The organism is Corallococcus sp. AS-1-12 (genome assembly GCF_020036995.1).
Lineage (GTDB): Bacteria > Myxococcota > Myxococcia > Myxococcales > Myxococcaceae > Corallococcus.
Genome location: NZ_JAIQDD010000010.1, coordinates 169,885 through 227,048 on the forward strand (window position 1 = coordinate 169,885; position 57,164 = coordinate 227,048).

Below are 57,164 nucleotides of genomic sequence, written 5' to 3' on the forward strand. Positions count from 1 at the left end.
ACCACCGCGCGCGCCAGCCGGGACATGGGCGCGTCCGGCGCGGCGTCGAAGCCCGGGCACACGACGGTGGCGGCGGGTCCGGCGGGAGGGCGGGCGTGGGGCGCGGCGCCCTGGAGGAAGGGCGTGAGCGCCTCGCGCACGCGCTGGGCCACGGCCTGCTGGTCCAGGGACGCCAGGCGCTGGCGCTGCGCCTCCACCACCCGCGAGCGCAGGGCGGGGTCGCGCTCCAGCACCGCCAGCAGCCCCGCCACCTGCGCGGGGTCGTCCGACAGGGTGGTGAGGCCCGCGCCGCCCATGGTCTCCGGCACCGCCGCGGCGCCGTAGGCCACCACCGGCACGCCCCGGTACATGGCCTCCAGCAGCGGCACGCCGAAGCCCTCGTGGCGGCTCATGGAGAGGTACGCGGTGGCGGAGGCGAAGCATGCGGACAACTGGGCGGCGTCCACCCGCCCCAGGAACACCACGCGATCCGGGCCCAGTTGCTCGCGCAGCGCCAGCACGGACGCGTCATAGGGCGCGCTGCTGTAGAGCGTCCCCGCCACCAGCAGCCGGCTCCGGGGCTGGTACAGGCGCTGGTAGGCGGTGAAGACGCGCAGCACGTCCTCCAGCCGCTTGCTGGGCACGGTGCGGCCCACGAAGAGCACGTTGGCGCACCCGTCCGCCATCTGCTCGCGCAGGGCCGCGTCCGGCGCCACGTTGAACGCGTTCCAGTCCACCGCGAAGGGCAGGACGCTCGCGTCCGGGTAGCCCGCGGCGGACAGCTCCTCCACGCTGAAGTGCGAGTAGGCCCAGGCGTGCGTCACGTGCTCGCGGAGCTGGAGCAGCTCCTCGCGCGCCAGCATGCAGCCGCGGGCGACGTGGCGGTCCGTGCCCTCGAAGAACCGCTCGGGCGTGACGTTGTGGTACAGCAGCGCCTTGCGCCCCTTGGCCTTGGCCACCAGCGGCACCAGCCGCGACTCGAAGCTGTGGTGGACGAGCAGCGCGGTGTCCCGGCCCGCGTCGCGGGCGTAGTCCAGGGCGGGGCGCACCTCGTCGCGGCACGCCTCGTCCCACTGCTCCGCGTAGATCTCCGACGCGTACCCCCACCCGCGCAGCAGGTCGCGCAGGTAGCGCACCTGGTTGCCCACGGCGTCGCCCCAGGCCAGCCGCGGCACGAGCTGGTGGACCGCTCCGGCGCTCGAGGACGCGGTCCCTCGCTTGCTGTTCCAGAGGCTCACGTTGGGCAAGGCATTTACCCCTGGCCCGGACCGGCCACAAGTGGTCGCGCGCTTGCCTTGACGGGGATCCGTCCCTCCGCTACGGAGGGCGCTTTCTCCCGACGTACGAGTGGTGGCGTGTCAATGAACGTCCTGGTGACAGGGGGCTGCGGCTTCATCGGCTCCAACCTGGTGAAGTACCTCCGCCGCGAGCGGCCCGACTGGAAGATCATCAACCTCGACAAGCTCACGTACGCGGGCAACCTCGAGACCCTCGCCGACCTGGAAGGCGACCCGAAGCACGTCTTCGTGCGCGGCGACATCGGCAACCGGGAGCTGGTGGAGCACCTGCTCGTCCAGCACGGCGTCGACGCCGTGATGCACCTGGCGGCCGAGAGCCACGTGGACCGCTCCATCCTGGGCCCGGAGGTGTTCATCAACACCAACGTGCTGGGCACCCAGCAGCTCCTGGAGGCCTGCCGCGCCCGGGGCGTGAAGCGCTTCCTGATGGTCTCCACCGACGAGGTCTACGGCTCGCTGGGCCCCACGGGCGCCTTCACGGAGACCTCTCCGCTGCAGCCCTCCAGCCCGTACTCCGCCTCCAAGACGTCCTCGGACCTCATCGCGCTGGCCTACCACCACACGTTCAAGATGGACGTGGTGGTGACGCGCTGCTCGAACAACTACGGCCGCTACCAGTTCCCGGAGAAGCTCATCCCGCTGATGGTGGTGAACGCGCTGCACGACAAGCCGCTGCCCGTCTACGGCGACGGCGCCAACGTGCGCGACTGGCTCCACGTGGAGGACCACTGCCAGGGCCTGCTGGTGGCGCTGGAGAAGGGCCGCGCGGGCGAGGTCTACAACATCGGCGGCGGCTCCGAGCGGCGCAACATCGAGATCGTCAAGGGCATCCTGGGCCTGCTCAACAAGCCCGAGTCGCTCATCCAGTACGTGGCGGACCGGCCCGGCCATGACCGGCGCTACGCCATCGACCCCACGAAGATCCGCACGGAGCTGGGCTATCAGCCGAAGCACACCTTCGAGCAGGGGCTGGCGGAGACGGTGACCTGGTACGTGGAGCACCGCGCCTGGTGGGAGAGCGTCACCAGCGGCGCGTACCGCCAGTACTTCGACACCCAGTACAAGGCCCGTCTGCAGGGGCGGGGTTAGCGCCATGCGCTTCGTCGTCACGGGGGCCAACGGCCTGGTGGGCAGCCGCGTCTGCGCGCAGTTGACCGGGCGCGGACACGAAGTCGTGGGCCTGGGGCGCGGGCCCCGGCGCACGGGGGGCACGCACGGCTACGTGGAGGTGGACCTCACGCGCGAGCAGGACGTGGCCTCGGCCATCGCCCAGGCCCGTCCGGAGGCCATCATCCACCCCGCCTCCATGACGGAGGTGGACGCGTGTGAGAAGGACCCGGACGCGGCCTACGCGGCGAACGTCCACGCCACCGCGGCGGTGGCCCGCGCGGCGAAGGCGGCGGGCGCGCACCTGGTGCACGTCTCCACGGACTACGTCTTCGACGGGGACGCGGGGCCCTATTCGGAGGACGCGCTGCCCAACCCGCGCGGCGTCTACGCGCTGACCAAGCACATGGCCGAGCAGGCCGCGCGCGTCTTCGTGCCGGGCTGCGCCATCGCGCGCACCGCGGTGGTGTACGGCTGGCCCGCGGCGGGGCGCCCCAACTTCGGGGCCTGGCTGGTGGGGGCGCTGGAGAAGGGCCAGCCGGTGAAGCTCTTCGAGGACCAGGTGGTGTCCCCCAGCTTCGCGGACAGCGTGGCCGCCATGCTGGTGGAGCTGGGCGAGCGGCGGCTCGGCGGCGTGTGGAACACCTGCGGTGGCACGGTCATCGACCGGGTGGGCTTCGGCCGGGCGCTCTGCGAGGTGTTCGGCTTCGACGCGTCGCTCATCACCCCCACGCGGATGGCGGACCTGAAGCTGGCCAGCCCCCGCCCGCTGCGAAGCGGCCTCAAGACGGACAAGGTTCGTACGGAGCTGAAGGCCCAACCGCTGGAGCTGGCGGAGTCCCTGGCGCGCTTCCACGCGGCCTGGAAGGCGCACCGCGCCGGTTGAGCATCCGCGCGTGGCGGCCGGGCCGCGCGCATCCGTTTCGCGGCCGCGCCGTGGAACACAGGGGAGCACGCATGAAGGGAATCATTCTGGCCGGGGGTTCGGGCACGCGCCTGTACCCGCTGACGCGCGTGGTGAGCAAGCAACTGCTGCCCGTCTACGACAAGCCGATGATCTACTACCCGCTGACGACGCTGATGCTGGCGGGCATCCGGGAGATCCTCGTCATCTCCACGCCGCAGGACCTGCCGCGCTTCCGCGAGCTGCTGGGCGACGGGGAGCAGTGGGGCATCCGCCTCCAGTACGCCGAGCAGCCGCGCCCGGAGGGCCTGGCGCAGGCGTTCGTCATCGGCCGGGACTTCGTGGGCAAGGATCCGGTGTCGCTCATCCTGGGGGACAACATCTTCTACGGCCACGGCATGGGGGAGCTCACGCAGCGCGCGTCGAAGCGCACGCAGGGCGCCACGGTGTTCGGCTACTACGTGAAGGATCCGGAGCGCTACGGCGTGGTGGAGCTCAACGCCCAGCACAAGGCCGTCAGCATCGAGGAGAAGCCGGCGAAGCCCAAGTCGCACTACGCCGTCACGGGCCTGTACTTCTACGACAACCAGGTCATCGACATCGCGGCGAACCTCAAGCCGGGCAAGCGCGGCGAGTATGAGATCACCGACGTCAACGCGGAGTACCTGCGCCGCGGCCAGCTCAACGTGGAGCTGATGGGACGCGGCTATGCGTGGCTGGACACCGGCACGCACGAGTCGCTGATGCAGGCCTCCAACTACATCGAGATCATCGAGCGCCGTCAGGGCCTCAAGGTGGCCTGTCCGGAGGAGATCGCCTTCCGCATGGGCTACATCGACGAGCAGCGGCTGACGGCGCTGGCGGAGCCCATGCGCAAGAACGAATACGGCCAGTACCTGTTGGACCTGGTGGAGAAGCGGGGGGCGGTGTCGTGAAGGTCACCCCGCTGGCGATTCCGGACGTCCTGCTCATCGAGCCGAAGGTGTTCGGCGACGACCGGGGCTTCTTCCTCGAGTCCTTCCACGCGAAGCGCTACGCGGACGTGGGCGTCGTGGGTCCGTTCGTGCAGGACAACCTGTCGCGCTCGGTGAAGGGCACGCTGCGAGGGCTGCACTTCCAGGAGCCGAACGCGCAGGGCAAGCTGGTGCAGTGCCTGGCGGGCGCGGTGTGGGACGTGGCGGTGGACATCCGCAAGGGGTCGCCCACGTTCGGCCGCTGGGTGGCCGCGGAGCTGACGGGCGAGAACAAGCACCAGCTCTGGGTGCCGGCGGGCTTCGCGCACGGGTTCTGCGTGGTGAGCGACTCGGCGGACTTCTTCTACAAGTGCACCGCGCTGTACTCCCCGGAGTCCGAGCGCAGCGTGGTCTGGAATGATCCGGACCTGGCCATCCCCTGGCCCGTGAAGGAGCCCCTGCTCTCGCCCAAGGATCAGCGCGCGCCCCGGCTGAAGGACGCGCCCGTGCTGCCCGTCTTCTGACGTGAAAGGCGGCCGGGCAGGCGTGGCGTGGGGGGCTTGCCATTCCCCGCCTCCTGCGCGGTGAGCAGGCAGGGGGGCGGGCCTCGTCCCGGGGGTGGAAGCCAGCCGGGGGATGGAATGCCCAATCTCCTCCAAGGAGGAGACGCATGGTCCTGCCCGGCAGGGGAATGAGTTGGAAGGAGTTCTTCAAATCCCTCAAGGACGAGTGGGGGCGCGACAACGTGGGCAACGTCGCGGGGGCGCTGACGTTCCAGAGCATCCTCGCGCTCTTCCCGTTCTTGCTGTTCCTCGTGTCGCTCGCGGGCGTGCTGATTGATCCGCACCAGGCGCAGCAGCTCATCCAGGAGCTGTCGAAGGTGGCGCCGCAGGAGGTGACGAAGATCCTCGGCGAGCGCCTGGAGGCGCTGGCGAGCAGCAACCCGGTGGGGCTCCTGACCATCGGCGGCGTGGGCGCCATCTGGGCGGCGTCGGGCGGTGTGGTGGCGCTGATGGAGGCGCTCAACACGGTCTACGGCGTGACGGAGAAGCGCCCGTTCTGGAAGAAGCGCGGCATCGCGCTCCTGACGACGCTGGGGACGGCGGTGACGGTGGTGCTGGCGGCGCTGGTCGCCATCGTGACGCCGGCCATCGCGAACAAGCTGGGCGAGCCGTTTACCAGCATCGTGCTGTGGCTGCGCATGCCGGTGGCGGGCCTGCTGATGATGCTGCTCCTGGCGGTGCTGTACTACGTGCTGCCGGACGTGAAGCAGAAGTTCAAGTTCATCACCCCGGGGTCGGTGGTGAGCGTGATCATCTGGGTCATCGCCTCGTGGGGCTTCTCGAAGTACGTGTCGAACTTCGGCTCGTACGACGTGAACTACGGCGCCATCGGCGGTGTCATCGTGATGCTGCTGTGGATGCAGATCTCCTGCATGGTCGTGCTGCTGGGCGCGGAGATCAACGGCATCCTCGAGCACAAGTCGCCGGAAGGGAAGTCGCCGGGCGCGCGAGACCCGAACGCGCCGGGACCGAACGTGACGAAGTCGGAGGCGGAGGAGCGGGGCGCGAGCCTGCCCGGCGCCACGGACTTCCGTCCCATCCCGCCCGAGCCGCGTTACGAGAGCCGCCCGGTGGCGCTGAGCAAGACGCCGCTGGCCGCCGCGGCGAAGTGGGCGGCGGGCGTGGGCCTGGGCGTGTTCCTGATGCGCCGCAGGTCCGCCACGCGGTAGGCCGTGTCGTCCACCGGCGGGCGGTCCTCGAAAGGGGGCCGCCCGTCGTCATTTTCACGGCAGGGGGGAGGTGACGTAGTCCACCCCGTCGGAGTGGCAGCCGTGACAGGTCGAGTGGGCGCGGCCGTAGTAGTTCCGGGTGTAGTCGGGCCCGAAGCCCTCGTAGAAGATCCAGGTGTCCTTGCCGGGGCCTTCCGAGACCTTCACGTCCAGCGCGTGGCCCCGGAGCGTCCTCCCGTCGTCCTCGAAGAGCTCCTTCACCAGGATGCTGCCCACGGGATGCGTGGCGTTGCCGTCGCGGAGCGAACGCGCGACGACGTCGTTGAAGAACACGCGGACCTTGCTGCCATGGGGCGCGCGTGTGTCGTGGACCGAGGGCTCCGCGAGCCAGGAGGAGTACTGGCCCGAGCGGACGAAGGCGGTGATGCCGGTCTCGGACGTGTCGATGCCCTGGACGACGCCGAGGCCCTCGTCCACGGAGGAGGAGGGGCCGCAGGCGGTGGAGAACAGGACCATGAGCGGCAGGAGGTGGGCGCGCATGGCCAGGACTACGCAGGGGGCGAGCGGGCGGTTACAGCCGGGCCCGGCTCAGCGCGGCGCGTAGTTGTGGCTCAGGTCGAAGACGAGCGTCTTCACGATGGGCGGGATGGAGAGCTCGATGCGGCCCCGGTTCAGGTCTCCGTGGGTGACCTGGTAGGAGAGGCCGCCGAACTCGTCATCGAAGGTGTAGTTGTCGTTGTCGAAGATGGAGATTTCGAGCGGGTAGCGCTGCAGGTTGGAGGTGATGATCTGGCAGCCGCCGGTGCGCCATTCGGGATCCCAGCTCTCGCTTTCCTCGGTGCGGGTGCGTTCGGGAGCGGAGGGGCAGTTCATCTCCACGACGACGTCCGGCGGGGAGCCGTCGGAGTCCCAGTCCTCGCCCGTGTCCGGGTCGGCGTCCGCGATGGTGGCGTACCGGGGCTGGATGAAGGTGCGCATCACGCCCACGTAGCAGGTGTGCTGGTCGAGCCGGCAGACACTGCCCTCCGCGCAGGGTTCACAGACGCTGCCATCGGGGCCGCATTCCGAGTCGCTCCGGAACGAGATGCACTCGTTGAACGAGGAGCAGCACCCGTCCGCGCAGTTCTCCGGGGTGCAGTCGTAGGGACCGCAGGCGGGGAGCCACAGCGCGCACATCAGGATGAACAGCCAACCGCCGAGGACTTTCATGAGCGCGGTGAACGCTACCCGCTTCAGGGCCTTCCGTCCCGGGCCTTGCGTGCGATGGCTTTCTCGTAGGCGGCCTGAAGCTCCCGGAACACCGAGCGGGAAGGGCGCGGCGCGTCCAGGTGCAGGTGGCGCAACTCCTTCATGAACGCGTCCCAGAGGGGCGGGCCGCCCTTTTCAAGCAGCTCCGCGCGCACCGAAAGCTCCTCGGTCACCTGCGTGTGCCGGCGGCCCCAGGCGCCCATGTGCGCGAGCAGGGGCACCAATTGGATGGACGCCTCCGTGAGGCTGTAGATGCCCTTCTGCTGGTGGTTCGGATCCGGGCGGCGCGACAGCAGGCCGGACGCGGTCAGGCGCTTCAGCCGGTCCGCGAGGATGTTGGAGGCGATGCCCTCCTCGCTCCGGGAGAGCAGGTCGCCGTAGCTGCGCCGGTTCCCGAACATGACGTCGCGGATGACGATCAGGCTCCAGCGGTCGCCGAGCTGTTCGAGCGTCAGGTTGATGGGGCAGCCGGAGCGCCCTGTCTGCGGCATGGCCGTGCTCCTGGGGATGCTGCTTGCAGTATGCAAGGGGTCGAAATACGGTTCAACCCGTTGTGAAACGCAAGGGGTCGGACGATGTCGCTCGCGGTCTACGGTCACTATTTCTCTTCGTACACGCAGAAGGTGCTCATCGCGCTGTATGAGAACGGAACACCCTTCGAGTTTCGAAGCATCAGCCCGGAGACGCCGGAGCACTCAGCCGAGTGGCTGCGCCGCTGGCCGCTGCGCAAGTTCCCGCTGCTGGTGGACGGTGACCGTCAGGTCGTCGAGACGAGCATCATCATCGAGTACCTGCAGCTCAAGCATCCCGGGCCGGTGCGCCTGCTGCCCGAGGATCCGATGGCCGCGCTGGACGTGCGGTTCCTCGACCGGTTCTTCGACCTGCACGTCATGAACGCGGCCCAGCACGCCGTGGACGGGGCGTTGACGGGGGACCCGGTGAAGCGCCAGGACGGGATGAAGCTGGCGGTGGAGAAGCTGGAGCGCGCCTACGGCTGGATTGAAGGGCAGTTGGGTGGCCGGATCTGGGCGGCGGGCAACGACTTCACACTGGCGGACTGTGCGGCGGCACCGTCGCTGTTCTACGCGGACTGGACGCACCGGATTCCCGAGTCGTGTCCCCAACTGCGCGCCTATCGTGCGAGGTTGCTCGCGCGTCCGTCCGTGGCCCGCGCGGTGGACGGGGGCCGGCCGTATCGGCATCTCTTCCCGCTGGGAGCGCCGGACCGCGATTGAGCGAGGCTCAGGGCCGCGGGGGAGGGGAGACCGCGGCCATGATGTACCGGGGCAGGAGCTCCTCGCGGAACTTCCGCCAGAGGGAGACGTGGTTGTAGTTGCCCGCGGTGAAGAGCACGACGAGGTCCAGCTCCGGGACGACCATCACGAGCTGGCCACCGTTCCCGCTGGCTTCGTACTGCGAATACACCCGGTCACCGACGCGAAGCTCATGGCGCCACCACGTGTAGCCATAGGTTCGCCCGTCTGGCATCGTCGCCTGTTTCGCGACGGAGCGTTCCACCCAGCGCTGGCTGACCACGCGCTTCCCGTTCCAGGTGCCGCCGGAGAGGTAGAGCTGCCCGAGCTTCAGGGCGTCACGAGGGCGCATGTAGATGCCGCCACCCAGGTACTGCTCACCGTCGGGCATGAGGTCCAGGTGGTAGCCGCGCATCTGGAGGGGCGTGGCGACGTTCTTCGTGAAGAACTCGGGGATCCAGGTACGGGTGGTGTTGCGGAGGACGCCGCCGAGGAGGTTGATGTTCGCGGAGCAGTACACGGCCTTCCCGCCGCCGGGAGCGCGGACCATGGGGAGGTCCAGCGTGTACTTGTACCAATCCGGTACGGAGTCCTCGAGCCGGTCCTCGTTGCCGGGTGACTCTGGATTGTCGTCGTCACAGGCCAGGCCCGTCGCCATGGTCATCAGGTGCGCGACGGTGACCTTGCGCTTGCGAGCGTCCAGGTTGGAGAGCTTGCCCTTGTACTCAGGGAAGAGTGAGACGACGGGCGTGTCCACGGTGAACGGGGCGCCCTGGTCCAGGGCGATGCCGATGAGCAGGGACGCATAGGACTTGGAGGAGGACCGCAGGTCGTGGGGACGCTCCTTGTCGAAGCCCTGGAAGTACTCTTCGACGATGAGCTTTCCGTGGCGCGCGATGAGCAGGCCCTGGATGGCGGGCACGGACTCCGGGCTCGGTTCCTGGTCGAGGATGCGCTGCACGAGCTGCTGGAGCGGCTGGACGTCCATGCCGACGTCCGCAGGGGAGGCCGTGGTCCAGCCATCGTCCTCCGCGATGGGCTTCTGGTAGGCGTAGGGGCCAGGAGCAGGAGTGCGGGAGTAGAGCCCCACGGCCTGCGAGCGGTCCCGACGAGTGAAGTCGAAGCTCGTGTCAAAGGGAGGGTAGGGGAGAGACAGCCGTCCGGACTGCTCGTCGAACGTGCCTTCAATCTGGGTGTCACTCTTGGTGTCCGTGAGCCGGACCGTGCGGTCCTGAAGCTCCACACGGAACAGCATCCGGTTGCCGAAGTTCCGCTCCGGGTTGCGAATGAACGCCGTCACGGAGCCGTCAGGCTGCTTCTGGACGACAAGATACAGCGAGAACCGGTCCTCCAGCGGAGCCACGTTGCCGCGCCAGACACCCGGCTGGAGCGCGCGCAGTTCCACGGGAGAGGCGAACTTCATGCCGCTCATGAGCACACGCGGTTGGATCCAGTGACCCGTGATGCTCTGACTGTTCTCCATCAACGTCGCTCGGAGTTCTCCTCCTGGGAAGACGACGGACACCTTGCAGCCCTCGAACCGGGCAGGAACATCGAATCCGCCGATGCGCGCGCGCCAGGTGTCCCCATGCCGGACCAGCGTCAGCTCACCCTGAACCTGAGGCCCAAGAATACGCTCACTGCCCCAGATGCCCACCAACGCCTCCGCAGACACGGGGACAGCGCCGACATGGAAAGGCAGCAGCGCCAACAGGAGCCCGATGAGCCTTCGGGAGCTGGAGTGCACGGTGGATGCGTGGAGGGTCATCGAATGCCTTTGGTTCTGGATGTTATAGCCCGGTCATGCGATCCGACCTGGCAGAACGCTGGCTCACACCCGATGGTCAGCGCCGGCGCGAGCGCTTGATCGCCTCGGGATTTCAAGGACCCTGGCGTGAAGTCCTCAAGGGCTTTCCGGGAGCAGATGCATTGGGACCCCACGTGGGGGATCTCCGAGGCATCGACCTCGCTCAGGAAGAGCTACCGGGCGCGGAGTTCGTTCATGTTCGGCTCGATGGCGCCCGCCTGGATGACTGCGGGCTCAACGAGGCGCGGCTCGACTTCACCACGCTGTCTGGTGCCTCGCTGACCTGGGCGCGCATGGAGCGCGCCAGCCTGATGGCTTGCGCCGCGATGGCCACGTGCTGGGACGATGCTTCCTTGGAAGGGGCAGTCCTCACGGCTTCAAACCTGGTTCACGGCTCATTCCGTCGCGCCCGACTTCAGGGCGCCCGTTTGACCGCAGCGACGTTGATGAAGGCGGACCTGCGCTGCGCTGATCTCCGAGGCGCGGAGTTGTCCTTCTGTGACATGGAGGAAGCGTGCGTCGCGGGTGTTCGCACGGATCGGCCTCGCACCTATGGGCGGGCAGGGCTGGGCAATGCGGACGTGAGCTATTACCGGGATCATGGCGGGTACCCATCATTCATGGATGCCATCCTGCTCGACCCGGGTATGCGCGCGCTCCGATGGTTGGACAGGAAGGAAATCCTGATGCATGTGGAAGCAGCGGTCGAGATGAGCCCCGCGGTGGATGCTGAAATCCTCGCGCTCCTCCTGGATCCAGAATTTGAGGCAGCGGCGCGCTTACGACTCGAGGCCCCGGATGAGCTGCGGTACGAGGCTGCCTCCAGCCTCATGTGGGCTCTTGGCTTGGATCAAAGCAAGAATGTGTGGGGACGCTCAGGGGTGTCGATTTGTCAGCGCTGGATGGCAAACCTCCGCAAGAACATGGCCGCCAGCATCCAAAAACGCTGGCGGCGGGCCGAGGTGTCCGTCTATTCGGCGTAGTATGTGGTGATCTGGAGGGCCAAGGAGAGCAACGCACCGGAACTCGTGAACTCCACGACGCCACGGTCAATGTCGGCTCGGGTCATCTGATACTGCGCAGACGCAATCGGGTCGTCAAAGAGGGTGTCAACGTCAATGACGGTGAACTGGATGGGGGCCGAAAGCAGATCGGTACTCAGGACGTCGCATGCCCCCTGCGTCCACGTAGGGGTGAAGCTTTCAACTTCCTCCGAAGGGGGCGCAGGCTGTGCGTTGGGACAGGACAGCTTGACCACGACATCCGGTGGCGAGCCATCTACGTCCCAGTCACTGTTGTCAGCAGGATCCTGCGGAGCGATCGTGGCGCGCAGGGGCTGGATCTTCGTGCGAATGGTGGGAGTGTAGCACTGTTGCTGTGACGGATGGCAGATGGTCCCGGTCGCGCACTTCGCGCATTTGGTGCCGGTAACACCGCACGCGTCGTTGGTACGAACTTCGACGCACTGGTTCGTGGTCGGATCGCAGCAGCCTGCACAATTCGCTGCAGTACAGATTTCTTCGAGTGGCGGGTTCTCCGTGATGGGGCCTGAGCTTGAGTCTTCGGGCCCACAGCCTGATAGCAAGAGAATCGACGTCAGCCCAAGAAGAATTCGGTTTTTGAATGTCATTGATTGTTAGTTGAGGTGGAGAACCAACACGCGGGTGCCTTTGTCCATGCGAACTTCAGCGGTGACCATCCGAGTCACAGGAATGCTCGCGACCTGCGCCCTTCTGTTGCTGGGCGTGGGCGTGATGACGATGGGCGCAGGGTTCGGATACCCCAGGGCCGTGATGGTTGGGGCATCCGCGTAGCCCACGAGGTACAGGGATCCATCCGAGAGCGCGCGATGAAGCTCAATCCCCTCCTGGATGGGGCCATAGATGGGTGTGTCCGCGCTGTAGGTGGGAACGGTGCTCATCGGTACAAACGCGTAGCGTCCCCTGGGAAGCTGCGAGACGCGAGCCCCACGCTCGGCGTCCGAAGCGGCGACGACCTGATGCTGCTGGCGAACGTTTCTGAGCGTGCTCGCGAGTGCCGGGACCGGAGCAGCCGTCGGGGGCTGCGGCTGGACAGGTCTCAGATTGCGCGGAGTCTGAACGACAAAGACGTCATTGTTGACGCTTTTGCTCGGGGATGGCCAGACCGCTGCCACGCCGCCAGCAATCAGCGCGGCAGCAGCAAACAGCAGGATTCTCTTGGAGCCTGATTTCGAAGGGCTGCCTGTGCCGTCCGTCTTCGGAGCGGACCGGGAAACGGAACGATCCGAAGCGGAAGGCACAGGCTCGGGTGGCTTCGCCGCACTTGAGTGGGGCGAGGTCGCCGGCCCAGGGGCTCTGGTGGCCGAGGCGATTGGGATGGATGGCGACGGTGGCTGTCGGACTGTGCTTGGAGGGGGCGACTGCGGGGCAACGGATGCGCCAAAGTGTTGACGCAGTTCAGGGAAGAATTTGTGGCAATCGATTCCGCCATAACAACGAAGCCCTTTGTTGCCTCGTAAATTGGCAACCCTGCTGAAGAGCGTCGGATTGCAGGCCTCGATTACAGCGTCATTCTTCTCGTAGAAACCCCAGAGGATGTCGACATCCTTGTGTCTGTCGACGTCAATCGCCGCGAGTGTCTGGGTGAAGACATCGTCCCATCCGCCGTATCCGATAACGACAAGTGTGTGGCTTTGAAGGATCTGGATCAGCTCCGCAGAGACGAGTTTGCGCTCGCGACCAAGCTGGATGCCAGTGTGCAACGTAGGCGAGTCATGCCAGTAGCCGTGAAGGTGGATGATGTGCGTGGATTTGGAAGAGGAAGGAACCGTCTGCCCGAACGGGCTGTCGTGAGTCACGATCGTGCGATGGAAATCACCGCCAGCCACCTTCACCGATGCTGAGATGAGGGGATCAAAATTCGTGGTCAAGACGGGGCCAAACGTATCGGCTCTCTCCACCAGCAATCTTCCGAGATGCTCCGTCGCCGGAGGTAAGGCCCATCCGCCATAATCCAGATCCAGTTCGTCGTCAGTCGCTACTCCATCGCGTTGGCGGTCCACCCGTGCGCGAAGCACAGCCTCTCGAACAACCTTCTCGGAGACTTTCTTGTCCTCAAGGCCTTGCACGAAATGCATGGCCCATTGGTATCTGTTCTCTTTGGTGTGCTCGCGCTCCGTGTCGAATCTCGCCTTGAATCCGGTCGGGACGTGCTCGCGGATGAGATCCAGCATCGCCTCTACCCCAGGCACCTGGGGGGCGTCGGCTCGTTCCTGCGTCGACAAGGGGGAACCGACCAGAAACGCGATTTTCCGGCTTTTGGCGGCAGTGATGACAGCGTTGGGGAGAGCATCCTTGGGATGCAGGAACGAATAGGAACTCATCGAGGGCGAACGCTATCAGAACCGCAGGCGGGGCCTAATTCATGCGGCTCGCTCACTTGGTCGACCTTGTTCCTCCTCTTGGAGTGCCAATGTCTTCCGGTATTCCGCAGCCTCGGCCGCCCGGGTCAGTTCAAACTCACCGTGATGCTTGCGGACTGCCTCCGCGATCTCATCCAGGCCGACGCGGAAGAACTCCTTTCGCTCATTGATGCGGTTGACTCGCCGGTTCGCGAAGGCCTTGTGCAGGGCGTTCTCCAGGGCAGGGGCGTCCGAGGTCCGGATGATGGCGTGGACATCGAACTCGAACGGCACCGAGGCATCTCCAAGTTCATCGATGCGGTCCTGGGGGACCAATCGTCGGGTCATCCCCAGCTTGAACACGCCCTCGCCGAAGGAACCAATATTGGAGATGACGTAGACGTGCCCGGTGCGGGTGAGCTGTGCCTGGGAGATGGCGCGCTGCTTCTCCATGTCTTCTGCCACACGGCGCTCCAGCTCCGCGATGCGCTCCATCAGCTTCTGCTGCTCCGAGCCCTTCGCCTGCTCGTAGTCCGCCCGCGCCTTGGCCAGCGCTTCTGCATCGCGCTTCGCTTCGCGCTCCGCTTCCAGCTTCGCCTTCTCCAACTCGCGTTGGGCGGCTTCCTCCTCACGCATCTGCTCCCGGATCCGGCGCTGCTCGTCACGCTCCTGCTGCACCTTCTCCTCGTACTCGTACGCGAGCATCAGCTCCTCGACCTTGAGCTTGACGTAGCGCCTGGCGATGACGCACTGCTGGATCTCCGCGAGACCATTGATGGCGGCGGCTGCCTTCTCGATGCGCGTCTCCATGGCCTTGACGTTCTTGTAGGACACCTTCGCTACACACGCGTCCGCCTCGCCATTGAAGGCCCGGAGCATCAGCTTCAAGGTCCGCTCAATCTGCTTCTTGCCTTCCGCCTTGCTTCCATTCACTTCCCACTGAATGGAGCACGTGGCGGCTTCCTTGTTCTTCAGCATCTGCTTCTGAGCGTCGCGGATCTTCTCCAGCCGGTCCTCGTACTCCTTGACCGACGCCAGCGCGTACACCGGTTTGTAGAAGCCGAAGGAGAGCAGGACCTCCTCTTCCTCCAGTGCCTTCAACTCGGCCCTCAGGCGGGCGATGCCTGACTCCAGGTTGGTCCGCTCAGCGTTCGCCTGCTTTCGACGGGCTTCTGCCTCCTCCATGGCGCGCGTCGCGCTTTGCGTCGTCCGGCTCGTCTCTTCGCGGAGCCGGTTCAACTCCGCTTTCGCTCGGCCCTGCTCAGCGGCGATGGCCTGCTCAACGTCCGCTTTTGCCCGGGCAAGCTCGGTCTCTACCCGCTTCCGCTCCGCCGCCAGTGCACTGTCCGCTTCGCTCCGTGCCTTCGCCAAATCGTCCTGGACCCGCTTCTGTTCCGCGGCCATCGCGGTGGTCGCGTCCGTGCGGGCCCGCGTCAACTCCTCCGCGACCCGGCGCCGTTCGGCCTCCAGGTCCAGGATGGGCTTGAATCGTTCCTGGACGGCTTTGAGCCGGCTCTGTGTCCGCAGCCACAAGCCAAGGAGCAACAGGCCCAGAATGCCCAGGCCAATGGCGATGATCGTTGTCATGGATGTCTCCTGTTCAGGCGCTGACGGCCCGCATCTGATGCTCCACCGGGGACTCTTCACGCACGACGGCTGGCAGCTCAGCCGCCTCCTCCCGAAGGAGCTCCTCGACGCGCGCGACGATCCGGGCGACCTCTTCTGAAGGCGAGCGGAACCAGTCCGTGGACCAGATGCGGTGAAGCTTCCACCCCAGGCCCTTCAACACCTGGTCCCGGAGCCGGTCCCGGTCCCGCGCGGAACGCGACGAGTGGTACCGCTCGCCGTCACACTCGACACCGAGGATGTACCGGCCTGGTTGCTGGGGATGCCGGAGGGCCATGTCGATGAAGTAGCCCGCAACGCCTACCTGCGGAACCACCTCGAAGCCCCGCGCCGCGAGCGCCTTCGCGACGGCGATTTCGAAGTCGGAATCCGGTGGACGGCCGCTCCCCACGCCGTGCGCCACCTTCTCTCCCTTGGCTTCGGACAGGTACCGTTGCAGGACGCGCATCCCACGGGGACTGCTCTCCTGGACCTTGAGCTGTGACGGGTCGAAGGACGCGAACACCGTCAGTGCACACCGCGCCCTCGTGAAGAGGACGTTCAACCGGCGGTATCCGTCCGCCTGGTTGATGGGCCCGAAGTTCATCCGGAAGCGCTCGTTCTTGTCGGGACCGAACGTGACCGACACGAAGATGGCGTCGCGCTCGTCGCCTTGCACGTTCTCCAGGTTCTTCACGTCGAAGGGCATGGGTGACTTCTCCCACTTCGCCAGGAAGGCTCGGAGGGTCGCGTCGTTCTTCTCCTCGGCAGTCACCAGGTCGTCGATGAGATCCCGCTGCTTCGAATTCAGCGTGACGACCAGCAGGCTCTGCTCAGGACGTGTCCGCGCGTGCTCCTTCACCTTCGCCAGCACTTCGCGGGCTTCGGGGACGTTTCGGTTGGACTCGTACAGTCCTCCGTCCACTTTGTGGAAGCGCAGCCCCAAACCTTCCAGTTGCTCACCCGGTGCAGGGAAGGTGATGAGGTCGCCGTTGTAGAACTCACGATTGCTGAAGGCGATGAGCGAGGGGTGACGTGAACGGTAATGCCAGCGCAGCATGCGCATGGGGAACCGCTCCGCCGCCGCCGTGAGGATGCTCTCTGAATCCTCCAGGAAGGACGGGCCCTGAGCCTCGTCTCCCGCCTCGTCGTTGGACTCTGTGTCCTCCTGTTCCATCTGGGCGAAGAAGCTGGTGGGAGGGAGTTGCTCCGGGTCGCCCACTACCACCAACTGTCTCCCTCGCGCGATGGCGCCCAGCGCATCTTCGGGACGCATCTGGCTGGCCTCGTCCATCACGACCAGGTCGAAGGTCAACTGGCCGGCGGGCAGGTACTGGGCGACCGACTGCGGACCCATCATGAAACACGGCATCAGCGTCTGGAGCGCACTGCCGGCACGGGCGACCAGTTCACGAATGGGGAGGTGCCGCTGCTTCTTTCCCAACTCGTGCCGCAGAAGATGGGTCTCCGTCATACCCGCCACTTTCGCCGAGGACACACCCGGAGGAACCGGACGCTGGCTGAGTTGACGTGCCAGGTATCGGCCCTGCCTTTCGATGCAATGCGTGTCCAGGCGTGCGAACTCCTCTCTCTGGGAGGCATGAACGGCGCCCGTGAACTGGTCGAGCTCGGGTTGGTCTCGCAGGATGGCTTCCGCCAGGGAGCGGAAGAAGACAGCGTCGAAGGCCGCGACCAGCCGTTCCGGCTCCAGGCCCGGACGTGTGTCGACGCGCTCCAGGAACCCAGCGGTGCTCCGCGCTCGCGCGACGGCACGCCGCTGCCGTTGATACGCGCACCAGGCTGGAAGCGTCGCGGACTGGCTTCGGGCCTGGCGCAGTCGCAAGACCGTCGATTGGAGCGGCTTCTCGGCGGCGAGATCCTCCCAGGTGCCCTGGGCCATCCTTCCCAGCTCCCGGGCTTGGGTTGCGGACTGTCTGTAGGCACTGAGGGCTGTCTCCAATTCGTTCGTGATGGCGAGCAGGTCCGCGTGCCTTCGTGGCGTGTCCTCTCGTAGCAGCCACTCCGCCAGCCCTTCAGGGAGCGGCGCCGCGAGGAGGTCATCAACATGTCGGAGGATGCTTCGGGGACCCGCTAGGGAGGTTTTCCGCCCCTGGTAGGCCACCCCTGGCAGGGTCGCCGCGGAAGCGTGCGCTTCCAGCCGGTCTGCGGCTTCGCACGCTTCACGCACCCGGCGCAGTTGTCCCTGGAGTTGGGAGAGGGTCAGGGACGGCGGGGCATCTCCCTTCCGTGCCCAGTTCAGGACCTGGCTCAGGTGCTTCAGCAGGGCGTCGAGGCTGTCCTGGGCCTTTCCGCAGGACTCGGTGTTCCAGGGGGCGCTCGGCAGCCCCATGCGCGTCGAGGCTTCTTGCACGAAAGTGCTTACGTCTCGGACTTGGGACAGTTCTTCGCTCTTCGCGCGGACCATCGCCAGGATCTCGCGCCAATGGCTCGGGGAACGCTCCAACACTGCTCGGCGTAGCTCCAAACCTCGCTCACCCATGGGGAGGATCAATGCGTCGATGTTCCGGTATGCGTCCAACCACGAAAGGATTCGGTCGAAGCGTGTCTCGACCCCCTGGAAGCGGGCGCCAAGGGTCGCTTTCAAGGTCGCGTCCTCCTGGAACCGCTCCCGTGCCGCGTAATGAGCCAGCAGGTCGTTGTAGCCCTGAACCAGTACGGGCCTTGTTGGACGTACGCCATGTGCCATGGCCTGGAAGTCCCGCCGCGCGGCGCGCCAAGCGCTCGAGAGCCAGGGGATGAATTGCGCGGTTGAAACCGCAACCGCATGGGACTTGAGCGTCGCGAGGGGAGGAACGAGTTCGGGCATGAAGCGCACCGCGAGCGCCCGTGCCTGATCTTTCAATTCCGTACAGGTGCTGTCAGCCTTCCGAAGTGTCTCCTCGGCTTCGCGTTCGATCCAGCACGGGTCCCGCCACTCCAAAGTGGTGTCGTCCAGGGCGGCCATCGCCTCGACGACGCGGGCGAAAGACTGGAGCTGCTGGGGCGTCCAGCGCGTGACGTCGACTTCCAGGCGGGAGGCCACGTCGGCCGCGAACCGGCGAGCCTGCGCCAGGATTCGAGCAGCGGCCTCCACCGCTTCATGCGCGCGCGTCAGTGTCACGAGCGTGGTGTCAGGCGAGAGCAGACGCAGGGCCATGTCGAGGACGGCTTCCGCGCCGCGCAGCGCGGACGCGGTCAGGTCTTCCTGGGCACGCCAGCCTGCCTCCAACCCCGCCCACCGGGCCTGGACCGCTTCAATGGCATCAAGCAGGGCTCGTAATCCCTCTCTCTGCGTGGAATCGAGCAGGGCAGGGACCAGCGTCGCGGGAGTCCCTTCTGGAAGCCGTGGCAGGACTCGGACGTTGGAGATCAGCGCATCCACCGCGAGTGCGCTCGAGCTGGGCGTGACGCCCGTGCGGACGGTGAAGGCCGCCAGCGCCTTCTCCAGGAGCAGCGCGGACTCCTCCCAGGTGGCGATACGCTGAACGAGTGTCTGACGGTCCTTGTCGGTCAGCGCATCGTTCGTCACACCCGCCCAGGGGTGGGCACTGAGGATGGGCGCGACGCGGCGAACATCCCCAAGCTGCGCCGCGAGACTCCGAACCGCGTCGCGAACCTCCGATAGCGCATGGGTAGACATGCCTTCGGCGCCCTCGAAGCGGAGGCCTTCCAGCTCCACGACCGCGTCTCCCAGTTCCGATTCCGCGCGACTGACCTTCCAGAACACGTCATGCGGTGACATGCCGAGTGTCCCGAACGGCTTGTGCATTCGCTCGGTATGCGCGCGCAGGATGCCCGCCGCGTTCGAGACCTGTTCGGTGAGCGGGCGGGGAGCGGTCGCGCTCGCATCCAGGTTGAGTCGGCGACGCAGGTCCTCCATGAACTGCTGTTTCTGGGTCTTGTGGCTGTGCAACTCCAGGCAGAACTCGCCGAGCCCCGCATGCTGGAGGCGGCGTGAGACGACCTCCAACGCCGCCAACTTCTGCGTGACGAACAGCACGGTCTTGCCCGCCGCCAACGCCGCGCCAATGAGGTTGGTGATGGTCTGTGATTTCCCGGTGCCGGGCGGCCCTTGCACCACCAGATTCTCGCCCCGGAGCACGTCCACCAACACGCTGTGCTGGCTGCTGTCCGCGTCCGTGATGAGTGGCGGCGGATTGACCTCTTGCGAGTCCAAATCGTAGACCTCGCTCCGGCGCTCCCGGCTGCCCCCGCCACCTCCGCCAGGTTCGTTCGCCTCCGCCTGTCCTCCCATCAGCGTCCGGACGAGCGGGTTCGCCAGCATGGGACTGTTCTGAGGCCAGCGGCTGGGCTCCAGGTCCCGCCACATCAGGAGCCGCCCGAAGGACAGGAGCGTCAGGGTCACCTGCCGCTCCAGGCTCCAGCCAGGGCGCAGGCCTTTGAGCAGCGCCGTCACCTTGTCGAAGTACGCCTCCAGGCCCTCCTCCGCGGAGAAGGCCGGCAGCGTGATGCCGAACTCCTGCCGCAGCTTCTCCTGGAGCGTGAGGTTCGAGTCGATGGACTCGCCTTCATTGTAGTCCACCTCGTAGGAGTGGACCTGCGTCTCCGGGTGGGCCTGGCCGCGTTTGAGACTCACCGGCATGAGCACGAGTGGAGCGCTGCGAGGCTTCTCCTGCCGCGTGTCGCCGGACTCGTACCAGCGCAGGAACCCGAAGACGAAGTGGAGCAGATTGGCCCCGGTCTCCTGGATGGCCGTTTGCGCGAGGCCCTGGAGTCGGTGCAGGTGGCTCTCCAGATCTTCCGGGAAGTACAACGTCTGGAGGTGGCGGTCCTGGTGCTTGCGAGGATTGCTGCCGCTCTCTGCCGGGACCGCCTTGGGCAGCTCATACCGGGTATCGATGCCGAGCTTCTTCGCCTGTTGAAGCAGCAACTTCTGCCGGGCGTCCTTGCTTGGGGCCTCCTCCGTCGTCATCGAAAACACCACCGTCGCGGCGGCGGGATCGAAGTCCTCCTCTTCCTCGGAGGCTTGCTCCGGTGGCATCACTGGAAGGAACGTGAGCGCGCGGTGGTTGCTCAGGCGCTCGAAGACGACACCTGGCAGTTCATCCACAATGCGCAGCGACGTCCGGGCCGTGTGCTTGAAGTTGAGGAGTCGGTTGGTTGCGCTCAAATCCAGCAACCGGGTGCGTTGCCGCTGAAGCTCTTTCAGCAGGACCGAGTCGTGCGGATTCATGGAGGTGCCCCCCGGGTCGTCATGGGTGGGACGACCTGGCACCCAGGTTCTGGCGCACTCTTCGCCGCGGTTGCATCCCCCGTGCGGGTGATTGACACCCGCACGAAAACGCCGCCTCGCTTCCGGAGGACCGGAAACGGGCGGCGTTCGCACTGCCTCGTCTTGCTGTGCCGACTACCGGCGCTTGAGCGCCGCGTCCGCGTGCTTCTCCATGAACTCGGAGTAGGGGCCGTTGAAGTCGAGGACTTCCTTGCCCGCCTCCAGGCTCCAGATGCGGGTCGCGACCTCGGAGATGAGCTCCTGGTCGTGGGTCACGCAGATGACCGTGCCTTCGAACTTGGCCAGGCCTTCCGCCAGCGCCGCGATGGACTCCAGGTCCAGGTGGTTCGTCGGCTCGTCCAGGATCAACACGTTGTCCTGCATGATCATCAGCTTGGACAACAGCACGCGCACCGTCTCACCACCGGAGAGCGTGTCCGTCGCCTTCATCCGCTCTTCACCCGAGAAGAGCATCCTGCCCAACACGCCGGAGATCTCCTCGTTCGTCAGCTTCTCGCTGATCTCCCGGAGGTAGCCGAAGCACGTCGTGCCCTTGTGGATGACGCCGTGGTGGTCCTGCGGCAGGTAGCCCACCGTCGCCTGGTGGCCCCAGGTGATGGTCCCCGCGTCCGGCTCCAACTGGTTGGCCAGCATCTTCACCAGCGTGGACTTGCCCACGGCGTTGCGGCCAATCACGCAGATGCGCTCGCCCTTGCAGACCAGGCCCGTGAACGGCTTGATGACCTGCTGCCCGTCGAAGGACTTCTTCAGCCCCTCGAACATCAGCGTCTGCCGCCCGCTCACCACCTTCTGGTCGAACCGGATGAACGGCCGCGCGATGTTCGAGCGCTTCAGGTCCTCCGTCTTCAGCTTGTCGATCTGCTTGATGCGGCTCTGCACCTGCGACGCGCGCGTACCGGCGTGGAAGCGCGCCACGAAATCCTGCAACTGGGCGATCTTCTTCTTCTTCTCCGCCGTCTCGGACTCGACCCGGGTGCGCAACTGCGACTTCTGCCGGACCATGTCGTCGTAACCACCCGTGTACTGGATGATGGTCTCGTAATCGATGTCCGCGATGTGCGTGCAGATGCTGTTCAGGAAGTGCCGGTCGTGGCTGATGGTGATCAGCACGCCCTCGTACACATGGAGGAAGTTCTCCAGCCAGCGGATGGAGTCGATATCCAGGTTGTTCGTGGGCTCGTCGAGCAGCAGCCCGTCCGGCTTGCCGAACAGCGCCTGCGCGAGCAGCACGCGCAGCTTCAGGCCGCCCGTCAACTGGCGCATGGGCTCTTCGTGGAAGGACTCCTCGATGCCCAGGCCGGCCAGCAGCGTGGCCGCGTCGCTCTCCGCCGAATAGCCGTCCTCTTCCGCGATGACGCCTTCCAGCTCACCCAGCCGGTTGCCGTCCTCTTCGGTGATGTCCGACTTGGCGAGCAGCTTGTTCTTCTCGTCCATCGCCGCCCACAGGTGGCGGTTGCCCATCAACACCACGTCGATGACGCGGTCATTCTCGTAGCGGAAGTGGTCCTGGCGCAGGATGCCCAGCTTGCGCGGGCGGATGATCTCGCCCGTGTCCTGCTCCTCGTCTCCCGCGAGGATCTTCATGAACGTGGACTTGCCGGCCCCGTTCGGACCGGTCAGGCCGTAGCGGCGGCCCGGCGAGAAGGCGACGTTGACCTCCTCGAAAAGCTTCTTGGGCCCATAGGCCTTGGAGACGTTGATGACGTTGAACATGGCGGCGGCTTGTAACGGAAATGGCGCGGCGACCCAAGACGCGCGGTGAATCGGTAACGGAAGGACCCAATGTAACCGCCCGCCCGCCCCGGAAATGCCGCCTTCCCACCCCCCGCCCCCGGGTGCAGGTAGGGAAACCGGCGTTCCCGAGGGAGGTGCGGTCCCCAGGTGACCGAGCGGGCGTCCCCAGGAAGCGGGTGCCCCCGGACGGGCGGGCTGGGTATAAGGCCCGTCCAATGGCCGTCCGCTTCGAACTCCTGAACACCGACCCCACCGGCGCCCGCACGGGCATCCTCCACACCCGCAAGGGGTCCTTCCCCACGCCGATGTTCATGCCGGTGGCCACCCACGCCGGCTTCCGCCACCTCGCCATGGAGGAGGTGAAGGAGACGGGGGCCAAGGTCCTCCTCGCCAACACCTACCACCTCATGCTCCGGCCCGGCCCGGAGGTGTTCGAGCGCTTCGGCGGCATCCACCCCTTCATGGGCTGGGACGGCGCCGTGCTCACGGACTCGGGCGGCTTTCAAATCTTCTCCCTGCCGGAGGACCGGCTCATCACGGAGAAGGGCGCGCACTTCCGCAGCTTCTACGACAACAGCCGCCGGCTCCTCAGCCCCGAGTCCAGCATCGCCATGCAGCAGGCGATCAACTCGGAGATCATGATGGTGCTGGACGTGTGCATCGACTCGCGCACGGACGAGGCCGGCACCCGCGAGGCCATGGAGCGCACCCACCGCTGGGCCGTGCGCAGCCTCGCCGCGAAGGAGGCGAAGCCCACGGGCCAGGCGCTGTTCGGCATCGTCCAGGGCGGCGTCCACCCGGCCTTGCGCGACGAGAGCGCCGCGTTCCTCACGAAGCTGCCCTTCGACGGGTTCGCCATCGGCGGGCTGGCCGTGGGCGAGACGAAGGTGGAGCGCGACACGATGACCGAGCGCGCCACCGCGTCCCTGCCGCAGGACAAGCCGCGCTACCTGATGGGCGTGGGCACCCCCACGGACCTGCTGGAGGCGGTGCTGCGCGGCGTGGACATGTTCGACTGCATCATCCCCACCAAGATGGCGCAGCAGGGGTACGCGTACACGTTCCAGGGCCTGGTGCGCATCACCCGCACCGCGTACCGCCTGGAGGACGGGCCGCTCGACCCCGAGTGCGACTGCTACGTGTGCAAGAAGTACACGCGCGGCTACCTGCAGCACCTGATGCGCGGCAAGCACCACCTGGGCTCGCGCTTCCTGTCCGTGCACAACGTGCGGCACTACCAGCGGCTCATGGAGCGCGTGCGCGAGGGCATCCTGCGCAACGGCTATGCGCAGACGTACCGCGAGTTGAAGGCCGCCATCGCCACGCCCAAGGACCTGAAGGACGAGGCCGCGGCCAGCGCCGCGACGCTGAAGGACGTGGGCTGAAGTCCGGGCGCGTGGCCCGCTGGCCGCCCTCCGGCCGGGTTGTGACGGGCGCCACGCGAACGGCGGTGCGCGGGGACGTGGCGGGTTAGCCTGCGGTGCCCGGGCCCTGTTGCCCGGCGCCCTTACCGCCGCATGGACCCGCGCGTCGCCACCCTCCTGAGTCACGTCCGCGCGAACGCGGAGAACCGGCCCGGCGTGTACCGGTTCTTCGGTCCCGCAGGGGAGCTGCTCTACGTGGGCAAGTCCGTGCGGGTGCGCACGCGGCTGTTGTCGTACTTCCGCGCGGACGAGGGCGAGAAGGCCTGGGAGATCGTCGCCCAGGCGCACCAGGTGGAGTGGGAGTACACGGCCAGCGAGTTCGCGGCGCTCCTGCATGAGTTCCGCCTCATCAAGAGCCACCGGCCCCTCTACAACGTGGAGCACAAGCGCGACCGCGCGCACTGCTTCCTCCAGCTCACGCGCGAGGCCGTGCCCCGGCTGCGCGTGGTGGGCCAGCCCGGCGGCGGCGGGAGCGCGGAGTACTTCGGGCCCTTCCACGGCCGGCACACCATGGCGGACGTGGTGCGCGCGGTGAACGACCTGCTGGAGCTGCGCGACTGTCCGTCGGAGACGCCCATGCGGCTGGCGGATCAGATCCAGCTCTTCCCGCTGAAGGATGATCCGCGGTGCATGCGCGGACAGACGGCGCGGTGCCTCTCTCCGTGCGCGGGCGGGTGCACGACGGCGGAGTATCTGGCGCAGGTCGCGCTGGCTCGGGCGTTCCTCAACGGCGAGTCGGACCGGCCGCTCGTCATCCTGCGCGAGCGCATGGCGATGGCGGCGCGGCGGCTCCAGTTCGAATACGCGGCGGAGCTGAGGGATCGCGCGGAGCGGCTGGAGAACGTGCAGGCGTGGATCGTCGAGCTGGGGCGCACGCTGCGGCGGCTGTCGCTGATCTACACGGCGCGCGGATATGACGGTGAGGACCGCACGTATGTCCTCAGGCGGGGGCGGATCCGCGCGGAGGTCCCCACGCCCCGGACGCTGGAGGAGCAGGCGGCGCTGGATGCGCGCGTGCGGGCCATCTTCGACGTGCCGGAGCCGGAGGCGATTGGCCTCCGCGCGCAGGAGGCCCAGGAGGTGATGCTCGTCGCGAAGTGGTTCCGCCTGCATCCGGAGGAGCTGGATGCAACGGTGCCTCCTCCGGCGCGGGCCGGGAGCGATGAGCCCTTCGAAGAGGCTGCGGAGGCGCGGGCCGCGCTCGCTCGCACGTTGGAGCGCACCGTGGAGGGGCCGGAGGAACCAGAGCCCGAGGGCGCCGCTGAGCCGGCGGGGTGATGACGCCGGACACCACCCGGCGCACGGCTGTCATCAGGGGTGCGGGCCTTCGCTGCGGAGGTCAGGCTGGAAAGACAGGGGTTTGGCGTTCGCCCTGGGCGCCCCGGGCGCTGGCACGCGCCGTGCTCAAGGGACAGGCATCCCCGCTGTTCCTTCGAGGCCCTGTCCCATGGCGATCTCCTCCCTGCGTCCGTCCTCCAGCCCGTGCGCGAAGCCCTCTCCCGAAGCCGCGCAGGCCCCGCGGAATGTCGTGGTGAAGGTCGTCAACCCGGATGGCTCGCACGTGAAGACGGTGGACTCCGCGAAGCAGCCCCAGGAGTTCGCGAAGCTGCTGAAGGACATGGGCCTGACGAAGGAGGCCCTGCTGAAGGGCGAGGGCGTGAAGAGCCACTGTCCGAAGCCCACCGGCTCGCAGAGCTTCCAGAACAACTGGAACCGCGACAGCTTCGAGCCGGCCAAGGCGCAGGGCGCGAAGGGCCCGTCCTCCGGCAAGAGCGCGGATGCGGTGGCCCAGGACATCGCGAAGGAGGCCACGTCCTGGAAGTATGACTATTCGGGCGGCAAGTCGTGGGATGCCGCCATGAAGAACGCCGGCAACTTCGACGCGTCCAAGTCCGGCGTCTGCGTGGACATGGCCATCGAGGCCGAGCAGCGCTTCGAGCAGGCCGGCGTGGACGCGCAGGTCGTCTTCGGCAATACGGACCAGGGCCTTCATGCGTGGGTGGAGTTCAAGGACGACAAGGGCCAGTTCCAGGCCTTCGACCCCACCGCCGCGGCCTGCACCAAGAAGGCCGACGACGCCATCACCCCGTATGACGGCGGCGCCTACAAGTACCAGGGCGTCACGGAGACCCACCAGGCCGTGGGCTGAGGTTCCGGATGACGCGACAGGGATTGCCGGCGGCGAAGACATACGGGGGGATGTCCCGCGTCACCACGCTCCCCGCGCCGATGGTGGTCCCCTCGCCGATGGTGACGCCCGGGCAGATGATGGACCCGCCGCCAATCCACACCTTGGCGCCGATGGTGATGGCGCGGCCCAGCTCCGGGCACTTGATGCGCTCATCCGGGTCCAGGGGATGCGTGGCCGCGTACACCTGCACCCCCGGGCCGAAGGACACGTCGTCGCCAATCGTCACCGTGTTGCAGTCCAGGATGACGCAGTTGAAGTTCATGAAGACGCGCTCGCCCAGCCGGATGTGCTCGCCGTAGTCGCAGAGGAACGGCGGTTCGATCCACGTCCCGGCGCCCACCTTGCCCAGAAGCTCGGCGAGCAGGCTCTCACGCAGCGGCAGCGCGTCCTCGGTGGACTGGTTGTAGGCGCGCAGGAGCTTCCGGGCGCGGATCCGCTCGGCCACCAGTTGCGGGTCGGTGGCGCTGTACAGCTCGCCCGCGAGCATCTTCTCTTTCTCGGTTCGTGCCATGCCCTGAAGGTTAGTCATCCGTTCTCCTGGATGGTGAACAGCCCGCCTCCCGGCTGCGCGGACACGGGTGACACCGGACGGCGCGGCCAGCGAGGATGCCGGCCATGAGGACTGAGCGGGTCGAGGAGACGCTGGAGCGCATCCATCGCGAGGTGGAGCGGACGCCGGACGGCGTGCTGGCCTTCGATGGCGACGGCACGCTGTGGAGCGGGGACGTGGGGGACGACCTGTTCATGGCCCTGCTGGAGCACGGCGGCGTGCGTCCCGAGGCGCGCGAGGCCCTGGAGTCGCTGGGGGCCCGCCATGGCGTGGAGGGGCATCCGGACGCGGTGACGCTGGCGCACGCGCTGTTCAAGGCGTTCGAGGCCGGGCGGCTGCCGGAGAAGGACACCTACGAGATGATGGCGTGGATCTTCGCCGGCTGGCACGCGGAGGAGCTGCGCGGCTTCGCCCACGACGTGGTGGCCCGGCGGGGCGTGGCCGGCCGCGTCCACCCGGAGGCCCGCCGCGTGGTGGAGTGGGCCCGGGGGCAGGGCGTGGACTGCTACGTGGTCAGCGCGTCGCCGCGCGCGGTGGTGGAGGCCGCCGTGCGCGAGGTGGGCATCCCGCCGGACTTCGTGGTGGCGTGCACGCCGAAGGAGCAGGGCGGACGGCTGCTCACGTCTGTCCTTGAGCCCGTGCCCTACGGCCCCGGCAAGGTGAACAGCCTGAGGCTGCGGACGGACCGGCCGCTCTACGCGGCGTTCGGAGACAACGTGTTCGACCTGGAGTTGCTCGCGGCCTCCCGCGTCCCGGTGGCCATCCGGCCCAAGGCGCGGCTGCGCGACCGTGCGGCGGAGCTGCCCGCGCTGGTGCAACTGCACCCCGAAGAGGCCTGACGCGAAACGGGCGTGGAGGAAGCCTCCACGCCCGTCTCACTGAAACCTCACGCGCCGCTTCGTGGGGGACCACGAAGCGGCGTCATGTCGGGCCCCGCGAGGGTCAGCCCCCCGTCACGGGGATGAACTCCACGCGGCGGTTCGCGCTGCGGCCCTCCGGCGTCTCGTTGGACACGCGCGGACGGTCGGGGCCGTAGCCCTTCGCCTCCAGCCGCGAGCCCGCGATGCCCTTCTGGATGAGGTACGCGCGCACGCGGTTCGCGCGCTGGTGGCTCAGCGTGCGGTTGGCCTCCTCCGGGCCGCTGTTGTCCGTGTGGCCTTCGATCCGGACCTTCAGCTTCGGGTTCGCCTTCAGGTAGGCCACGATGTCATCCAGTTGCTGCTGCTCGTTCTCCTGGAACTCCGACTGGTTCACCGGGAACTGGACGATGTGCTCCAGCGGCGACTTCGTCTCCTCCGCGGGCTTCTCCTCGGGAGGCGGCTGGGGCTTGGGCTCCTCGGGCTTGGGCTGCGGCTTCGCGGGGCAGCCACGCTCGGACGCGGGGCCCGCCTCGTTCGGGCAGGCGTCGTCCTTGTCCGGCACGCCGTCGCCATCCGTGTCCTTCACCGGGCAGCCGCGCTCGGAAGACGGACCGGCCTCGTTCGGGCAGGCGTCGTCCTTGTCCGGCACGCCGTCACCATCCGTGTCCTTCACGGGGCAGCCGCGCTCGGAAGACGGACCGGCTTCGTTCGGGCACTGGTCCTCGCGGTCCACCACGCCGTCGCCGTCCGTGTCCTTGTCCGGGCAGCCGTTGTTCTCCACGGAGCCGGCCTCCAGCGGGCAGCGGTCGTCCTTGTTGGCCACGCCGTCGCCGTCGTCGTCCTCGTTGGGGCACTGCTCCGGCGTGTGGCTGCGGCCGGTGCGGCAGCGGTCCACGGGCTCGGGCTCGTTCGCGTACGCGATGCCCGCGGCCAGCCGGAACGACGGCGTGCCCGGGATGTCCGTGAAGCCGTGCCCGCCGAGCGCGAAGGCCTCGAAGCCCGCCCCCACCGGCAGCCGCACGCCGCCCAGCAGCTCCAGCGCCAGGTCCGACTCCACGAGCGACTCGGCGGCCTGCAGCGCGACTTCGGCGCGCAGCCCCTTGCCGCGCGTGGCCACCACCACGCCCTGCTCCAGCTCCGTGCCGACGTCGCGGCCCGGCTCGACCTCCTTGGAGCGGATCCGGATGCCCGCGTTGGCGCCCAGCACCACGGGGCCCACTTCGCGGCTGATGGACACGCGGGGCGCGAACTGGAACCCGGCCCAGCCCGCCTGGCGGCCGAACGCGTCCGCCGTGCCCCCCGGAATCCCGATGTCCAGGCCCAGGCCCAGGAACACCGGCGCGCCTTCCTCGCGCCGCAGCAGCTCGTAGCGCACGCCCAGCTCCGGCGTGCCCAGGCCGAACGAGTCCGGCTCGCTCACGCCCACCAACTGCTCCGCGCCGTGACCGCCCTGCGCGATGATGACGGGCAGCTTCGCGGAGAACTCCAACCGGTCCACCGGCGACCACGCGCCGGCCAGCCAGCCCGCGGTGCGGTAGTGGAGGATGGAGCGCTCCAGCCCGTCACTGCCCTGGAGCAGCAGGATGCCGCGCTCGTAGTTGACCATGAGGAGCAGGCGGTAGCCGCCCTCGGGGAGCACGCGGCCGGTGTCCACCAGCATCGAGTCCGTCGCCGCTGGCGTGAAGCGCAGGCGCTCCAGGTCCAGCGGCACGAGCGGGCTCGTAGGGGTCTGCGCGAACGCGGCGGGGGTGACGGCGGTGGCCAGCAGCGCGGCCAGCGCCCAGCTCTTTGCCTTCATACGCAAGGGGAGGTCCATTCGAGAAAAGAGGGAGCGCATGTCTCAGTTCCCCCGGGCCGGGTTCTGACGGCGACGCGACGTGCCCCAGGCCGCCAGCGCGGCGAGGAGCGCCAGCGCGGACGAGCCGCCGCCGGTGCTGTCGCAGCCACCGCCAGCGATCTCCACGACCTGCGCCTGGACCCGGACCTGGAACGTGCACTGCGCGGTGTTGCCCGCCTCATCCGTGGCGGTGACGGTGACCTGCGTGGCCCCCGGCGCGAACGCGCTGCCCGACTCGGGCGAGGACGTCACGGTGGGATTCGCCGTCACCGCGTCCGTGGCCGTGGGCGTGAACGTCACCTGCGTGTCCGGCGCCACCGTGATGTCCGCGGGGCAGGTGAGGGTGGGCGCGGTGGTGTCCTGCACCGTCACCGTGAACGTACAGGTGAGGCCGGTGGAGGTCGCGGTGACCGTCGTGGTGCCAATGGGGAAGAGCGCGCCCGACGGCTGCGAGTAGCTCACCGGGAGGCCCGCCGGCTCCAGCACCGCGGGGTCGTAGGTCACGATCGCGCCGTCCGGATCCGTCGCCTCCACGACGAGGTTCGCGGGGCAGGTGAGGGTGGGGGTCACGACGTCCTCCGTCACGTTGAGGGTGACGGTGGCGACGTTGCTGTCCGTGGCGCAGTCGCGGACGCGGTACGTGAAGCTGTCCGGGCCCACGTAGCCGGCGGCGGGCGTGTACTCGAGGTTCCCCTGCGCGCTGGTGCCCAGCGTGCCGTGCTGCGGCGGGGTGACGATCGTCCAGGTCAACACCTGCCCGACGTCCGGATCCGTGCCGGCCAGGGCGAGCGCCGTCGGCGTGTCCTTCTGGATGGTGACCGTCTGGTCCGCCGCCGTCGGGGGCTGGTTGGCGACGACCGTCACCATGCGGCCGCCGGGGATGGCGTTGGCGAAGACGGAGAGCGCGTAGGTGCCCAGCGGCACGTCGGCGGGCACGGTCACCGTCGCGCGGGTGTCGGAGGTGTTGCTGCTGGGGAGCGTCCAGAGACGCCCGCCCTCGGCGGCCTGCAGGCGCACCAGCGGGAAGTCGGTGGGCGAGTCCGCGCTGTTGCCGCCGCTTCCGCCGGAGATGCCCCGGAAGCGCTGGCCCTCCATGACGGTGGGGCAGGCGGCGACGAGGGTCGCCGGGTTCGTCACCGTGGGCTTCCAGGCGGTCTGGGCCCGGGTGTCGTCATACACCTGCGCGTTGGTGGCCTCCTGACCGCCCGCCAGCAGGACCTCGCCCGAGGACAGGGCGACGCTGAACAGGCCTCCCGCCGCAGTGGGGTCCGCGACGTTGATCCACGCGCGGAGGAGGGGGTCATAGACCTCCGCCGTGTTGGCGTAGTCGCCATTCGTGGTGATGCCGCCCGCGGCCAGCACCTTGCCGGAGGCCATCAGCGTGGCGGTGTGCAGCCAGCGCGGCTGCGAGAGCGCGCCCACGGACGTCCAGGTGTTGGTGCCGGGCGTGTAGAGCTCCGAGGACGTGAGCTCCGTGCCGCCCGAGATGCCGCCCGCCGCGAGCACCTGGCCCGACGGCAGCAGCGTCAGCGTCAGCTCGTCCCGCGCGCCCGCGAGGCCCGCCGCCGGGGTCCAGGTGTCGTTGGCGGGGTTGTAGATCTCCGCCGAGGCCAGCGCCGTGCCACCGGCGTTGTGGCCGCCAGCGACGAGCACCCGGCCGTCATGCAGCAGCACGGCGCGGTGTCCGGCGCGCGCCGCGACGAGCGAGCCCGCCGCGGTCCACGTATTCGTGTCGGGCGCGTAGAGCTCCGCGCTGCCCAGCACCGTGGTGTTCTGCTGACCGCCGACCACGAGCACGCGGCCATCCGGCAGGAGCGTGGCGGTGTGCAGGTGGCGCGGGCTCAGCATGTTCTCGGTGGCCAGCCACGTGTTGGTGGTGGGGTCGAAGCGCTGCGCGTTGGGCGTCGAGGTGTTCACGTTGCGGCCACCCGCGACCAGGACCTGGCCCGAGCGCAGGAGGGTGGCGGTGCCCCGCTCGCGCGGCACGTCGAGGTCGGGCAGGGCGGTCCACGCGTTGCTCGCGCGGTCATACAGCTCCGCCGCGGGAGACGACGTGAAGAGGCCGCGGCCTCCCACGACGAGCACCTGGCCGGAGGGCAGCAGCGCCGCCGCGGAGTCGGTCCGGGGCGTGCCCATGGTGCCAGCGGGAGACCAGCGGCTCAGGGCGGGGTCGTAGACCTCCGTCTGCGCGAAGAACGTCGTCCCGGGGGTCGTGGAGAATCCGCCCGCTATGAACACCTTGCCCGAGGGCAGCAGCGTCGCGGTGTGGTTCTCGCGGCCGACGCCCATGGTGCCGCCGGAGGTCCACGTGCCGGTGGCAGGGTCGTAGATCTCGGCCGAGGTCAGCGCCGGCGACCCGAAGACAGAGCCGCCGGTGACGAGCACCCGGCCGTCAGGCAGCAGCGTGGCCATGTGGCCGGCGCGCGCGGACGCGAGGCTGCCGGTCGCGGTCCAGGTGTTGGCCGCCGGATCGTAGAGCTCCGACTGGGACGTGGCGCCGCCCGCGGCGAAGCCACCCGCGACGAGCACGCGGCCGTCGGGGAGCAGGGTGCTGGTGAAGTAGTGCCGGGCCACCAGCGGGGGCGCCGCGGCGGACCAGGTGCCGGTGGCCGGATTGTAGAGGTCGGCGCCGGACACCTCTCCGCTGCCGCTGAAGCCGCTCACCACGAGCACGCGCCCATCGCGCAGCCGCGTGGCGCTGTGCGCGTTCCGGCCCACGGACATGGAGCCCGTGGCGGTGAAGGCGTTGGTCGCGGGGTCGTAGAGCTCCGCGGTCGCGAGCCGGACGCCGCCACCACCGGTGCCGCCCGCGATCAGGACCTGTCCCGTGGCCAGCAGCGTGGCCGTGGGGAGGCTGCGGGTGGAGGCCATGTTGCCCGTGCCGGACCAGGTGTTGGCCACGGGATCATAGATGCGTCCCCCCTGCGAGCCGTCGGTCAGCACCAGCACCTTGCCCGAGGGAAGGAGCACGGCCAGGGTGATGTTGCCCGTGAGGCTGGAGGTTCCCGCGGAGGCCCAGGTGTTGGTGGCGGGATCGTAGGTGTCCGCCGCGCTCACGAAGCCGGTCGTGTTGACGCCGTTGACGACGAGCAGCTTCCCGTTGGGTAGCAGGACGGCCGCGTGTTGCCCGCGTGGCGTCCCCATGGGAGCGGTGGCGTACCAGGCCGGCGGCGCCGCGAGACGGGCGTGAGCGGCGCGGATGCCCTCGGATGCCGCCGGGCGCTCGTTCCCGCCGCAGGACAGAAGGCCCAGGCTCGCGGCGAACAACAGGAGCCTGCTCCAGACAGCGCGTTGTGACCGCATCGATGAAACCCCGATCCGCGAGGGCTGGCGCGACCACGACCGTCGGCCCGCCGCTCGACGTGAACACTCCGGGTTGCGGATTATCAGTGCGCCGGGTGCTGGGGCAATGCGTTAAAGAATCCGGTGTGGTTACCCATCACGTGGGTCGTAGACCTTCTCGGGAGGGGCCTCCAGGAAGCGGCGCCACCAGAGACGGGCCTCCTCGTCGGTGTAGCCGTCCCAGGTGTTGACGTGGGGGAAGGGCAGGAGCCAGGGCTCCAGGAACCGGGCCAGCTCGCGATACGCCGGCAGGGTCTCACCCAGCTTCGTGTCCCCCGCGAGCGGCGCGGGCCCCAGGCTGATCAGGGCGCGGCCTCCGGTGAGCTCCTGGACGGAGGTCTCCGGATGGCTCAGGTGGGAGCGGAGCGCCTGGAGGCCGCCCACGGTTTCAAGGAGGGGTGGGCCCAGGAAGTTCAGCCAGTGGATGCCGTCAACCTGGGGGCCCATGTCCATGGACGTTCCTGCCGCGGGCACAGCCCAGCCGGGATGGCGGAGCAGGTCCGCCTTGAGCAAGGGAAGGGACTTCCAGAATGCTCTTGATGAGGCGAAGGACAGCCCGGCATGGGCCGTCGAGAACGGGAGGGAGCCGGCAAGCTCCAGGGCCAGTTCACGCAGCCGTGACGCGCCTTGCTCTTCTAGAAACCGGAGGGGCACGTGGACGCTCAAGACGCTGAGCATTCTTGCGCTGGGATTGCGCCAGGGCAGCCGGGAGCGATAGCGGAACTCGTAGCCGCTCGAATCGGATTCGTCGCCCGTCAGGCGCACGTTGGCGTCGAACCGTCTCCGGGTCAGGATGTCGAACCAGAGGGAGTCTCGCGGCAGGTCGTCCAGGAAGTCATCGGTCGGCGCCGCGCCGAGTCGTTCGCGCAGTTCCTCCCAGACGCTTGGCGTGAGCGGCGAAGGGTCGCCATCCGCGTCCCAGGTGGTGGTCAGCCTTCCGGAGTCTGGCCCCAGGGTTCGAAGGTAGACGTCGAGTGCGTGGACCACCGAGGCCGCGATCCTGCCGTGGTCGTGAGGCATGAAGAAATCAAAGCCCACCACGGGTTGGACCGTCGGAATGCCGGCGCCAGGAGGTTGCCGAGCCAGCGGCTCATCCACGGATGACTCCCATCAGGGGCGTGATGATGGCGGGTTTGCACCGTCCCCCAAGCCGCGCATAGTCGTTCAACTGCTCAAGTGCCGCATCCAGTGGATGTTCTTTCGCCCACCGGGTGCAGGGAAACTTGAAGTCATAGATGCACTGGACCTGGTTGGGCTGTCCGGAGGCATGCAGCACGATGTCCGGCTTCATGGAGCCCTCCCACTGATTCGTCAATGCATACGCGCCGCTCTTCGAGCTTTCGCCGAAACGTGGCTCGATGGAGATCTGCTCGGGAAAGAGCGTGAGGATCTCTCGCTGGACACAGGCAAAGGCCACCGCATGTTTCAGGGTGCCCAGCTCCATCTGCCGCGTGAGGAACTCGCCTTTCTTGTTCCGGCCGATCACTCGCTTGCACTCCGCATCATCCGGGTACTTCCCCTCACCGTACTCACGCTCATTGACGAGGTGGTTCGCCTCCTTCGCGCACTCCACCAGCAGGTGCTCGATGCGGGCCACGTCCGCGGCCTCCAGGAGCTTCATCGTGGCTCCCGCCGAGGCCGCGGCCCTCGCGGCCTTGTCCACCCACGGCAGGAACGCCTCGTCCCCCGGCTGCGTGTAGCAGGCGGGATTGCGCAGGCAGCCACTGGTCGCGGAGTCCGTGGTCTGCGAGTACTGCCTCGGCCCCGAAGCGCACGACAGACACAGCAGGGCCACCAGCCCACACAGCAGGCGCCCCTCAATCATCATCTTCACCCGCGTCGTGCGCCGCCGCGTTGAAGAGGCCGAAGCCCCCGGCCTCCTCGCTGGAGATGTCCGCCCGGCGCAGGGCAGGGGAGTCCCGCGTCTGTCCCACCGCCATCCACCGGGGCGCGGCCAGCAGCACGCCGTCCCCCGGCAGCTCCGGCAGCAGGTGCTCCAGGTCACCAAGGATGAACTCCGCGTGCCCCACGCCCTCGGGCTCCGGCAGCCCCACCGGCGGATGCCACGCGCCTCCGTCCAGGTGCCCGAAGGGGAAGCTCCCCGTGCCGCTCGCCCCTCCGTACCCGCCCTCCAGCAGCCGCCTTGTCCGCTCCACCCCTCCCGTCACCGCCGGCAGGCACACGCGCGTCAGCCAGTCCCAGGTCGCCGCGCCCTCCTCCACGGGCCAGTCCAGCTCCACCGTGTCGTCCGCCTTCGCCAGCAGCGCGTCGATGTACGCACACGCCGCTCGCGGCCCCAGCACGCCGCCCCGGCGCGCCTCCTCCACCGCCGCGGGCCACAGCTCCTCGCGGTAGTAGTGCGCGAAGTAGAACCCCGGCTCGTCCCACTCCGGACGCGCGCCCCGCGGCAGCTTCGCCAGCACCAGCCCGCTCGACAGGTACGCAGGGCCCGTGGCCCGGGGATGGAACTGGCTGAAGGCCAGCCGGAACACCCGCACCGCCAGCCCCGCCTCCTCCGTCGCCTCCAACCCCTCCGGACACCCCGCGCGCAGGTGGAAGTCGTCGAAGCGCAGGAACACGTCCACCCCCATGCCCACCGCGCTCCGACACAGCGACTCCAGGCACTCCGCCAGCGGATGCCCCGCATGCACGGGGGCCTCCCACGCCGCCGCCCGCACCGTGCGCGTCTCTGCCTCCACCCGCAGCGACAGCCGCACCCGGCCGCCCCCGAACGCAGCCTCCCCGTGCCGGACGTCCTCCCCGTGAAGCACGCCCCGATGTTCCTGCCCTGGAGTCGTCATGCTAGGCACCCATCCTTTCCCACACGTCCCCTCCAGGCCAGGAGCCCCATGTCCGAGCCCTCCCATCCGCGCGACGGCGACTTCGAGCTCGTCACCCTGCGCAACGGCCACCGCGCCGTGCGCCACCTGGGCCATGGCGAGGTCATGCACCCCGCGGTGGGCCCGTGGCAGGAGGCCCTGCGCCTCTACGTCGACCAGCCCGGCCTCGCGGACCGCCTGCGAAAGCCCGGCCCGCCGCTCGTCATCCACGACGTGGGCCTGGGCGCCGCCACCAACGCCGTCGCCGCGCTCACCCGCGCCCGGGAGCTGGGCCCGGAGCGCGCCCGCGACCTGCACATCGTCAGCTTCGAGGTGGACCTGGCCCCCCTGCGGCTCGCGCTCGCGGACGCGGAGGGCTTCCCCTTCCTCCAGCCGTTCCGTGAGGCCGCCGAGCGCCTCATGAAGCACGGCGCCTGGTCCGAGCCCGGCCTCCAGTGGACCCTCAAGCTGGGGGACGCCGTGCCCTTCCTGGAGCCGGACGCGGAGCTCCCCCCCGCGGACCTCGTCTTCTTCGACCCGTTCTCACCCGCGTCCAACCCGGACATGTGGACCGAGGCCGTGCTCGCCCGGGTGCGCCGGCATTGCCGGGAAGACGGGGAGGGCGCCCTGCTGATGACCTACAGCGCGGCCACGCCCACCCGCGTCACGCTGCTGCTCGCGGGGTTCTACGTGGGCGCCGGCGCTTCCACCGGCACCAAGGGGGAGACCACCGTGGCCTCGACCCGCTACGAAACACTGACCGCCCCGCTGGGGACCCGGTGGCTGGAGCGCTGGGAGCGCTCGTCCTCCCGGGCCCCGCACGGCGGCACCCTCACGCCTGAGGTCGAGCGTCGCCTCCGGACCCATCCTCAGTGGCGCTGAGCGCCCCTTCCACGGGGGCCTCGCTCCAGCGCAGGTGGAACGTGGCCGCCGTGCCGTCGAACTCCTCCGGCAGCGCCACCACCCGCCACCCCCCGCACAGCGCCACCGCGCGCGCCAGCAGGCCCGCCGCGAACGTCGGCTGGTCCGCCAGCACGTCGTTCATCCAGAGCTCCAGCGACGTCGCGCTGCGCTCCACGATTTTGACTTCACTGAAGTTGTTGCCGGCGCGAAAGCCCAGGTCCGCCCGCAGCAGCATCCTCCGGGGACCGGCCAGCCGGCCCACGCCCAGCAGCGCGCGGCCAAAGAACGTCCCGAAGTAGGCGTCCATGAAGCGCTCGCCCAGGGAGTAGTACGCGGCCTCCGCCGGCACGCCGCCGTAGACGTGGCCCGCCGCGATGCGCAGGAACTCCCGCCACTGCTCCAGCGAGTAGGTGCGCTCCAGCTTCTTGTCGAGGTCCAGCCCAGCCCGCTTGAGGTGCTCTCGGCACGCGGGCGTCAGGCGATTCTCCAACGCGCGGACGAAGAGCGCCTCGACGGTCTGGGCGAAGACAAGCTTCTCAGGATTCATGCGGAGCACCCTACACGAAGCCCCCCATGCGATGCTCCCCCACCTGTGTACTGACGTTCAGTGCCGTGCCCCCCGAGTGTCAGGAAGCTGGCGCGCGCCGCACCCTTCGTGAACTCCGGGTGTTTTCAGACCCCGTGCTGACGGACCGCGCCACGAGTCCGCGCAGCCACTGGTGCGCGGGGTCGCCGTCGAAGCGCTCGTGCCAGACCTGGAGGATGTCGAAGGAGCGCAGGGGGATGGGCGGGGGGAACACCTGGAGCGCGTACGCGTCCTTGAACGCGGCGATGAGGCGGCGGGGCGCGGTGAGGACGTGGTCCGAGCGCGACACCGCCAGCGGCGCGATGAGGAAGTAGGGCACGCGCACGGCGATGCGGCGCGGGGGCAGGCCGAGCTGGGCCAGGGCCAGGTCCACCGCGCCCACGCCGTCGCCCTTCGGGCTGATGAGGATGTGGGACAGCTCCAGGTAGGTGTCCACGTCCAGCGTGCGGCGCACGGTGGGGTGGTCCTTGCGCACCACGCAGACGAAGTCCTCGGTGAGCAGCCGCTGCTGGCGCAGGCCCGGCCCGGACGGCGCCGGCGCGACGATGATGGCCAGGTCCACCTCGCCCGTCTCCAGGTGGCTGGGGAAGGTGTGGCTGTCCACGTGCAGCACGGACAGGTCCACGCCGGGGGCCTCGCGGCCCAGGAGCTCCAGCGCGCCCGGCAGCAGCACCGACCCGAAGAAGTCGCGCGTGGCCACGGTGAAGCGGCGCTTCGCGGTGGCGGGCGCGAACGCGGGCTCGTCGCACAGGGCCCGCCGCAGCTCCGCCAGCCCCCGCTTGAGCGGCGCGGCCAGGGCCTGCGCGCGCGGCGTCAGCACCATGCCGCCCTGGCCGCGGATGAGGAGCGCGTCGCCCAACAGCTCCCGCAACTGGGCGAGCGCGTGGCTCATCGCGGACTGGGTGAGGCCCACGCGCGCGGCGGCGCGGGTGACGTGCACCTCGTGCAGCAGCGCGTCCAGCGCCACCATCAGGTTGAGGTTGATGCCGGAGAGGTCCACCTCGGCGGGGGAGGGCGCTGGGGTTTCATGAGCGCGGCGCATGGAGGCATGCATAGCATGCAGTGGCCTCATGCAGGGCGCGGGGGCACTGTTCCGCCATCTCGCGGTCGCTGGAGGCACCCCATGTCCATCGTCATCAACACCCCGAACGGCAACATCGGTCGTCCCCTCGTGGAGAAGCTCTTGAAGGCGGGCCGCAAGGTCACCGTCATCTCGCGCACGCCGGAGAAGGTGGCGGACCTGGTGAAGCTGGGCGCGAAGGTGGTGCAGGGCTCCATCGAGGAGCAGGCCACGCTGGACGCGGCGCTCGCGGGCGCGGAGGCGCTGTTCTGGCTCTCTCCGCCCGCCATCCGCCCGGACTTCCACGACTGGGCGAAGGCCAACGGCCAGCGGGCCGCGGAGCGCGTGAAGGCGCACGGCGTGAAGCGCGTGGTGATGCTCTCCAGCGTCGGCGCGCAGAGCGGGGCGGGCACCGGGCCGGTGTCCGCGATGAAGTCCATCGAAGAGGCCTTCCAGGCGGCGGCGCCGAACGTCGTCAGCCTGCGCGCGGGCTTCTTCATGGAAAACCTGCTGCGCGACGTGCAGGGCCTGGCGAAGACGGGCGCGCTCTTCAGCTCGAACCCGGAGACGATGGCCTTCCCCATGGTCGCCACCGCGGACATCGCGGCCAAGGCGGCCGAGTTCCTGCTGGACCCTTCATGGACGGGCCACCGCTACGTGGGCGTGCACGGGCCCAAGGACCTCACCTATCCGGAGGTCGCCAGCATCCTCACCCAGGTGCTGGGCCAGCCCGTGAAGTACGTGCGGGTGGGGCTGGACGACCTGCGCAAGGGGATGCTGGGCGCGGGCATGCCCGCCTTCGCGGCGGACACCTTCGTGGAGATGTACGGCGCCATCCAGGACGGGCGCATGAACTCGGCGGAGCCGCGCTCGAAGGAGACCACCACGCCCACCACGCTGGCGGAGTTCGCCAGCACCGTGCTCAAGCCGGCGGTGGAGCGGGCGCGCGCGTCCTGACAGCGCCCGCCTGTTCGCTCGTATCAGCAACAGGAGGGGGAGACGTGCGCTGCCCCGCCCCCTCCCTGACAACTGGTGCACGATGGGGGCCTGCCGGAGATTGCTCCGGTACGGTCACCCCACCGAAGACGAGCGCACCATGGACGAGCAACGCCCCGCCAAGCCCCCGGCCCGGACGGACCCCTCCATCGACCTGCTCCACCAGCGGACCCGTCAGCCGCTGGAGGTCATCTTCTCCCCCCGCAGCGTCGCGGTGGTGGGGGCGAGCGAGCGGCCCGGCAGCGTGGGCCGCACCGTCCTCTGGAACCTCATCAGCAGCCCGTTCGGCGGCACCGTCTACCCGGTGAACCCGCAGCGGCCCAACGTGCTCGGCATCAAGGCGTGGCCCTCCCTGCGCGCGCTGCCGGAGCCGGTGGACCTGGCCGTCATCGTCACCCCCGCGAAGTCCGTGCCGGCCATCATCCGCGAGTGCGCGGAGGTCGGCGTCAAGGGCGTCATCATCATCTCCGCGGGCTTCAAGGAGACGGGGCCGGAGGGCGCGAAGCTGGAGCAGGAGGTGCTGCACATCGCGCAGGCCGCGAACCTGCGCATCATCGGGCCCAACTGCCTGGGCGTGATGCGCCCCACCAGCGGCTTCAACGCCACCTTCGCCAAGGGCATGGCCCGCCCCGGCAACGTGGCCTTCATCAGCCAGTCCGGCGCGCTGCTCACCTCCATCCTCGACTGGAGCCTGCGCGAGGCCGTGGGCTTCAGCGCCTTCGTCTCCGTGGGCTCCATGCTGGACGTGGGCTGGGGAGACCTCATCGACTTCCTCGCGGATGATCCGATGACGCGCTCCATCCTGCTGTACATGGAGTCCATCGGCGACGCGCGCGCCTTCCTGTCCGCCGCGCGCGAGGTGGCCCTCACCAAGCCCATCATCGTCATCAAGGCCGGCCGCACCGCGCAGGCCGCGCAGGCCGCCGCGTCCCACACCGGCACGCTCGCCGGCAGCGACGAGGTGCTCTCCGCCGCCTTCCGCCGCGCGGGCGTGCTGCGCGTGGACTCCATCGAGGACCTGTTCCACATGGCGGAGGTGCTGGCCCGCCAGCCCCGGCCCTCCGGCCGCAGGCTCACGCTGCTCACCAACGCGGGCGGCCCCGCGGTGCTCGCCACGGACGCGCTCGTGTCCGGCGGCGGGGAGCTGGCCGTGCTGTCCGACGACACCCGGAAGCAACTGGACGGCTTCCTGCCGCCGCCGTGGAGCCACGCCAACCCGGTGGACATCCTGGGAGACGCGGACGCGGAGCGCTACGCGAAGGCGCTGGAGACCACCGGCGCGGACCCCAACAGCGACGGCCTGCTCGTCATCCTCACCCCGCAGGACATGACGGAGCCCACCCAGACGGCGGACCGCCTCAAGGGCTACGCGAAGCTGCCCGGCAAGCCCGTGCTCGCCAGTTGGATGGGGGGCTCCGAGGTCGCCGCGGGCGAGCGCATCCTCAACGACGCGGGCATCCCGACCTTCGGCTACCCGGACACCGCAGCCCGCGTCTTCAACTACATGTGGCGCTACTCGGACAACATCGCCGGCCTCTATGAGACGCCCACGCTGGCGGAGGAGCCCACCGGCGGAGGCCGCGACGTCGCCCGCGCCCTGGTGGACGAGGCCCGCGCCTCCGGCCGCACCCTCCTGTCCGAGTACGAGTCCAAGCGCCTGCTGGCCGCCTACGGCATCCCCACCGTGGAGACGTGGCTCGCCACGACGGAGGACGAGGCGGTGGAGAAGGCCCGCGCGCTGGGCTTCCCCGTGGTGCTCAAGCTGCACTCGCTCACGGTGACGCACAAGACGGACGTGGGCGGCGTGCGGCTGGACCTGCGCGACGAGGCCCAGGTGCGGGACGCGTACCGCGCCATCCGCGACGCGCTCGCGGAGCGGGGCCTCCAGGACGCGCTCCAGGGCGTCACCGTGCAGCCCATGGCGAAGCTGGACGGCTACGAGCTCATCCTGGGCAGCAGCCTGGACGCGCAGTTCGGGCCGGTGCTGCTCTTCGGCGCGGGCGGCACGCTGGTGGAGGTGATGCAGGACCGGGCCCTGGGCCTGCCGCCGCTCACCACCACGCTGGCGCGGCGGATGATGGAGCGCACGCGCATCCACCACGCGCTCAAGGGCGTGCGCGGCCGGGCCCCCGTGGACCTGGGCGCGCTGGAGCGGCTGATGGTGCGCTTCAGCCAACTGGTGGTGGAGCAGCCCCTCATCCGCGAGCTGGACATCAACCCGCTGCTCGTCTCCGGTGAGCGCATCATCGCGCTGGACGCGCGCGTGGTGCTGCACCCGCCGGACGTGCAGGCCGCGTCGCTGCCGAAGCTCGCCATCGAACCGTACCCGCACCAGTACGCGAAGGTGCTCACGCTGAAGAACGGCGAGCAGCTCCTGGTGCGCCCCATCCGCCCGGAGGACGAGCCCGCCATGGGCCGCTTCCACCAGGCCCTCTCCGAGCAGACCGTGTTCATGCGCTACGCGGGCCTGATGAAGCTCAGCCAGCGCGTGGCCCATGAGCGCCTGGCGCGCATCTGCTTCAACGACTACGCGCGGGAGATGGCGCTCGTCGCGGAGCGGCCGTCCCCGGACGGGAAGGGCGGGGGAGAGATTCTGGCGGTGGGCCGGCTCACGCGCCTGCGCGGCACGAAGGACGCGGAGTTCGCCATCACCGTCAGCGACACGGCCCAGCGGCTGGGCCTGGGCACGGAGCTCTTGCGGCGGCTGGTGGACATCGGGAAGGACTGGGGCCTGCGCCGCATCGTCGCGGACATCCTCACGCGCAACCGCGGCATGCAGGCCGTCAGCAAGAAGCTGGGGTTCACGCTCCTGGATCACGAGGAGCTGGCCCCGGACATGGTCAAGGCCGTGAAGGTGCTCAACGGCTGACCGTGCCCGGGGCTCCCCGTCACCTGGGCACTACACGTCGTCGCAGGGCGTGCCCAGCCGCGCGCCCGTGTAGACGCCCAGCTCGTTGTAGATGAAGGGCAGGTTCTCACCCACCGGCACCGCGCGCAGCTTCTGGCGCTTGCTCTTCACCACCCAGAACGACGGCTCCTCGCGGTCCACCACGAGGCGCAGGTCGCCGCCCTGCGTGGAGAAGATCTCCCCCTGCGAGTCGGTGACGACGTTGAGCATCTTCTGCTGCTTCACCTGGCCGCGCTGGCCCGTGAAGATGCGGAAGCTCTTGTTGTCCGCGCCGATGCCGCGCTCCACCAGGTAGTAGACGCCCTTGTCGTCGCGCAGCAGCGCGTACGGCTGGAACTTCACCGGGTTGGGCTGGTAGGCCGCCTTGCGCAGCAGCTCCCGGGCCTGGTCCGCGGGCACCGGCTGCTGCGGCAGGGTCTTCTCCCCGCAGCTCAGCGTGCACGTCTTCTGGTCCTCGCTGAGCTTCAGGTACGACACGACCCGGTAGTCCATGCCGCGGAAGTTGTCGTTGGCCTTGGGGTTGAAGAAGCGGGGCTCGAAGAAGCCGCCCTCCGTGGCGTTGGGGTAGCCCACGGGCGCCACCTGCGTGAACGTCTTGCCGTCCCCGTAGTACAGCTCGCCGTCGTGCTCGGGCGTCTGGGGCAGGAGGACCGTGTAGTGGCCCTTCCCGTCCGCGCAGACCTTCGCGGACTCCAGCACCATGCGCTCGCGCAGCTTCTGCTCCTTGCCCCAGGGGGGATCCATCGCGAGCGCGGCTTGCGGGGCCAGGACGAGCCCCAGGGCGATGACCATGCGTCGAAGAGTCATGTCAGTGGGCTTTCGTTCTAGAGGGTGTCGGTGAAGAAGGAGGTGGTCGCGTCCGGCTGGACCGTCTCACCGGAGGTCACGGTCCAGATGACCTTCTGGGCCTCCAGCTTCAGCGCGGCCTTCGCGTCCATGCGGCACTCCACCGTCTGGAGCTTCTGCTGGATGGTGCGCTTCGCCTCGTCGGAGCGCTCGCACAGCTTCTGGAGCGACTCCAGCGGGCCCGCGCAGTAGCTGCCGAAGGACATCTCGTTGATCTGCTCGTCCGTGATGGAGTCCCAGGCCACGGTGGACGTCAGCTTGGAGCCGCACGCCTTGTTCGTCGCCTCCAGGGCCTCCGCCAACTGCGTCTCCGCCTGGCTCGCCCAGAACTTGCGGTCGAACGCGAGCAGGGCCTGGTACTTCTTGTCGCCCTCCAGGTCCTGGTAGCGCTCGAAGACCTTCTCCACCTTCAGCGCGCCCGTCTTGCCCGTGTCCGGCTTCAGGTGCGTGTAGCCCGTGTGGTTGACGCCGCTGAACACGAGGTCCTCGTAGCCGCCCCGGTCATACACGGAGACGAAGCGCTGCTTGCGGCCGCGCCACAGCGTCCAGTACTCCATGGCGCGGCTGTCCCGGCCCACGGAGGCGACCAGCACCTGGCCGTCCAGCTCGCTCTTCGTGCCGTCGAAGGCGACCAGCGCCTTCTTCGCGTCACCGGGCTCCAGCGCGATGAGGGTGATCTTCTCGCCGGCCTCGTTGGAATACACCTTGCCGGTGGCGGGCTTCGTCCCCGCCACCTCGCTGTCGGGCCGCACACCCCGGGTACACCCCAGGGACAGCGCCACGACCCCCACTGCCAGTAGCACTCTCACGACGACTCCTTGGATTGCGGGCGCGCCCCCGCTCTGGAGCTTCCGCGCGCCCGGACGACCCTACAGGTCGATATCGTACTGCGAACAGTATTGTCGGACCCTTGGACGTTCCGTTGCCGGGACGCGGGCCCATTGCGCCCGCGCGTTCGCCAGGTCGTGCTGCTGGCAGTACACGCGCGTGAGCAGCGAGAACGACAGGCCGGTGATCTTCGTGCGCTGGCTGCGCCGGATGTGACGCAGCGCTTCCGACGTGTTGGACGCGTCCAGCGCCTTCTGTGCCGCCGCCAGGTCCTCGCGCACGCTGTCCGGCATGGACTCCGGGGTGCCGCGCGGCTTCGGCCTGGCCGTCACCGTGGACGGCTCCGCGGTGGGCTGCCGGGGCTCCTCCGGCTCCGTCGGCTGTGGCTGCTGGGGCTCCGGGTCCACGGGCGGCTTCGGATCCACCGGCTGCGCCACGACGGCGGCGGGCGGCGGGGTGACGGGCGCCGCGGGCCGGGCTTGCGGCGGGACCGGTGGATCCGCCACGACGGCGGCGGGCGGCGCCACACCCGGGCGCTTCCAGAAGAAGGCGACGGCGAACGCGATGATGACCGCCAGCCCCACGGCCACGGCCACCGGCCACTTCGGACGGGCGTGGGCCAGCGGCTGCGCGGGCAGGGACGCCGTCTCGGGCCCGGAAGGGGCGTGGGGGCGCATGCCCACCGTGGGGATGTGCTCCTCGCGGTCCGGCGGACGCGGGGAGGACGGCGGGGCCGTGGGAGGGGTGGGGCGCGAGCGCTGCTCCGGCTTTGCCTCCGCGAGCGTCTGGAGCGGGCTGCCCGTCAGCTCCAGGATGAACGCGCCGACGTCCGGGTAGCGGTCCTCCGGCTTCTTCGCCATGGCGCGGGAGATGGCCGCCACCACGTGCGGCGGAGTCTGGGGCGCCAGCGTCAGGAGCGGTGGGGGCTCCAGGTGGACGATCTGGTAGATGAGCTCCGCGACGTTCTCGCCGGAGTAGGGCGGCCGGCCCGCGAGCATCTCGTAGACGATGCAGCCGAACGCGAAGAGGTCCGTGCGCGCGTCCACGTTGCTGTTGTGGCCCATGGCCTGCTCCGGGGCCATGTACTGCGGCGTGCCCATCAGCACGGAGTCCAGCGTCTGCACCGTGCGCGAGTCCACGAGCTTGGAGATGCCGAAGTCGAGCAGCTTCACGCGCTCGCCCACGACGCCGCCCGCCTCCGTGGGCACGAGGAACACGTTGCCCGGCTTCAGGTCGCGGTGCACCACGCCCGCGCGGTGCGCCGCCTGCAACGCCGCGCCCATCTGCCGCGTGATGGAGAAGACCTCCTCCAGCGGCAACTGCTTCTGCTTGCGCAGCCGGCGCGACAGGCCCTCGCCGCGCAGGTACTCCATCACCATGAAGGGCGTGCCGTCCTCCAGGGTGTCGAAGTCCAGCACCTCCACGATGTTCGGGTGCCCCAGCCGCGAGGCGATCTCCGCCTCGCGCCGGAAGCGCACCGCCACCTCTTCCGACAGCGCCTCCGCGCCGTGCAGCACCTTGATGGCGACCTGCTTGCCCGGCAGGCGCAGGTGGCGCGCGAGGAACACCGCGCCCATCCCACCCTTGCCCAGCACGGTGCCAATCTCATACGTGGAGCGCAGGATCCGTCCCGTCGTCAACGGCTCGCTCTGCGCGGAGGTCGGTTCGGTTGGCTTTTGCATCGGCGGTCCAAATTCCTACTAAACCGGGCCGAGACGATTGGAAAGCACCTGGGTCGAATCCTCCCCCACGGGTCGTCTGAGCAGGCTCGGGCTCTCAGGTTCTGAGAGCCCGAGCTGTATTTTCATCCAGAGACCGAAAAAGCGCTCCGGACGGTGCGCGGGCTACGGCGTGGTGGGCGGCAGCACGATGTTCGACTGGATGTCGCTCGCGGAGTTGATGTGCATCTGCACGGCCTGCCGCTCGGCGGTCGCCTCCTGCGCCAGGGCGGTGTTCTTGATCTGCGGCGACAGCAGGCTGTCCGCGAGGAAGGCGACGCGCGCGTGCGCGTTGAGCTGCGCGCTGATCAGCGCCAGATCGAGCCCGGTGCCGACGGGCGGAGCCTCCGGACTGGAGAGGATGCGCATCATCTCCTGGACCTCCGCCTGCAACTGGAGGCTCAGCGCGCTGTCCTCGGGCGTGATGCCCTGGGCCGCGATGAGCGCGTCCAGGCGCTGCTTCACCGCGGTGTGCTCCGTCACCATCTGGTTGTTGAAGTCGCGCACGGCCTGCTCGGTGGCGAGCGGCGCGGCGTACTGGCCCAGCATCACCACGCCCTCGTTGGCCACCTGCAGGATGCGGGCGATCTGCGCGTCGTTGAGCGTCAGCACCACGCCCGCGTCGGTGCCCGAGTCCGGGGCCTGCTGCTGTGGCGCGTCCTGCGGCGTCGGCTCCTTCACTTCGCTCCCACACCCGTAGCCCAGCGCCAGCGCCCCCGCCAGCAGCGTCCCCATCCAGAATTTCGCTGTCCGCATGTCCAACCCCCGTGAATGTCGCTGGGGCAGGATGGGGAGGCCCTCCAGCCATGGCCATGCGCGCTTCAGCCGTTGCCAGTGTGCCCGTGAGCACGGACCGGGCAGGCAGGCCGTCAGGCGCGACCCGCCGGCCAGACCCACCAGGATGTTTCACGGGCATGTTTCAGCCCGCGTCATGACGGAGCAGGTTGGATCCAGAGCGGCGAGCAGGCAGTTCTCAGACATTGGAAAACGCGTCGCACGTCGCGCAACGTTGACAGTGAAACACCGGATGGTGTCTCGTGTTTCCAGATGGACGGTTCACGGCGCGTCACTGTTCTCTCCTTGCACCGGGGTTCCGCGAGCATCGTCCGCGCCCTGGTGCCCCACTTCGATCTGCCGCCGGCGGAGCTCGCCGCGAGGCTGTTCCGCGCCCCCGCGGTGCTGGCGTCGGGCCTGCCGGAGGACCTCGCCCGGGGCCTGTCGGAGGTGCTGGGCAACGCGGGCCTGCGCGTGGTCGTGGAGCCGGATGACGCGCCCCTTCCTCCTCCCGCCGGGCAGACCTACGACGTGGCGCTGTACGTGCGTGACGGCGGGCGCTTCCGCGAGGTCTGCGCGGAGCTGGCGGCCGTCCTGGGCTGTCCCCTGGCGGACGCCGCCTCGGCGCTCTGCGCCACGCCGCCCACGGTGGTCGGCTCCGTGTCCCAGGCCACGGTGGACGCGCTCCGGGAGCGCTTCGCCGCGCTGGGCGCGGAGGTGGACGCCAGCCATCCGCCCACCGCCCGCTATGACGTCTTCGCCACGGAAACGGTCAGCCTCGCGACGGTCCGCTCGGTGCTGGAGGCGCAGGGCGTGACGCCGGGCGAGCCGCCGCTGGTGGCCCGGGACCTCTCGCACGAGCAGGCGGAGCGCGTGTGGCGGGAGCTGGGAGCGCGGGGTGGGGTGCGGTTGTTGGATCACGCCTTCCAGCGCTTCGACGTCAGCCTCCTGGAGGCCCCCGCCGACGCCGGCTTCCCGGAGCTGCTGGTGCGGGAGACGGGCATGCCCCCGGCGCTGGTGCCGAAGGTGCTCAAGCGGCTGCCGGTGGTGCTGCACACGGGGCTGTCGCGCGCGGACGTGGTGGCGCGCACCGCGCCCCTGGAGGCCGCGGGCGCGAAGCTGGCCGTGCAGCTCATCAACTTCCGCAGCTTCCGCCTGACGGTGGAGGACTCGAAGGACCCCGCCGTGGCCGCGGAGCTGCTGTCTTCGGGGCTGGGGCTGCAAGCCAACGAGGCGCGCACCGCGCTCTCCCGGCTGCCGCATACCTTCCAGGCCACGGTGGGGGACACGCGCGCGCGCTGGCTCGTCGCGGAGCTGCGCGCGCGGGGCACGCGGACGTCGCTGGTGTCCCAGTGAGCTCGCTCGCGCTGCACTTCCGCGTGGCGGAGCAGGGCAAGGTGTTCGCGCTGGCTGGCCGGCATGACGAGGCGCTGCGCCACTACCGGGAGGCGCTGCGGCTGGCCGCGCTCCAGGGCGGCTCCGACGTCTGCCAGCGCCACTATGCGTGGTGCGTGCTCGAGTCGCTGGAGCGCTCGGGGGCCCACGAGGCCGTCATCTCCTTCTGCCTGCGCGTGGAGGCCCACTACCAGCAGCAGCCTCCCACGAGCGACCTGGCCCGTCAGGACCTGGCCGCGCACCACGAGCGGCACGGCCTGGCGCTGGCGAAGCTGGGGCGCCTGGCCGAGGCGCGCACGCGGCTGGAGTCCGCGGTGGCGCTGGCCGGGGCCGGGCGGCTCCCGCTGTCGGAGCGGGTGCTGGGCTGGGCGCGCACCGGACTGCACGTGGACGCGCGCCGCATCACGCTGGAGCAGGACCGTCACGCCTACTGGGTCGTCCGTCCCGACACCGTTCGTCCCGACATCGCCGTCGCACTTCCTCCCGTCGCCGCACCCTTGGGGTAGACCATGCCGAAAGCAGGGAAGATCCTCGCGGATCTCAACATCTCCGACTTCATCCGGGACATGGGGCTCGCCATCGCCGAGGCCCAGACCAAGCTGGACACCAACAGCGTGGATCAGACGCTGCGCATGGGGCAGACCGTCCTGCCGGGCATGACGCAGAACCTGCTGGCCCTGGGGTTGCGGCCGGCCTTCTACCACTTCCAGTACGCCGACCTGGAGGTGAACCTCAACGTCTACTACTCGACCACCATCGACGTGGGCGCCAACTTCAACTACGACAACGAGAACGAGTCGAGTGAGTACAGCCTCGAGACGTCCTCCGCCAGCGGCAGCGCCACCCTCACGGTGCAGGACGGCGAGGGCATTCCCCCCTACGCCTGTCTGGCGTTGGTGGCCAACGCGCCGGGCCACCTCACGGTGGGCACCACCAGCTACGCGCTGGACGGCGGCGTGGGCCCCAACAGCAGCGGCCTGCCCGTCACGCGCCAGGACACGCTGTGGGAGACGGCGCAGGAGCTGCTCGTGGCCCTGCGCAACAACTCCGTCTGGACCAACCAGGCCGCGGGGGACCTGCAGGGCGTCTTCATGGACTGGGAGATGCAGTCGGGCGTCACCGCCAGCACCAACCGCCCGGACCTCTACGCCATCAACCGCTCGGTCATCACCGTGCGGACCTCGCCGCAGGCGGCGCCCGGCGACAACCTGGTCATCGCGCGGCTGGGCAGCGTGACGCCCGCGCCCGCGCTGCTGCTGCCGGCCACCAACGGCACGCGCTACACCAGCACCGCGGCGACGGTGGGCGCGGCGCTGGCGGACATCGGGCAGCAGGTGGACCCGGCCGCCTTCTTCGTCGTCTCCGGCGCTGACTGCAACCGGGCCATCTACTTCGACACCGACGTCCACGACGTGCCCACCACCACCTACGGCACGGACCGCGAGCCCTCCGCCATCCTCGACGCGGTGGCGGCGCTGCTGGCGGAGCACCCGTCCGCCTCGCTGGACCTGGAGGGCTGGGCGGATCAGCGCACGCCGCCGGCCCCCGGCTACAACCAGCGCCTGTCGCAGCGGCGCGCGGACTTCGTCCTGCGGGCGCTGACGTCGCGGGGCGTGGCGGCCAGCAGGCTCAAGGCCCGGGGCATGGGCGCGACGGTCAGCTTCAGCAGCTCCGACCTGGCGGCCAACCGGCGCGTCGTCTTCCAGTTCTCCGGCGTGCCCGCGTCGCTGGTGGCCCGCACCGGCGCGGCCACGGCCGCCTTCGACCCCACGGGGACGGACCGGGAGGCCCGCATCGTGCCGCGCACTCGCGCCGCGGCGAACGCGCCCACCACGGCCGTCGTCACCTTCCGCGGCACGGACTTCACCCAGGGCACCGCCTCCCAGGGCACCACCTTCGCGGTGGGCGCCACCGCGGAGTCCACCGCCGCCAACCTGGCCCGCGCCATCCGCGACGCCAACGCCAACACCGCCTTCGGCGCCTTCGCGCGCGGGGACCGCGTCTACCTGTACGGCACCGGTGACCACGCCCTGTTCACCCTGTTCGCGCGCACGCCCACCGCGCCGGCCCTGTCCGCGGCGGGCTCCATCCGCGTGGCCCGCCGCTTCGGTGACGGCCGCCCGCCGGCCTCGCCCCAGCCGCGCGACACCGTCGTCATCGACAACGTGCAGTTGGTGGCCGTGGAGGCAGGCGTCGCCCCGCAGCCGGGGCAGTTCACGCTGGGGGTGACGGCCGCGGACACGGCGCGCAACCTGGCCGCCGCCATCACGGCGGGCTCCAGCTCCGGCGTGCTGGCCGCGGGCCTCCAGGCCCAGTCCGCGGGCAACATCGTCACCGTCTCCGGCCCCTCCGGCACCATGCTGGGCACCAGCAACCCCGCCGCCTTCCTGCTGTCGGCCAACCGCATCGCCGGCAAGCCGTCCGCGGACCGCGAGGAGAGCTCCGAGCGCGAGCTGCGCGCCCTCAACGTGGATGCGCACGCTTCGGTGAAGTACGAGATGAGCGTGTCCGGCAGCTCGACCATCAAGGCCCGCCTGGTGGCGGTGCCCGCGCCGCCCCAGTTCCTCCAGGCCATCGGCGACTACCTCGAACGCTGGTACCCGTAAGGAGTCCCCATGCCCGGAAACAACACCACGCAGGGCCAGCGCGCGATGATGACGGTGCTGGACGCGCCGCTGCCCGAGCTCATCGAGCGGCTCGGGCGCGCGGTGGCGGACGCGCAGCACGCGCTGGACGTCAACTCGCTCGACATCGCCAAGCGCATGTCCGAGCGCACCGTGGACCTGGGCGACGGGCAGTTGTGGAGCCTGCTCGCGCTCGGCTTCACGCCCACGTTCTACGCCTTCGCCGAGGCCACGCTCGAGGCGAAGCTCACCTTCACCATCCGCGAGTCCACGGAGTTCTCCGTGGGCGGCGGCGCGACGGGCGGCATGGCCGGCATCTTCTCCGTGACGGTCAACGCCGAGTACAGCCGCAAGTACGGCTTCGAGGTGCAGGGCGCCAGCTCCATCGCCGCGCGGCTGGTGTCGCTGCCTCCGCCCGCGCGCCTGCACCAGTTGCTCAACGAGATCGCCGCCCAGCCGCCGCTCCCCGCGGCCTCCACCAATACCTCCGCCTGAAGCGCGCAAGGACCCAGACACCATGCCCAACGTCGGTCAGGAACTGCTGAACGTCCCCATGGGGGACATGATTCGTGAGATGGCGACCGCCATCGCGGAGGCGCAGCTCGAGCTGGACAAGAGCGGGATGCTCGTCGCGGAGATGATGAGCGGCGAGGCGCTGCTGCGGGACGCCGACGGGAACATCCAGCTCGACGGCTCCGGCAAGCCCATCCGGGTGGACACCAAGGTGTCCTTCGCGGGCACGCCCTCGTCCATGATGGAGCTGGGCTTCGCGCCCAACTTCTACCAGTTCGTGGACACCATCATCGAGGTGAAGATCGCCATCAAGATGACGGAGAGCACGGAGAGCAAGGTGGCGACGCAGAGCACCTCGCGGACGGCCGGCGGGCTGCGCCTCTTCAAGCGCGGCGGCGCGCCCCAGGCCGTGGTGACGACCGTGGACGCCAGCTACACGCGCAAGTACGACTACAGCGTGGAGGGCTCCAGCCTGCTGCGCACCAAGCTGGTGCCGGTGCCTCCGCCGGCCCTCTTCGAGGAGCGGGTGCGCGCGCTCATCGCGTCCAGGGCCGGCACCACGCCCACCACGAAGTAGCCCGGGAGAGCGCGCACCATGCCTACCAACTCCATTGGTCAGGATCTGCTCAACGTCCCCTTCGGGGAGATGGTCCGCAACCTGGGCAACGCCATCGCGGATGCCCAGTACGCCCTGGACAGCTCCTCGCTGAAGATCGCCCAGCTCATGGCGGGCTACCGCATCGACGACAGCGGCAACGCCGTGCGGGACGGGGCCGGCTTCGTGAAGCTGGGCACCACCGAGTACCCGCTGCTCCTGCTCGGCTTCACGCCCACGTTCTACCAGTTCGTGGAGACCATCATCGAAGTGAAGATGGAGATCTCCATGCACGAGTCCACCGATGACTCGACCCAGACGCGCGACCGCAAGGTGGACCGCGACAAGGGCATCCTCACCACGCTGGTGAAGGGCCACAAGAGCCACGTCACCACCGTCACGGCCAAGCACTCGCAGAAGTACAGCTATTCCGCCGAGGGCTCGAGCCTCATCCGCACCAAGCTGGTGCCCATTCCCCCTCCGGCGGCGCTCCAGCAGATCTGCGCGGAGATCGCCAAGGGCCTCAAGGGCACCGCGGAGGGCGAGGCCGTCAGCGGGAAGATCGACACCGCCGTGGGCAACGTCACCTGACGCCAAGGGGCGCCGCGCATGTCACACGTCCGTTGGGAAGACCTGCTGGAGGAGGACGCCGCCGGGGCCTCCGACGCCGCTGGCGCGTCCGCTCCTGCTCCGGGAGCGGACACGCCCGTGCCGTCGCTGGAGCAGGTGGCCGCCAGCGACCCGGAGCTGGCGGCGCTGCTGAAGGAGCGCCGGCAGCTCGAAGACACGATGAAGGCGCTGAGCGGCGTGCAGGAGGCGCCCGTGGACGAGCGGCTGGCGAAGCAGTTCCCCGTCGTCCAGCACACGCCGGAGTCGCGCATCGCGGAGCGCAAGCAGCACGAGCGGGACACCGCGCGGCGGCTGCTGGAGCAGAAGCTGTACGCCCGGCGCCGGACGGAGGCGGAGGAGGCCGAGCGGGTGGAGGAGCTGCGCCGCGAGCGCCTGCAGGCGGGGAAGGCGGCCCGGCGTCAGGCGCAGAAGCAGCAGACGCTGCGCCAGCAGTGGGCGCGCAAGGCGCGTGAGCGCGCGAAGCTGGCCACGCGGCTGGCGGAGCGCGCCCTGGAGTCCCAGGGCCGGGGCCGCATGAAGCTGGGGGAGCTGGGGTCCGCGACCCGGCGGTTGGCGGACGCGGCGGAGGAGGCGCGCTCGGTGGCGCGCAGGCCCCTCGCGCTGGAGAAGGGCCAGACGCTGCCCTCGCTCGGGCAGGTGGGACGGGCCCTGGGGGGGCGCGGCGGGCTCACGATAGGGAAGGTGGAGAAGGGGGTGGCGGTGGCGCGCGAGCTTCGGGGGATGGATCCCCGCTCGCTGGACACCGAGGCCCTGATGATGCGCGGACTGGCGATGGCCGGCATGGACATGGAGTCCATGGAGCAGCAGATGGACATGGAGATGGAGCGCGCCGGCATGGGCATGGACGACATGGACGCGCGCGACACGGCACGTGACGCGCGGCGGGAACGCGGGCGCCAGGGAGCGCGGGATGAGTGACACGACACAGCAGGCGCAGGAGTTGTTCGGCACGCTGGACGAGTACCTGCTCGAGCTGGCCGACGGCCTGGCGAAGGCCCAGCAGGAGCTGGGGGGCATCTCCGCGGCGGGCGCGCCCGGCCGGCAGTTCACCTACTACGTGCCGAAGCTGGAGTTCGAGCTGCGGATGGACCTGCGGGTGGAGACGTCCACCACCACCACCGGACCGGTGGCCAACGGGAAGATATTGAAGATGCGGCCCGTGCGGCTGGCGGACGTGGCCTCTTCGCAGACGAAGACGGAGATCGTCAGCGTGATCCGCGGCAGCTTCGTCGCGGTGCCGGCCAACGAGGGCCTGCCTCCGGTGGTGCTGGACGCCCGCTGCGTCATCGGCGACGGGGGCGTGCCGGGCGTGGTGGTGCGCGTGCGCAACGCCGCGGGCGAGGCCCTGCCGGGCGTGGAGGTGGAGTTCAACCTGGACCGCAGGACGACGCAGTCGCTGTCCGGCGTGGCGCCGCTGGCGGGCACGGACGTGGTGCTCGCGGTGGTGAGGACGGACGCGGCGGGGGAGGCGCGGACGACGCTGCGCGTGGCGGCCGGCGAGCAGGCCCGCATCCTGGCGCTCACGGTGGACGCCGCGTCGCGGACGCTGGCGCTGTCCTGTGAGGTGGCTCGATGAAGGTCCGGGCCGTGTTCCACAAGGCCACGGGAGTCCCCGTGGCGGGAATGAAGGTGGCGTGGTGGGTCCCCGCGAAGACGGGCACCTTCGAGCTGCGCGACACCGGGGTGACGAACGAGGCGGGCGTGCTGGAGATGGAGGTCAGCAGCGCCACCTTCGGCTCCCACCTCCGGCTGGGCTCCGCCGGGGTGGCCACCTTCCCGGTGAAGATGAGCAGCACCCTCATCGACTACGGGACGATGGTCGTCCTGGAGCCCGCGAGGGAGGACGTGCGCGCCGTGTCCTCCGCCGCGGTGGAGCCCACCCAGGAGCCCGCCCTGGAGGAGGGCACGTCCCTGGTGCTGTCCGACAAGCTGAAGTCGGCGGGCCAGCAGATTGAAGCGGTGCGCGCGTCGCTGACGACGGTGCGGTTGAGCACCGTCCGCGTGCGGTGGATGGAGACGACGCCCGAGGGCGTGACGGAGGCGGAGGCCCAGTTCGTGGAGCAGTCGCCCGCCGCGCCCGAGACGGGCGACGCGCCCGCCCGCGAGGTGCCGGACTTCCGGGGGCTGACGGCCTCGGCGGCCCGGCGGCGCGCGGCGGAGGCGGGGCTGCGGGTGGACCCGATGCCGCTCTTCGTCAAGGAGCCCGGGCAGTGGGGCCGCGTGCTGCGGCAGGTGCCGGAGCCGGGCAAGCCGCTCGCTTCGGGCCCCGTGCAGTTGATCATTGGCCAGGCGATGGAGGGCTGAACCATGGCGGATTCGAATGACGTCCCCCAGTTGGAGGCGCTGAGCGCGCCGCTGGGCGCGTTGATCTCCTCGGTGGGCCGCGGCGTGGCGGAGGCGCAGCGGGAGCTGGACGCGGCGACCATCGAGCGGATCCGCGAGCTCTACGCCTCGGACGAGGACCTGGCGGTGGAGCTGCAGCGCATCGGCTACCGGCCGACCTGGTACCACATCCCCGAGGCCGAGGCGGAGATCGCCGTGGCGCTGTCCATCACCTCGGAGGAGCGGACGCAGGGGCGCACGCGCCTGAAGATGTACGGCGCGCCCCTGGACGCCAGCTACACCAACCGTTTCGCCTACAGCCTGACGGCGCAGTCGCGGCTGAAGTTCCGGGTGGTGCCGGTGCCGCCCTCGCCCCAGGCGGAGGCGCTGGTGGTGGTGCCGGCGGTGGTGGGGAAGACGGTGGGGGACGCGCGGGCGCTGCTGTCCGCCATCGGCGTGCCCCACCGGTTCCCCAGCGGCGCGGCGGACGCCGCCCTGGTCCTCTCGGCCTCGGCCGAGCCGGGGACGCTGCTGCCGCGCGGCACCGAGCTGGTGCTCACCGTTCAGACGACCGGCGGAGGGAAGCTCCCGCCCACCGGAGTCCTCACCCGCTCGCCCGTCCTGGAGACCGTGGCCGCCGAGCCCTTGAAGTGAACGGACGGTCCGTGCCGCGATGGAGGCCCCTGGCGCGATGAGTGACGCCATCGACCTGGAGGCCCTGCTGGTGGACCTGCGTGAGTCGCTCGCGCGGGTCCAGGCGCGGCTCGGCGCCGGCCCCATCGTGCTGGGGCCGGTGGAGCTGGAGCTGCACGGCGCGGTCACCGCGGACGGGACGGGGATGCACTTCACCCCTGGAGGCCCCGGCGAGGTGCGGGCCGTGTTCGTCCAGCAGGGCCCCGAGGCGGCACCGCCCCCCGCGCCGGAGCTGTTGGGCCTGACGCGGAGCGCCGCCGTGCGCAAGGCTCGCCTGGCTGGAGCCTCGCTGGAGGTGACGGACGTGCCCTGCCTGTCGCCGGAGCAGGCGGGGCGGGTGTGCTGGCAGCGCCCCGAGGCCGGAGCGCCCCTGACGGAGGGTCACATCGCGGTGGGACTGTACGTTACCGGCTGAGCCGCGCGATTTTTCACGGTGCCCCGGCGCCAACCCCTAGAGTCGGGCCCGATGAGTGCCTCCGCCGACACCCGCGCCCCGCTCGCCGCCCTGCTGCCCAAGCCCGGCGAGCCCCCACTCGACGCCGACGAGATCCTCAACCGCTTCGTGAGCTACGTGGCCACGAACGGCTTGAGCCTGTACTCCGCCCAGGAGGAGGCCATCCTGGAGCTCCTCAGCGACAAGCACCTGTTCCTCAAGACGCCCACGGGCTCCGGCAAGTCGCTGGTGGCCATGGCGCTCCACTTCAAGGCCATGGCCGAGGGCAAGGTGTCGTTCTACACGTGCCCCATCAAGGCGCTGGTGAACGAGAAGTTCTTCGCGCTCTCCAAGGCCTTCGGCCCGGAGAACGTGGGCATGCTGACGGGCGACGCGTCCATCAACCGCGAGGCGCCCATCCTCTGCTGCACGGCGGAGATCCTCTCGAACCTCGCGCTGCGTGACGCCTCCGCGCGCGTGGACGCGGTGGTGATGGACGAGTTCCACTACTACTCCGACAAGGAGCGCGGGGTGGCCTGGCAGATTCCACTGCTGGCGCTGCCCAAGACGCAGTTCCTGCTGATGTCCGCCACGCTGGGCGACACGCACGTCATCGAGCAGAGCCTGGAGAAGCTCACCGGCCGCGAGGTGGCCACGGTGCGCAGCTCCGAGCGCCCCGTGCCGCTGGACTTCGACTACCGCGAGGTGCCGCTGCACGAGACCATCCAGGACCTCATCGCGCGCGGGAAGTACCCCGTCTACCTGGTGAACTTCACGCAGCGGGCCGCGGCCGAGCAGGCGCAGAACCTGATGTCCGTGGACTTCAACACCAAGGAAGAGAAGGAGGAGATCCGCCAGGCGCTGCTGGACGCCCCCTTCGACACGCCCTACGGCAAGGACTTCCAGCGCTTCCTGCGCCACGGCATCGGCATGCACCACGCGGGCCTGCTGCCCAAGTACCGCCTGCTGGTGGAGAAGCTGGCGCAGCAGGGCCTGCTCAAGGTCATCAGCGGCACGGACACGCTGGGCGTGGGCGTGAACATCCCCATCCGCACGGTGCTCTTCACGCAGTTGTTCAAGTTCAACGGCGAGAAGCTGGCGACCTTGAGCGTGCGCGACTTCAAGCAGATCGCCGGCCGCGCGGGCCGCAAGGGCTTCGACACCGAGGGCAGCGTGGTGGCGCAGGCCCCGGAGTACATGATCGAGAACATCCGCCAGGCGGCGAAGGAGGCCGCGGGCAAGAAGAAGTCCCCCAAGGCGAAGCCGCCGCAGAAGGGCTTCGTGCAGTACGACAAGAGCACCTTCGAGCGGCTCCAGAACGGGCTGCCGGAGCCGCTGGAGTCGCGCTTCGACGTGACCCACGGCCTGCTGCTCAACCTGCTCCAGAGCGACAAGACGGAGGGCAGCGGCGGCTACCGGCGGCTGGTGCAGTTGGTGATGCGCTCGCACAGCTCCGACTACACGAAGAAGAAGATCCTGAAGGACGCGGCGATGTACTTCCGCACGCTGCGCGAAGCGGGCATCGTCAAGGTGGTGCAGTGGGAGAAGCACTCGGCGACGGTGGAGGTGTCCGAGGACCTCCAGCGCGACTTCAGCCTCAACCACACGCTGTCCCTGTACCTGCACGAGACGCTGGAGCTGTTGGACCCCACGCTGGACACGTACGCGCTGGACGTCGTCACGCTGGTGGAGTCCATCCTGGAGAACCCGGAGGTGGTGCTGTACGCGCAGTTGCACCAGTTGAAGGGGGAGAAGATCCAGGAGATGAAGGCGCGGGGCGTGGAGTACGACGACCGCATGGAGGAGCTGGAGAAGCTGGAGTGGCCCAAGCCCAACCGTGAGTTCATCTACGGCACCTTCAACGCCTTCGCGAAGAAGCACCCGTGGGTGGGCGAGGAGAACATCCGGCCCAAGTCCATCGTCCGGGACATGTTCGAGCGCTTCATGTCCTTCCACGACTACGTGCGCGAGTACGGCCTGCAGCGCAGCGAGGGCGTGCTGTTGCGCTACGTGGGGGACGTCTACAAGTCGCTGGTGCAGACGGTGCCGGAGAAGTTCCGC

General features: G+C 69.2%; 47 protein-coding genes (2 of these 47 only partly in view). 26 read left to right on the forward strand and 21 right to left on the reverse strand.

Annotated elements, in window-relative coordinates; all coding sequences use genetic code 11:
- On the reverse strand, positions 1-1,217 hold the 5' portion of the coding sequence (locus K8556_RS18795; RefSeq protein ID WP_223741534.1) for a glycosyltransferase. The gene continues 421 nt to the left of window position 1, outside the view; only the first 1,217 of its 1,638 coding nucleotides appear in the window; the start codon lies at positions 1,215-1,217; its stop codon lies off the left edge, out of view.
- Positions 1,218-1,340: 123 nt separating this feature from the next.
- On the opposite strand from K8556_RS18795, the gene rfbB reads away from it, so the two are divergent.
- The 5 genes from rfbB to K8556_RS18820 all read left to right on the forward strand — a co-directional run bounded on the left by rfbB (position 1,341) and on the right by K8556_RS18820 (position 5,973).
- Entirely contained in the window at positions 1,341-2,366 is a 1,026-nt protein-coding gene (gene rfbB / locus K8556_RS18800; RefSeq protein WP_223741535.1) for a dTDP-glucose 4,6-dehydratase, read from the forward strand.
- 4 nt (positions 2,367-2,370) lie between these two features.
- On the forward strand, positions 2,371-3,270 hold the full coding sequence (locus tag K8556_RS18805) for an SDR family oxidoreductase (RefSeq protein WP_223741440.1): 900 nt from the start codon (positions 2,371-2,373) through the stop codon (positions 3,268-3,270).
- A gap of 71 nt (positions 3,271-3,341) precedes the next feature.
- Positions 3,342-4,223: a glucose-1-phosphate thymidylyltransferase RfbA gene (gene rfbA, locus K8556_RS18810; RefSeq protein ID WP_206793278.1), complete on the forward strand. Its 882-nt coding sequence runs from the start codon at positions 3,342-3,344 to the stop codon at positions 4,221-4,223.
- Entirely contained in the window at positions 4,220-4,765 is a 546-nt protein-coding gene (gene rfbC, locus K8556_RS18815; RefSeq protein ID WP_223741441.1) for a dTDP-4-dehydrorhamnose 3,5-epimerase, read from the forward strand. Before rfbA ends, rfbC begins: the two co-directional genes overlap by 4 nt.
- A 146-nt stretch (positions 4,766-4,911) precedes the next feature.
- Positions 4,912-5,973 (forward strand): YihY/virulence factor BrkB family protein, encoded by a 1,062-nt coding sequence (locus K8556_RS18820; protein ID WP_223741442.1) that lies wholly within the window; start codon positions 4,912-4,914, stop codon positions 5,971-5,973.
- Between the two features lie 54 nt (positions 5,974-6,027).
- Here the strand turns inward: K8556_RS18820 and K8556_RS18825 are convergent, their stop codons facing one another.
- The 3 genes from K8556_RS18825 to K8556_RS18835 are packed head-to-tail and all read right to left on the reverse strand — an operon-like array spanning position 6,028 to position 7,712.
- Positions 6,028-6,513 (reverse strand): hypothetical protein, encoded by a 486-nt coding sequence (locus tag K8556_RS18825; RefSeq protein WP_223741443.1) that lies wholly within the window; start codon positions 6,511-6,513, stop codon positions 6,028-6,030.
- A gap of 48 nt (positions 6,514-6,561) precedes the next feature.
- On the reverse strand, positions 6,562-7,182 hold the full coding sequence (locus K8556_RS18830) for a hypothetical protein (protein ID WP_223741444.1): 621 nt from the start codon (positions 7,180-7,182) through the stop codon (positions 6,562-6,564).
- Between the two features lie 23 nt (positions 7,183-7,205).
- The gene (locus K8556_RS18835) at positions 7,206-7,712 is read right to left on the reverse strand and encodes a helix-turn-helix domain-containing protein (RefSeq protein WP_223741445.1); all 507 of its coding nucleotides are present in this window, start codon (positions 7,710-7,712) and stop codon (positions 7,206-7,208) included.
- Between the two features lie 84 nt (positions 7,713-7,796).
- Here K8556_RS18835 and K8556_RS18840 point away from each other — a divergent pair, with 84 nt between their 5' ends.
- A complete protein-coding gene (locus K8556_RS18840; RefSeq protein WP_223741446.1) occupies positions 7,797-8,456 on the forward strand; it encodes a glutathione S-transferase family protein in 660 nt (219 codons plus the stop codon).
- 7 nt (positions 8,457-8,463) lie between these two features.
- Here the strand turns inward: K8556_RS18840 and K8556_RS18845 are convergent, their stop codons facing one another.
- The gene (locus tag K8556_RS18845; protein WP_223741447.1) at positions 8,464-9,897 is read right to left on the reverse strand and encodes a serine hydrolase; all 1,434 of its coding nucleotides are present in this window, start codon (positions 9,895-9,897) and stop codon (positions 8,464-8,466) included.
- 380 nt (positions 9,898-10,277) lie between these two features.
- On the opposite strand from K8556_RS18845, the gene K8556_RS18850 reads away from it, so the two are divergent.
- Positions 10,278-11,264 (forward strand): pentapeptide repeat-containing protein, encoded by a 987-nt coding sequence (locus K8556_RS18850; RefSeq protein ID WP_223741448.1) that lies wholly within the window; start codon positions 10,278-10,280, stop codon positions 11,262-11,264.
- Positions 11,265-11,917: 653 nt separating this feature from the next.
- On the opposite strand, the gene K8556_RS18855 is transcribed toward K8556_RS18850, so the two are convergent.
- The 4 genes from K8556_RS18855 to K8556_RS18870 form a co-directional block, all read right to left on the reverse strand.
- Positions 11,918-13,645: an SIR2 family protein gene (locus tag K8556_RS18855; RefSeq protein WP_223741449.1), complete on the reverse strand. Its 1,728-nt coding sequence runs from the start codon at positions 13,643-13,645 to the stop codon at positions 11,918-11,920.
- A 39-nt stretch (positions 13,646-13,684) separates the two neighbouring features.
- Positions 13,685-15,250: a DUF4041 domain-containing protein gene (locus tag K8556_RS18860; protein ID WP_223741450.1), complete on the reverse strand. Its 1,566-nt coding sequence runs from the start codon at positions 15,248-15,250 to the stop codon at positions 13,685-13,687.
- 13 nt (positions 15,251-15,263) lie between these two features.
- Positions 15,264-20,462 (reverse strand): DUF4011 domain-containing protein, encoded by a 5,199-nt coding sequence (locus K8556_RS18865; protein ID WP_223741451.1) that lies wholly within the window; start codon positions 20,460-20,462, stop codon positions 15,264-15,266.
- 174 nt (positions 20,463-20,636) lie between these two features.
- Positions 20,637-22,235 (reverse strand): ABC-F family ATP-binding cassette domain-containing protein, encoded by a 1,599-nt coding sequence (locus tag K8556_RS18870; RefSeq protein WP_223741452.1) that lies wholly within the window; start codon positions 22,233-22,235, stop codon positions 20,637-20,639.
- A gap of 236 nt (positions 22,236-22,471) precedes the next feature.
- Between K8556_RS18870 and tgt the strand changes: the two genes are divergently transcribed.
- From tgt to K8556_RS18885, 3 genes are all read left to right on the forward strand, one after another.
- Positions 22,472-23,641 (forward strand): tRNA guanosine(34) transglycosylase Tgt, encoded by a 1,170-nt coding sequence (tgt, locus tag K8556_RS18875; RefSeq protein WP_223741453.1) that lies wholly within the window; start codon positions 22,472-22,474, stop codon positions 23,639-23,641.
- A gap of 132 nt (positions 23,642-23,773) precedes the next feature.
- A complete protein-coding gene (locus K8556_RS18880; protein WP_223741454.1) occupies positions 23,774-24,958 on the forward strand; it encodes a nuclease in 1,185 nt (394 codons plus the stop codon).
- Between the two features lie 169 nt (positions 24,959-25,127).
- A complete protein-coding gene (locus tag K8556_RS18885) occupies positions 25,128-25,829 on the forward strand; it encodes a transglutaminase-like domain-containing protein (protein WP_223741455.1) in 702 nt (233 codons plus the stop codon).
- Here the strand turns inward: K8556_RS18885 and K8556_RS18890 are convergent.
- Positions 25,801-26,382, reverse strand: coding sequence for a sugar O-acetyltransferase (locus tag K8556_RS18890; protein ID WP_223741456.1), 582 nt, complete (start codon positions 26,380-26,382; stop codon positions 25,801-25,803). The genes K8556_RS18885 and K8556_RS18890 overlap by 29 nt on opposite strands.
- Before the next feature lie 104 nt (positions 26,383-26,486).
- Here K8556_RS18890 and K8556_RS18895 point away from each other — a divergent pair, with 104 nt between their 5' ends.
- Positions 26,487-27,260 (forward strand): HAD family phosphatase, encoded by a 774-nt coding sequence (locus tag K8556_RS18895; protein ID WP_223741457.1) that lies wholly within the window; start codon positions 26,487-26,489, stop codon positions 27,258-27,260.
- Between the two features lie 103 nt (positions 27,261-27,363).
- On the opposite strand, the gene K8556_RS18900 is transcribed toward K8556_RS18895, so the two are convergent.
- The 5 genes from K8556_RS18900 to K8556_RS18920 all read right to left on the reverse strand — a co-directional run bounded on the left by K8556_RS18900 (position 27,364) and on the right by K8556_RS18920 (position 35,261).
- A complete protein-coding gene (locus K8556_RS18900; RefSeq protein WP_223741458.1) occupies positions 27,364-29,079 on the reverse strand; it encodes an OmpA family protein in 1,716 nt (571 codons plus the stop codon).
- Positions 29,080-29,121: 42 nt separating this feature from the next.
- Positions 29,122-32,262 carry a kelch repeat-containing protein gene (locus tag K8556_RS18905; protein ID WP_223741459.1) on the reverse strand — a complete coding sequence of 1,047 codons (3,141 nt, stop codon included), beginning with the start codon at positions 32,260-32,262 and terminating at the stop codon, positions 29,122-29,124.
- A gap of 288 nt (positions 32,263-32,550) precedes the next feature.
- A complete protein-coding gene (locus K8556_RS18910) occupies positions 32,551-33,558 on the reverse strand; it encodes a type VI immunity family protein (RefSeq protein WP_223741460.1) in 1,008 nt (335 codons plus the stop codon).
- Positions 33,551-34,288: a hypothetical protein gene (locus tag K8556_RS18915; protein WP_223741461.1), complete on the reverse strand. Its 738-nt coding sequence runs from the start codon at positions 34,286-34,288 to the stop codon at positions 33,551-33,553. The genes K8556_RS18910 and K8556_RS18915 overlap by 8 nt, the downstream gene beginning before the upstream one ends.
- Complete coding sequence (locus K8556_RS18920; protein WP_223741462.1) at positions 34,278-35,261, reverse strand: hypothetical protein; 984 nt, start codon at positions 35,259-35,261, stop codon at positions 34,278-34,280. Before K8556_RS18920 ends, K8556_RS18915 begins: the two co-directional genes overlap by 11 nt.
- Positions 35,262-35,309: 48 nt before the next feature.
- Here K8556_RS18920 and K8556_RS18925 point away from each other — a divergent pair, with 48 nt between their 5' ends.
- Positions 35,310-36,161: a tRNA (5-methylaminomethyl-2-thiouridine)(34)-methyltransferase MnmD gene (locus K8556_RS18925; RefSeq protein ID WP_223741463.1), complete on the forward strand. Its 852-nt coding sequence runs from the start codon at positions 35,310-35,312 to the stop codon at positions 36,159-36,161.
- On the opposite strand, the gene K8556_RS18930 is transcribed toward K8556_RS18925, so the two are convergent.
- Together K8556_RS18930 and K8556_RS18935 are read right to left on the reverse strand one after the other, a co-directional pair.
- Positions 36,112-36,729 carry a DUF2378 family protein gene (locus K8556_RS18930; RefSeq protein WP_223741464.1) on the reverse strand — a complete coding sequence of 206 codons (618 nt, stop codon included), beginning with the start codon at positions 36,727-36,729 and terminating at the stop codon, positions 36,112-36,114. The two genes, K8556_RS18925 and K8556_RS18930, sit on opposite strands and share 50 nt — an antisense overlap.
- 79 nt (positions 36,730-36,808) lie before the next feature.
- Entirely contained in the window at positions 36,809-37,810 is a 1,002-nt protein-coding gene (locus tag K8556_RS18935; RefSeq protein WP_223741465.1) for a LysR family transcriptional regulator, read from the reverse strand.
- Between the two features lie 81 nt (positions 37,811-37,891).
- Here K8556_RS18935 and K8556_RS18940 point away from each other — a divergent pair, with 81 nt between their 5' ends.
- Positions 37,892-38,785, forward strand: coding sequence for an NmrA family NAD(P)-binding protein (locus K8556_RS18940; protein WP_223741466.1), 894 nt, complete (start codon positions 37,892-37,894; stop codon positions 38,783-38,785).
- Positions 38,786-38,924: 139 nt separating this feature from the next.
- Positions 38,925-41,693, forward strand: coding sequence for a bifunctional acetate--CoA ligase family protein/GNAT family N-acetyltransferase (locus tag K8556_RS18945; RefSeq protein WP_223741467.1), 2,769 nt, complete (start codon positions 38,925-38,927; stop codon positions 41,691-41,693).
- A gap of 30 nt (positions 41,694-41,723) precedes the next feature.
- Here the strand turns inward: K8556_RS18945 and K8556_RS18950 are convergent, their stop codons facing one another.
- The 4 genes from K8556_RS18950 to K8556_RS18965 all read right to left on the reverse strand — a co-directional run bounded on the left by K8556_RS18950 (position 41,724) and on the right by K8556_RS18965 (position 45,880).
- Positions 41,724-42,539, reverse strand: a complete 816-nt coding sequence (locus K8556_RS18950; RefSeq protein ID WP_223741468.1) for a hypothetical protein — start codon at positions 42,537-42,539, stop codon at positions 41,724-41,726.
- 17 nt (positions 42,540-42,556) lie between these two features.
- The gene (locus tag K8556_RS18955) at positions 42,557-43,387 is read right to left on the reverse strand and encodes a hypothetical protein (protein WP_223741469.1); all 831 of its coding nucleotides are present in this window, start codon (positions 43,385-43,387) and stop codon (positions 42,557-42,559) included.
- Positions 43,388-43,447: 60 nt separating this feature from the next.
- Positions 43,448-45,088, reverse strand: coding sequence for a serine/threonine-protein kinase (locus K8556_RS18960; RefSeq protein ID WP_223741470.1), 1,641 nt, complete (start codon positions 45,086-45,088; stop codon positions 43,448-43,450).
- A gap of 162 nt (positions 45,089-45,250) precedes the next feature.
- Complete coding sequence (locus K8556_RS18965; RefSeq protein WP_223741471.1) at positions 45,251-45,880, reverse strand: DUF4142 domain-containing protein; 630 nt, start codon at positions 45,878-45,880, stop codon at positions 45,251-45,253.
- Between the two features lie 324 nt (positions 45,881-46,204).
- On the opposite strand from K8556_RS18965, the gene K8556_RS18970 reads away from it, so the two are divergent.
- The 12 genes in view from K8556_RS18970 to K8556_RS19025 are tightly spaced (at most 51 nt apart) and all read left to right on the forward strand, a layout consistent with a single transcriptional unit that may run on beyond the window.
- The gene (locus K8556_RS18970) at positions 46,205-47,254 is read left to right on the forward strand and encodes a hypothetical protein (protein WP_223741472.1); all 1,050 of its coding nucleotides are present in this window, start codon (positions 46,205-46,207) and stop codon (positions 47,252-47,254) included.
- Positions 47,251-47,799, forward strand: a complete 549-nt coding sequence (locus K8556_RS18975; protein ID WP_223741473.1) for a hypothetical protein — start codon at positions 47,251-47,253, stop codon at positions 47,797-47,799. The genes K8556_RS18970 and K8556_RS18975 overlap by 4 nt, the downstream gene beginning before the upstream one ends.
- A gap of 3 nt (positions 47,800-47,802) precedes the next feature.
- On the forward strand, positions 47,803-49,899 hold the full coding sequence (locus tag K8556_RS18980; RefSeq protein ID WP_223741474.1) for an OmpA family protein: 2,097 nt from the start codon (positions 47,803-47,805) through the stop codon (positions 49,897-49,899).
- Positions 49,900-49,908: 9 nt separating this feature from the next.
- Positions 49,909-50,412: a hypothetical protein gene (locus K8556_RS18985; RefSeq protein WP_206793351.1), complete on the forward strand. Its 504-nt coding sequence runs from the start codon at positions 49,909-49,911 to the stop codon at positions 50,410-50,412.
- A 22-nt stretch (positions 50,413-50,434) separates the two neighbouring features.
- On the forward strand, positions 50,435-51,007 hold the full coding sequence (locus K8556_RS18990) for a hypothetical protein (protein ID WP_128797756.1): 573 nt from the start codon (positions 50,435-50,437) through the stop codon (positions 51,005-51,007).
- A gap of 18 nt (positions 51,008-51,025) precedes the next feature.
- Complete coding sequence (locus K8556_RS18995) at positions 51,026-51,616, forward strand: hypothetical protein (protein ID WP_206793355.1); 591 nt, start codon at positions 51,026-51,028, stop codon at positions 51,614-51,616.
- An 18-nt stretch (positions 51,617-51,634) separates the two neighbouring features.
- Entirely contained in the window at positions 51,635-52,573 is a 939-nt protein-coding gene (locus tag K8556_RS19000; RefSeq protein ID WP_223741475.1) for a hypothetical protein, read from the forward strand.
- The gene (locus K8556_RS19005) at positions 52,566-53,231 is read left to right on the forward strand and encodes a hypothetical protein (protein ID WP_206793359.1); all 666 of its coding nucleotides are present in this window, start codon (positions 52,566-52,568) and stop codon (positions 53,229-53,231) included. Before K8556_RS19000 ends, K8556_RS19005 begins: the two co-directional genes overlap by 8 nt.
- On the forward strand, positions 53,228-53,959 hold the full coding sequence (locus K8556_RS19010; RefSeq protein WP_223741476.1) for a PASTA domain-containing protein: 732 nt from the start codon (positions 53,228-53,230) through the stop codon (positions 53,957-53,959). Before K8556_RS19005 ends, K8556_RS19010 begins: the two co-directional genes overlap by 4 nt.
- Before the next feature lie 3 nt (positions 53,960-53,962).
- Positions 53,963-54,631, forward strand: a complete 669-nt coding sequence (locus tag K8556_RS19015; RefSeq protein WP_223741477.1) for a PASTA domain-containing protein — start codon at positions 53,963-53,965, stop codon at positions 54,629-54,631.
- A gap of 37 nt (positions 54,632-54,668) precedes the next feature.
- Positions 54,669-55,085 carry a hypothetical protein gene (locus tag K8556_RS19020; RefSeq protein WP_223741478.1) on the forward strand — a complete coding sequence of 139 codons (417 nt, stop codon included), beginning with the start codon at positions 54,669-54,671 and terminating at the stop codon, positions 55,083-55,085.
- Between the two features lie 51 nt (positions 55,086-55,136).
- On the forward strand, positions 55,137-57,164 hold the 5' portion of the coding sequence (locus K8556_RS19025; RefSeq protein ID WP_223741479.1) for an RNA helicase. The gene runs 534 nt beyond the window's last position; 2,028 of the gene's 2,562 nt are visible here — the first part of the coding sequence; it begins with the start codon at positions 55,137-55,139; its stop codon lies off the right edge, out of view.

Excerpts from the sequence above, each read along its gene's own strand:
- rfbB (WP_223741535.1), top strand. The coding sequence starts at position 1,341 with ATGAACGTCCTGGTGACAGGGGGCTGCGGCTTCATCGGCTCCAACCTG.
- K8556_RS18805 (WP_223741440.1), top strand. The coding sequence starts at position 2,371 with ATGCGCTTCGTCGTCACGGGGGCCAACGGCCTGGTGGGCAGCCGCGTC.
- rfbA (WP_206793278.1), top strand. The coding sequence starts at position 3,342 with ATGAAGGGAATCATTCTGGCCGGGGGTTCGGGCACGCGCCTGTACCCG.
- K8556_RS18820 (WP_223741442.1), top strand. The coding sequence starts at position 4,912 with ATGGTCCTGCCCGGCAGGGGAATGAGTTGGAAGGAGTTCTTCAAATCC.
- K8556_RS18825 (WP_223741443.1), bottom strand. The coding sequence starts at position 6,513 with ATGCGCGCCCACCTCCTGCCGCTCATGGTCCTGTTCTCCACCGCCTGC.
- K8556_RS18830 (WP_223741444.1), bottom strand. The coding sequence starts at position 7,182 with ATGAAAGTCCTCGGCGGTTGGCTGTTCATCCTGATGTGCGCGCTGTGG.
- K8556_RS18835 (WP_223741445.1), bottom strand. The coding sequence starts at position 7,712 with ATGCCGCAGACAGGGCGCTCCGGCTGCCCCATCAACCTGACGCTCGAA.
- K8556_RS18840 (WP_223741446.1), top strand. The coding sequence starts at position 7,797 with ATGTCGCTCGCGGTCTACGGTCACTATTTCTCTTCGTACACGCAGAAG.
- K8556_RS18845 (WP_223741447.1), bottom strand. The coding sequence starts at position 9,897 with ATGAAGTTCGCCTCTCCCGTGGAACTGCGCGCGCTCCAGCCGGGTGTC.
- K8556_RS18850 (WP_223741448.1), top strand. The coding sequence starts at position 10,278 with ATGCGATCCGACCTGGCAGAACGCTGGCTCACACCCGATGGTCAGCGC.
- K8556_RS18855 (WP_223741449.1), bottom strand. The coding sequence starts at position 13,645 with ATGAGTTCCTATTCGTTCCTGCATCCCAAGGATGCTCTCCCCAACGCT.
- K8556_RS18860 (WP_223741450.1), bottom strand. The coding sequence starts at position 15,250 with ATGACAACGATCATCGCCATTGGCCTGGGCATTCTGGGCCTGTTGCTC.
- K8556_RS18865 (WP_223741451.1), bottom strand. The coding sequence starts at position 20,462 with ATGAATCCGCACGACTCGGTCCTGCTGAAAGAGCTTCAGCGGCAACGC.
- K8556_RS18870 (WP_223741452.1), bottom strand. The coding sequence starts at position 22,235 with ATGTTCAACGTCATCAACGTCTCCAAGGCCTATGGGCCCAAGAAGCTT.
- tgt (WP_223741453.1), top strand. The coding sequence starts at position 22,472 with ATGGCCGTCCGCTTCGAACTCCTGAACACCGACCCCACCGGCGCCCGC.
- K8556_RS18880 (WP_223741454.1), top strand. The coding sequence starts at position 23,774 with ATGGACCCGCGCGTCGCCACCCTCCTGAGTCACGTCCGCGCGAACGCG.
- K8556_RS18885 (WP_223741455.1), top strand. The coding sequence starts at position 25,128 with ATGGCGATCTCCTCCCTGCGTCCGTCCTCCAGCCCGTGCGCGAAGCCC.
- K8556_RS18890 (WP_223741456.1), bottom strand. The coding sequence starts at position 26,382 with ATGGCACGAACCGAGAAAGAGAAGATGCTCGCGGGCGAGCTGTACAGC.
- K8556_RS18895 (WP_223741457.1), top strand. The coding sequence starts at position 26,487 with ATGAGGACTGAGCGGGTCGAGGAGACGCTGGAGCGCATCCATCGCGAG.
- K8556_RS18900 (WP_223741458.1), bottom strand. The coding sequence starts at position 29,079 with ATGAAGGCAAAGAGCTGGGCGCTGGCCGCGCTGCTGGCCACCGCCGTC.
- K8556_RS18905 (WP_223741459.1), bottom strand. The coding sequence starts at position 32,262 with ATGGGGACGCCACGCGGGCAACACGCGGCCGTCCTGCTACCCAACGGG.
- K8556_RS18915 (WP_223741461.1), bottom strand. The coding sequence starts at position 34,288 with ATGATGATTGAGGGGCGCCTGCTGTGTGGGCTGGTGGCCCTGCTGTGT.
- K8556_RS18920 (WP_223741462.1), bottom strand. The coding sequence starts at position 35,261 with ATGACGACTCCAGGGCAGGAACATCGGGGCGTGCTTCACGGGGAGGAC.
- K8556_RS18925 (WP_223741463.1), top strand. The coding sequence starts at position 35,310 with ATGTCCGAGCCCTCCCATCCGCGCGACGGCGACTTCGAGCTCGTCACC.
- K8556_RS18930 (WP_223741464.1), bottom strand. The coding sequence starts at position 36,729 with ATGAATCCTGAGAAGCTTGTCTTCGCCCAGACCGTCGAGGCGCTCTTC.
- K8556_RS18935 (WP_223741465.1), bottom strand. The coding sequence starts at position 37,810 with ATGCGCCGCGCTCATGAAACCCCAGCGCCCTCCCCCGCCGAGGTGGAC.
- K8556_RS18940 (WP_223741466.1), top strand. The coding sequence starts at position 37,892 with ATGTCCATCGTCATCAACACCCCGAACGGCAACATCGGTCGTCCCCTC.
- K8556_RS18945 (WP_223741467.1), top strand. The coding sequence starts at position 38,925 with ATGGACGAGCAACGCCCCGCCAAGCCCCCGGCCCGGACGGACCCCTCC.
- K8556_RS18950 (WP_223741468.1), bottom strand. The coding sequence starts at position 42,539 with ATGACTCTTCGACGCATGGTCATCGCCCTGGGGCTCGTCCTGGCCCCG.
- K8556_RS18960 (WP_223741470.1), bottom strand. The coding sequence starts at position 45,088 with ATGCAAAAGCCAACCGAACCGACCTCCGCGCAGAGCGAGCCGTTGACG.
- K8556_RS18965 (WP_223741471.1), bottom strand. The coding sequence starts at position 45,880 with ATGCGGACAGCGAAATTCTGGATGGGGACGCTGCTGGCGGGGGCGCTG.
- K8556_RS18980 (WP_223741474.1), top strand. The coding sequence starts at position 47,803 with ATGCCGAAAGCAGGGAAGATCCTCGCGGATCTCAACATCTCCGACTTC.
- K8556_RS18985 (WP_206793351.1), top strand. The coding sequence starts at position 49,909 with ATGCCCGGAAACAACACCACGCAGGGCCAGCGCGCGATGATGACGGTG.
- K8556_RS18990 (WP_128797756.1), top strand. The coding sequence starts at position 50,435 with ATGCCCAACGTCGGTCAGGAACTGCTGAACGTCCCCATGGGGGACATG.
- K8556_RS18995 (WP_206793355.1), top strand. The coding sequence starts at position 51,026 with ATGCCTACCAACTCCATTGGTCAGGATCTGCTCAACGTCCCCTTCGGG.
- K8556_RS19000 (WP_223741475.1), top strand. The coding sequence starts at position 51,635 with ATGTCACACGTCCGTTGGGAAGACCTGCTGGAGGAGGACGCCGCCGGG.
- K8556_RS19005 (WP_206793359.1), top strand. The coding sequence starts at position 52,566 with ATGAGTGACACGACACAGCAGGCGCAGGAGTTGTTCGGCACGCTGGAC.
- K8556_RS19010 (WP_223741476.1), top strand. The coding sequence starts at position 53,228 with ATGAAGGTCCGGGCCGTGTTCCACAAGGCCACGGGAGTCCCCGTGGCG.
- K8556_RS19015 (WP_223741477.1), top strand. The coding sequence starts at position 53,963 with ATGGCGGATTCGAATGACGTCCCCCAGTTGGAGGCGCTGAGCGCGCCG.
- K8556_RS19020 (WP_223741478.1), top strand. The coding sequence starts at position 54,669 with ATGAGTGACGCCATCGACCTGGAGGCCCTGCTGGTGGACCTGCGTGAG.